The organism is Pseudomonas chaetocerotis, assembly GCF_015712105.2.
Lineage (GTDB): Bacteria > Pseudomonadota > Gammaproteobacteria > Pseudomonadales > Pseudomonadaceae > Aquipseudomonas > Aquipseudomonas chaetocerotis.
Genome location: NZ_JACFYX020000016.1, coordinates 55,511 through 110,979 on the forward strand (window position 1 = coordinate 55,511; position 55,469 = coordinate 110,979).

At 64.1% G+C, this 55,469-nt stretch carries 56 protein-coding genes (2 of these 56 running past the window's edge); 33 read left to right on the forward strand and 23 right to left on the reverse strand.

From position 1 onward, the window contains the following. The 6 genes from H3221_RS22990 to H3221_RS23015 all read left to right on the forward strand — a co-directional run. Window positions 1-807, forward strand: the 3' portion of a protein-coding gene (locus tag H3221_RS22990) for an AraC family transcriptional regulator (protein WP_196476225.1). It extends 207 nt beyond the left edge of the window; the window shows 807 of its 1,014 coding nt (coding positions 208-1,014); its start codon lies beyond the left edge, outside the window; it ends in the stop codon at window positions 805-807. Beyond that, window positions 804-1,880, forward strand: a complete 1,077-nt coding sequence (locus tag H3221_RS22995; protein ID WP_196476226.1) for an FAD-dependent oxidoreductase — start codon at window positions 804-806, stop codon at window positions 1,878-1,880. The genes H3221_RS22990 and H3221_RS22995 overlap by 4 nt, the downstream gene beginning before the upstream one ends. 297 nt (window positions 1,881-2,177) lie before the next feature. Then, window positions 2,178-3,683 carry a methyl-accepting chemotaxis protein gene (locus H3221_RS23000; RefSeq protein ID WP_397428112.1) on the forward strand — a complete coding sequence of 502 codons (1,506 nt, stop codon included), beginning with the start codon at window positions 2,178-2,180 and terminating at the stop codon, window positions 3,681-3,683. A gap of 144 nt (window positions 3,684-3,827) precedes the next feature. Beyond that, window positions 3,828-4,007, forward strand: coding sequence for a hypothetical protein (locus H3221_RS23005; RefSeq protein WP_196476286.1), 180 nt, complete (start codon window positions 3,828-3,830; stop codon window positions 4,005-4,007). A 121-nt stretch (window positions 4,008-4,128) separates the two neighbouring features. Continuing rightward, window positions 4,129-5,496: a glutamine synthetase family protein gene (locus H3221_RS23010; protein ID WP_196476228.1), complete on the forward strand. Its 1,368-nt coding sequence runs from the start codon at window positions 4,129-4,131 to the stop codon at window positions 5,494-5,496. A 102-nt stretch (window positions 5,497-5,598) separates the two neighbouring features. After that, window positions 5,599-6,912, forward strand: a complete 1,314-nt coding sequence (locus tag H3221_RS23015) for an NAD(P)/FAD-dependent oxidoreductase (RefSeq protein ID WP_160018802.1) — start codon at window positions 5,599-5,601, stop codon at window positions 6,910-6,912. A gap of 107 nt (window positions 6,913-7,019) precedes the next feature. Here the strand turns inward: H3221_RS23015 and H3221_RS23020 are convergent, their stop codons facing one another. The 3 genes from H3221_RS23020 to H3221_RS23030 all read right to left on the reverse strand — a co-directional run bounded on the left by H3221_RS23020 (window position 7,020) and on the right by H3221_RS23030 (window position 10,373). Next, a complete protein-coding gene (locus H3221_RS23020; RefSeq protein WP_074918760.1) occupies window positions 7,020-7,445 on the reverse strand; it encodes a GNAT family N-acetyltransferase in 426 nt (141 codons plus the stop codon). A 188-nt stretch (window positions 7,446-7,633) separates the two neighbouring features. Continuing rightward, a complete protein-coding gene (locus H3221_RS23025; protein WP_196476229.1) occupies window positions 7,634-9,628 on the reverse strand; it encodes a metallophosphoesterase family protein in 1,995 nt (664 codons plus the stop codon). Window positions 9,629-9,689: 61 nt separating this feature from the next. Next, window positions 9,690-10,373 carry a Crp/Fnr family transcriptional regulator gene (locus H3221_RS23030; RefSeq protein WP_196476230.1) on the reverse strand — a complete coding sequence of 228 codons (684 nt, stop codon included), beginning with the start codon at window positions 10,371-10,373 and terminating at the stop codon, window positions 9,690-9,692. A 123-nt stretch (window positions 10,374-10,496) separates the two neighbouring features. Between H3221_RS23030 and H3221_RS23035 the strand changes: the two genes are divergently transcribed. Continuing rightward, on the forward strand, window positions 10,497-11,021 hold the full coding sequence (locus H3221_RS23035) for an Mpo1 family 2-hydroxy fatty acid dioxygenase (RefSeq protein WP_196476231.1): 525 nt from the start codon (window positions 10,497-10,499) through the stop codon (window positions 11,019-11,021). Window positions 11,022-11,105: 84 nt separating this feature from the next. Here the strand turns inward: H3221_RS23035 and H3221_RS23040 are convergent, their stop codons facing one another. Together H3221_RS23040 and H3221_RS23045 are read right to left on the reverse strand one after the other, a co-directional pair. Next, entirely contained in the window at window positions 11,106-11,852 is a 747-nt protein-coding gene (locus H3221_RS23040; protein WP_196476232.1) for a hypothetical protein, read from the reverse strand. A gap of 130 nt (window positions 11,853-11,982) precedes the next feature. Then, a complete protein-coding gene (locus tag H3221_RS23045) occupies window positions 11,983-12,768 on the reverse strand; it encodes an MmyB family transcriptional regulator (RefSeq protein WP_196476233.1) in 786 nt (261 codons plus the stop codon). Window positions 12,769-12,890: 122 nt separating this feature from the next. On the opposite strand from H3221_RS23045, the gene H3221_RS23050 reads away from it, so the two are divergent. After that, window positions 12,891-13,292, forward strand: a complete 402-nt coding sequence (locus H3221_RS23050) for a hypothetical protein (protein WP_125836166.1) — start codon at window positions 12,891-12,893, stop codon at window positions 13,290-13,292. A gap of 10 nt (window positions 13,293-13,302) precedes the next feature. Here H3221_RS23050 and H3221_RS23055 read toward each other — a convergent pair whose 3' ends face one another. Next, entirely contained in the window at window positions 13,303-14,040 is a 738-nt protein-coding gene (locus tag H3221_RS23055; RefSeq protein ID WP_196476234.1) for a sulfite exporter TauE/SafE family protein, read from the reverse strand. After that, window positions 14,033-14,395 (reverse strand): antibiotic biosynthesis monooxygenase family protein, encoded by a 363-nt coding sequence (locus tag H3221_RS23060; protein WP_196476235.1) that lies wholly within the window; start codon window positions 14,393-14,395, stop codon window positions 14,033-14,035. Before H3221_RS23060 ends, H3221_RS23055 begins: the two co-directional genes overlap by 8 nt. 84 nt (window positions 14,396-14,479) lie before the next feature. Between H3221_RS23060 and H3221_RS23065 the strand changes: the two genes are divergently transcribed. Further along, window positions 14,480-15,172: an ArsR/SmtB family transcription factor gene (locus H3221_RS23065; protein ID WP_196476236.1), complete on the forward strand. Its 693-nt coding sequence runs from the start codon at window positions 14,480-14,482 to the stop codon at window positions 15,170-15,172. A 93-nt stretch (window positions 15,173-15,265) separates the two neighbouring features. Here H3221_RS23065 and H3221_RS23070 read toward each other — a convergent pair whose 3' ends face one another. The 5 genes from H3221_RS23070 to oscA form a co-directional block, all read right to left on the reverse strand. Further along, the gene (locus tag H3221_RS23070) at window positions 15,266-16,258 is read right to left on the reverse strand and encodes a sulfate/molybdate ABC transporter ATP-binding protein (RefSeq protein WP_196476237.1); all 993 of its coding nucleotides are present in this window, start codon (window positions 16,256-16,258) and stop codon (window positions 15,266-15,268) included. Window positions 16,259-16,260: 2 nt separating this feature from the next. Beyond that, a complete protein-coding gene (cysW, locus tag H3221_RS23075) occupies window positions 16,261-17,133 on the reverse strand; it encodes a sulfate ABC transporter permease subunit CysW (protein ID WP_196476238.1) in 873 nt (290 codons plus the stop codon). Between the two features lie 10 nt (window positions 17,134-17,143). Further along, window positions 17,144-17,962, reverse strand: a complete 819-nt coding sequence (gene cysT, locus H3221_RS23080; RefSeq protein WP_196476239.1) for a sulfate ABC transporter permease subunit CysT — start codon at window positions 17,960-17,962, stop codon at window positions 17,144-17,146. A 147-nt stretch (window positions 17,963-18,109) separates the two neighbouring features. Further along, window positions 18,110-19,108, reverse strand: coding sequence for a sulfate ABC transporter substrate-binding protein (locus H3221_RS23085; protein WP_196476240.1), 999 nt, complete (start codon window positions 19,106-19,108; stop codon window positions 18,110-18,112). A gap of 153 nt (window positions 19,109-19,261) precedes the next feature. Further along, window positions 19,262-19,444, reverse strand: coding sequence for a sulfur starvation response protein OscA (gene oscA, locus H3221_RS23090; protein WP_024310015.1), 183 nt, complete (start codon window positions 19,442-19,444; stop codon window positions 19,262-19,264). A 245-nt stretch (window positions 19,445-19,689) separates the two neighbouring features. Here oscA and H3221_RS23095 point away from each other — a divergent pair, with 245 nt between their 5' ends. Both H3221_RS23095 and H3221_RS23100 read left to right on the forward strand, forming a co-directional pair. Beyond that, window positions 19,690-20,271 (forward strand): RBBP9/YdeN family alpha/beta hydrolase, encoded by a 582-nt coding sequence (locus tag H3221_RS23095; protein ID WP_196476241.1) that lies wholly within the window; start codon window positions 19,690-19,692, stop codon window positions 20,269-20,271. A 187-nt stretch (window positions 20,272-20,458) separates the two neighbouring features. Further along, on the forward strand, window positions 20,459-21,283 hold the full coding sequence (locus tag H3221_RS23100) for a sigma 54-interacting transcriptional regulator (RefSeq protein WP_196476242.1): 825 nt from the start codon (window positions 20,459-20,461) through the stop codon (window positions 21,281-21,283). A gap of 147 nt (window positions 21,284-21,430) precedes the next feature. Here the strand turns inward: H3221_RS23100 and modC are convergent, their stop codons facing one another. From modC to H3221_RS23120, 4 genes are all read right to left on the reverse strand, one after another. Continuing rightward, window positions 21,431-22,555 carry a molybdenum ABC transporter ATP-binding protein gene (gene modC, locus H3221_RS23105; RefSeq protein WP_196476243.1) on the reverse strand — a complete coding sequence of 375 codons (1,125 nt, stop codon included), beginning with the start codon at window positions 22,553-22,555 and terminating at the stop codon, window positions 21,431-21,433. Further along, window positions 22,555-23,235: a molybdate ABC transporter permease subunit gene (modB, locus tag H3221_RS23110; protein WP_196476244.1), complete on the reverse strand. Its 681-nt coding sequence runs from the start codon at window positions 23,233-23,235 to the stop codon at window positions 22,555-22,557. The genes modC and modB overlap by 1 nt, the downstream gene beginning before the upstream one ends. A gap of 78 nt (window positions 23,236-23,313) precedes the next feature. After that, window positions 23,314-24,069, reverse strand: coding sequence for a molybdate ABC transporter substrate-binding protein (gene modA / locus H3221_RS23115; RefSeq protein WP_196476245.1), 756 nt, complete (start codon window positions 24,067-24,069; stop codon window positions 23,314-23,316). Between the two features lie 110 nt (window positions 24,070-24,179). After that, on the reverse strand, window positions 24,180-24,953 hold the full coding sequence (locus tag H3221_RS23120) for an AraC family transcriptional regulator (protein WP_196476246.1): 774 nt from the start codon (window positions 24,951-24,953) through the stop codon (window positions 24,180-24,182). A gap of 104 nt (window positions 24,954-25,057) precedes the next feature. Here H3221_RS23120 and H3221_RS23125 point away from each other — a divergent pair, with 104 nt between their 5' ends. Further along, complete coding sequence (locus tag H3221_RS23125) at window positions 25,058-26,275, forward strand: MFS transporter (RefSeq protein WP_196476247.1); 1,218 nt, start codon at window positions 25,058-25,060, stop codon at window positions 26,273-26,275. A 29-nt stretch (window positions 26,276-26,304) separates the two neighbouring features. Further along, complete coding sequence (locus H3221_RS23130; protein WP_196476248.1) at window positions 26,305-26,610, forward strand: NIPSNAP family protein; 306 nt, start codon at window positions 26,305-26,307, stop codon at window positions 26,608-26,610. Window positions 26,611-26,635: 25 nt separating this feature from the next. On the opposite strand, the gene H3221_RS23135 is transcribed toward H3221_RS23130, so the two are convergent. Beyond that, the gene (locus H3221_RS23135; protein WP_196476249.1) at window positions 26,636-27,265 is read right to left on the reverse strand and encodes a class I SAM-dependent methyltransferase; all 630 of its coding nucleotides are present in this window, start codon (window positions 27,263-27,265) and stop codon (window positions 26,636-26,638) included. A gap of 174 nt (window positions 27,266-27,439) precedes the next feature. On the opposite strand from H3221_RS23135, the gene H3221_RS23140 reads away from it, so the two are divergent. After that, a complete protein-coding gene (locus H3221_RS23140) occupies window positions 27,440-27,724 on the forward strand; it encodes a hypothetical protein (protein WP_072426209.1) in 285 nt (94 codons plus the stop codon). A 332-nt stretch (window positions 27,725-28,056) separates the two neighbouring features. After that, window positions 28,057-29,298, forward strand: coding sequence for an MFS transporter (locus H3221_RS23145; protein ID WP_196476250.1), 1,242 nt, complete (start codon window positions 28,057-28,059; stop codon window positions 29,296-29,298). A gap of 166 nt (window positions 29,299-29,464) precedes the next feature. On the opposite strand, the gene H3221_RS23150 is transcribed toward H3221_RS23145, so the two are convergent. Beyond that, window positions 29,465-30,235, reverse strand: a complete 771-nt coding sequence (locus H3221_RS23150) for a sulfite exporter TauE/SafE family protein (RefSeq protein WP_196476251.1) — start codon at window positions 30,233-30,235, stop codon at window positions 29,465-29,467. A gap of 124 nt (window positions 30,236-30,359) precedes the next feature. Then, window positions 30,360-31,337, reverse strand: coding sequence for a hypothetical protein (locus H3221_RS23155; protein ID WP_196476252.1), 978 nt, complete (start codon window positions 31,335-31,337; stop codon window positions 30,360-30,362). A gap of 149 nt (window positions 31,338-31,486) precedes the next feature. Between H3221_RS23155 and H3221_RS23160 the strand changes: the two genes are divergently transcribed. The 8 genes from H3221_RS23160 to H3221_RS23195 all read left to right on the forward strand — a co-directional run bounded on the left by H3221_RS23160 (window position 31,487) and on the right by H3221_RS23195 (window position 42,419). Beyond that, window positions 31,487-32,356 carry a LysR family transcriptional regulator gene (locus H3221_RS23160; protein ID WP_196476253.1) on the forward strand — a complete coding sequence of 290 codons (870 nt, stop codon included), beginning with the start codon at window positions 31,487-31,489 and terminating at the stop codon, window positions 32,354-32,356. A gap of 502 nt (window positions 32,357-32,858) precedes the next feature. Continuing rightward, a complete protein-coding gene (chrA, locus tag H3221_RS23165) occupies window positions 32,859-34,193 on the forward strand; it encodes a chromate efflux transporter (protein ID WP_196476254.1) in 1,335 nt (444 codons plus the stop codon). 282 nt (window positions 34,194-34,475) lie between these two features. Further along, window positions 34,476-34,565, forward strand: a complete 90-nt coding sequence (locus tag H3221_RS23170; RefSeq protein ID WP_021490657.1) for a hypothetical protein — start codon at window positions 34,476-34,478, stop codon at window positions 34,563-34,565. 10 nt (window positions 34,566-34,575) lie between these two features. After that, on the forward strand, window positions 34,576-36,264 hold the full coding sequence (gene kdpA, locus H3221_RS23175; RefSeq protein ID WP_196476255.1) for a potassium-transporting ATPase subunit KdpA: 1,689 nt from the start codon (window positions 34,576-34,578) through the stop codon (window positions 36,262-36,264). Between the two features lie 13 nt (window positions 36,265-36,277). After that, the gene (gene kdpB, locus H3221_RS23180) at window positions 36,278-38,335 is read left to right on the forward strand and encodes a potassium-transporting ATPase subunit KdpB (RefSeq protein WP_196476256.1); all 2,058 of its coding nucleotides are present in this window, start codon (window positions 36,278-36,280) and stop codon (window positions 38,333-38,335) included. 172 nt (window positions 38,336-38,507) lie between these two features. Next, window positions 38,508-39,065, forward strand: coding sequence for a potassium-transporting ATPase subunit KdpC (gene kdpC / locus H3221_RS23185; protein WP_196476257.1), 558 nt, complete (start codon window positions 38,508-38,510; stop codon window positions 39,063-39,065). A 10-nt stretch (window positions 39,066-39,075) separates the two neighbouring features. Further along, window positions 39,076-41,727 carry a sensor histidine kinase gene (locus H3221_RS23190; protein WP_196476258.1) on the forward strand — a complete coding sequence of 884 codons (2,652 nt, stop codon included), beginning with the start codon at window positions 39,076-39,078 and terminating at the stop codon, window positions 41,725-41,727. Continuing rightward, complete coding sequence (locus H3221_RS23195; protein ID WP_196476259.1) at window positions 41,727-42,419, forward strand: response regulator; 693 nt, start codon at window positions 41,727-41,729, stop codon at window positions 42,417-42,419. The genes H3221_RS23190 and H3221_RS23195 overlap by 1 nt, the downstream gene beginning before the upstream one ends. On the opposite strand, the gene H3221_RS23200 is transcribed toward H3221_RS23195, so the two are convergent. Continuing rightward, on the reverse strand, window positions 42,416-42,871 hold the full coding sequence (locus H3221_RS23200) for a GNAT family N-acetyltransferase (protein WP_196476260.1): 456 nt from the start codon (window positions 42,869-42,871) through the stop codon (window positions 42,416-42,418). The genes H3221_RS23195 and H3221_RS23200 overlap by 4 nt on opposite strands. A gap of 126 nt (window positions 42,872-42,997) precedes the next feature. Between H3221_RS23200 and H3221_RS23205 the strand changes: the two genes are divergently transcribed. From H3221_RS23205 to cysW (H3221_RS23250), 10 genes are all read left to right on the forward strand, one after another. Further along, a complete protein-coding gene (locus H3221_RS23205; RefSeq protein WP_196476261.1) occupies window positions 42,998-43,636 on the forward strand; it encodes a peroxiredoxin in 639 nt (212 codons plus the stop codon). A 9-nt stretch (window positions 43,637-43,645) separates the two neighbouring features. Then, entirely contained in the window at window positions 43,646-44,239 is a 594-nt protein-coding gene (gene ssuE / locus H3221_RS23210; protein ID WP_196476262.1) for an NADPH-dependent FMN reductase, read from the forward strand. A gap of 76 nt (window positions 44,240-44,315) precedes the next feature. Beyond that, window positions 44,316-45,296 carry a sulfonate ABC transporter substrate-binding protein gene (locus H3221_RS23215; protein ID WP_196476263.1) on the forward strand — a complete coding sequence of 327 codons (981 nt, stop codon included), beginning with the start codon at window positions 44,316-44,318 and terminating at the stop codon, window positions 45,294-45,296. 62 nt (window positions 45,297-45,358) lie between these two features. Continuing rightward, window positions 45,359-46,507 carry an FMNH2-dependent alkanesulfonate monooxygenase gene (gene ssuD, locus H3221_RS23220; RefSeq protein WP_196476264.1) on the forward strand — a complete coding sequence of 383 codons (1,149 nt, stop codon included), beginning with the start codon at window positions 45,359-45,361 and terminating at the stop codon, window positions 46,505-46,507. Window positions 46,508-46,617: 110 nt separating this feature from the next. Next, a complete protein-coding gene (gene ssuC, locus H3221_RS23225; RefSeq protein WP_196476265.1) occupies window positions 46,618-47,412 on the forward strand; it encodes an aliphatic sulfonate ABC transporter permease SsuC in 795 nt (264 codons plus the stop codon). Beyond that, window positions 47,409-48,224, forward strand: a complete 816-nt coding sequence (gene ssuB / locus H3221_RS23230; protein WP_196476266.1) for an aliphatic sulfonates ABC transporter ATP-binding protein — start codon at window positions 47,409-47,411, stop codon at window positions 48,222-48,224. The genes ssuC and ssuB overlap by 4 nt, the downstream gene beginning before the upstream one ends. 88 nt (window positions 48,225-48,312) lie before the next feature. After that, the gene (locus tag H3221_RS23235) at window positions 48,313-48,528 is read left to right on the forward strand and encodes a TOBE domain-containing protein (RefSeq protein ID WP_003464423.1); all 216 of its coding nucleotides are present in this window, start codon (window positions 48,313-48,315) and stop codon (window positions 48,526-48,528) included. Window positions 48,529-48,856: 328 nt separating this feature from the next. Continuing rightward, window positions 48,857-49,873: a thiosulfate ABC transporter substrate-binding protein CysP gene (gene cysP, locus H3221_RS23240; protein WP_196476267.1), complete on the forward strand. Its 1,017-nt coding sequence runs from the start codon at window positions 48,857-48,859 to the stop codon at window positions 49,871-49,873. Window positions 49,874-50,088: 215 nt separating this feature from the next. Further along, a complete protein-coding gene (cysT, locus tag H3221_RS23245; protein ID WP_196476268.1) occupies window positions 50,089-50,928 on the forward strand; it encodes a sulfate ABC transporter permease subunit CysT in 840 nt (279 codons plus the stop codon). Beyond that, the gene (gene cysW / locus H3221_RS23250; RefSeq protein ID WP_125836200.1) at window positions 50,925-51,752 is read left to right on the forward strand and encodes a sulfate ABC transporter permease subunit CysW; all 828 of its coding nucleotides are present in this window, start codon (window positions 50,925-50,927) and stop codon (window positions 51,750-51,752) included. Before cysT (H3221_RS23245) ends, cysW (H3221_RS23250) begins: the two co-directional genes overlap by 4 nt. A gap of 113 nt (window positions 51,753-51,865) precedes the next feature. Here the strand turns inward: cysW (H3221_RS23250) and H3221_RS23255 are convergent, their stop codons facing one another. The 3 genes in view from H3221_RS23255 to H3221_RS23265 are tightly spaced (each overlapping or abutting the next) and all read right to left on the reverse strand, a layout consistent with a single transcriptional unit that may run on beyond the window. Next, window positions 51,866-53,545 carry a diguanylate cyclase gene (locus H3221_RS23255; RefSeq protein ID WP_196476269.1) on the reverse strand — a complete coding sequence of 560 codons (1,680 nt, stop codon included), beginning with the start codon at window positions 53,543-53,545 and terminating at the stop codon, window positions 51,866-51,868. Further along, window positions 53,538-53,924 (reverse strand): response regulator, encoded by a 387-nt coding sequence (locus H3221_RS23260; RefSeq protein ID WP_125836202.1) that lies wholly within the window; start codon window positions 53,922-53,924, stop codon window positions 53,538-53,540. Before H3221_RS23260 ends, H3221_RS23255 begins: the two co-directional genes overlap by 8 nt. After that, window positions 53,917-55,469, reverse strand: partial view of a CHASE domain-containing protein gene (locus H3221_RS23265; protein ID WP_196476270.1) — the 3' portion only. The gene runs 1,345 nt beyond the window's last position; only the last 1,553 of its 2,898 coding nucleotides appear in the window; its start codon lies off the right edge, out of view; its stop codon occupies window positions 53,917-53,919. The genes H3221_RS23260 and H3221_RS23265 overlap by 8 nt, the downstream gene beginning before the upstream one ends.

Consider the following 55,469-nt stretch of genomic DNA (forward strand, 5'->3'; position numbering starts at 1 on the left):
CTGAAGACTTCGCAGTTCGTCAGCCCGACCACCTTCCATGCGCTGGGCTACGCGTTGATCGCCAGCAGCAGCCTGCGCGAGATGTTCGAACGCATCGTGCGCTATCACCGGGTGGTCAGCGATGCGCTGCAGCTGGAGTTGCGCGAGCTGGAAGACGTCTACGAATTTCGTTTTCGCGTACCGCCAGGCAGCCCGGCACCGGCACCCGAAGCGCTGGATGCCTTCGCTGCGATCTACGTGCGCAGCTGTCGCAATCGCCTGAGCCGGGAGTTCTCGCCGCTGCTAGTGCAATTGCAGCGCCCGCAGCCAACCGACCCTGCGCCTTGGCAGGCGGTATTTCGCGCGCCGCTGACGTTCGATGCCGACGAAAGCCTGCTGCGCTTTCCCCGCGCCGCATTCGAACAACGGCTAGACGACGGCAACCCGGAACTGGCCGAACACAACGAGACAGTGCTCAGACGCAGCCTGGAGCAACTGCAGGCAGCCAGCTGCAGCGAGCGGGTGCGCAATTGCCTGGAACTGCAACTGCCTGATGGCGAGCCCTCCGCCGAGCGTATCGCCCAGGCTCTGCACCTGAGCCTGCGCAGCCTGCAGCGGCACCTGGCCGAGGAGGGCACCCGCTACGAGACGCTGCTCGGCGAGACGCGCCACGCCCTGGCGTTGCGGCACATGCGCGACCCGCGCTGTTCGATCAGTGAAATTGCCTATCTGCTCGGCTTCAGCGATAGCAGCAGCTTCGCCCGAGCCTTCAAACGCTGGACCGGCCAGACGCCGAGCCAGTACCGCGACGGATGCAACAACATATGACCCAGTACGACCTGATCCTGGCCGGGGCCGGCCACGCCCATCTTGGCGTGTTGCGCCGCTGGGCGTTGGTGGAGCGTCCGCCAGGCCGTATCGGCTTGCTCAGCCCTGGCCCGGAAGCCTGGTACGCCGGCATGTTGCCAGGGCTGATCAGCGGCCGTTTCAGCCCGGCAGACTGCCGCGTGGAGCTGCAGCCTTTGTGCCGCGCGGCCAAGGTCGAGCTGATCGAGGGCGAGATCGCCTCGCTCGATGCCGATGCGCGCATCCTGCAACTCGCGGATGGCCGTAGCCTGCAGAGCGAGTGGCTGTCGCTGAATGTCGGCGCCGGTATGGCCATTCCACCCCAACAGGGCGAAGGGATGCAGGTGTTGGCCGCCAGGCCCATCGAACGGATGCTCGAAGGCTGGCAGCAATGGCAGGCCGAGCCACGACGCATGGCGATTCTCGGTGGTGGAGCCGGAGGTGTGGAGCTGGCACTGGCGCTGGCCGATAAGGTACCGGCGTTGGCGCTGTTCTGTGGCGGAACCTTGCTCGATGGGCTGGGGCCGGGGCTAAGGCTGCGCGCACTGGGCCATCTGCGTCAGCGCGGCGTGCAGGTGCGTGAGCATTGCCCGATCGGCCGTATCGAGGATGACTGGCTGCTCAGCGGTGACGAGCCGGTATGGCGCGGGCGGCGCCTGCTGCTGGCCAGCGGTGCGCGTCCCTGGCCATGGCTGACGTCGAGCCAACTGGCCACCGACGCAGCCGGATTCATCGCCATTCGCCCGACCCTGCAAGGCGAGTCCCATGCGCAGATCTTCGCCGTCGGTGACAGCGCCAGCCTCGACGGCATGCGTCGCAGCGGGCGTTTCGCAGTGCGTCAGGCTCCGGTACTCAGCGCCAATTTGCAGGCCGCGCTACAGGGGCGCCCGCTGCGCCAGTATCGGCCGCAGTGGCAGAGCCTGGCCCTGCTCGCCACCGGCGATGGCGGTGCGCTGCTCGGTTGGCACGACTGGAGTGCGGGCGGGCAGCTGTACGGGCACTGCAAGGACTGGCTGGACCGGCGTTTCGTCAAGCGCCATCGCATGGTGGGGTAGAGCCGACTAAATTCACGGCAGTGTGCTACCAAAGTTTCATGGTGCAGGTGCTTCCAAGCTGGTCGAATCCCGGTCATCGTGCCCGGTCTGCATACCCATATTTTTCGTCGGGCCTGTCGTACATGTAACCTGCTGCCCAGGTTGAGTGGGATATTCAAGGAGAGACCCGCCGTGACCCTGTCCGCCTACAGCGCCTCGGCGCGCACCAAAACAAGAACTCTGAGGTCGGTCATGCAAGCTGCCTTTGTCCGTTCACCCGTTGCCTGTCTGCTCCATGCCCTGGGGCTGGCTGCATTGATGCTGGTCTACCAGCAGGTGCCGCTCCCGTCCTATGTCAGCGTGTTGTCTTTGTTGCTGCTGGCGCTGTGGCCCTGGCTGGGACCGTGGCAACGTCGCGACGACGCTTCGCCCGCCGCGCAGCAGGTCGCCAGCACTGACTTCGTCGAACTCAGCCGCGGGCTGTCGCGACACACCTGTCACAACGCGCTGTCTGCGGCCAAGGTGGCTCATGCGGTCAAGCACCTGGCCGGTCGCCTGCAATCGCAGCTGACGGCGGTGCAGCAGGTCAGCCAGGCCGCCGAGGCCATCACGCACACCGAGCAGGACAGCGCCGCCCGCGCCGAGCAGACCCTGGCCGCGGCCCGCCATGTGCGCGATGCCAGTGCCAACGGTCAGGCCGAGCTCAACCAGGCCATCGCGCGCATGCAGCAACTCAGTGCACAGACCCTGGCCAGCCGTGAGCTTATCGATGGTCTCGGTAGCCGTACCGAACAGATCGAGCAGGTCACCCAGGTGATCCAGTCCATCGCCAGCCAGACCAATCTGCTGGCGCTCAACGCGGCCATCGAAGCCGCCCGCGCCGGAGAGATGGGGCGTGGTTTTGCCGTGGTTGCCGACGAGGTGCGCAACCTTGCCGCGCGCACCGCCAGCGCCACCGAAGAAGTCAGCCAGATGGTCGCCGACATCCGCCAGCAGAGCGCAGCCGTGGTCGATCATATCCAGCGTCAGAGCGTCGAGCTGGAACAGGCTGCGCAGCAGATAGAGACAGCCGGCAGCCGCCTGCACGGTATCGCCGACCAGGCCGAGGAGGTCGAGCAGCAGGTGGCGCAGATCAGCGCCGGCACAGCGGACAATCACCAGCGCCTGGCCAGCCTGTCGGCTGCTGCACTGCAATTGCAGGACGACGTGCAAGGAAGCGAAGGGCAGACGCGGCAACTGGCAGACGCAGCCGAACACTTGGTAGGCCAGGCCGAAACGGTCAGCGAGCAACTCGCCGAAGTGGGTCTGGATGATTACCACCAGCGTGCCTATGACCTGGCCCGTGAAGGTGCCGCTGCTATCGCGGCGCAGTTCGAACAGGATCTGCAGGCCGGGCGCATCGGCCTCGACGATCTGTTCGACCGTCGCTACCAACCGATTGCCGGTACCCAGCCGCAGAAGTACCGCACGCGCTTCGATCAATACGCCGATCAGGTGCTGCCGGCATTGCAGGAGCCGCTGCTCAAGCGCCATGAAGGGCTGGTGTTCGCCATTTCCACCACCCCGGAAGGCTACGTGCCGACCCATAACGCCGCGTTCAACCATCCGCCCAGCGGTGACCCGGCGGTAGATGCAACGAAGAGCCGTGGCAAGCGCCTGTTCAACGACCGCACCGGCATCCGCTGCGGTAGCCACAGGCAGGCACTGCTGTTGCAGACCTACATGCGTGATACCGGCGAGCTGATGCACGACCTGTCGGTGCCGATCATGGTGCAGGGCAGGCATTGGGGCGGTCTGCGTCTGGGCTATCGGCCGGAGCCTTAGGGCGCACACCGCCCTCGGTTAACGATGGTTTGAAGGCCGGTGCACACGGCGCACCCTACAGGCGGTGTGGGGGAAACGGTGGGATTGTTTAGCTGACGCATAACCAAGCGTATGAAAAACCCGATTTAACGCACGTCAAACCCTGTGCGACGCTGCCAAACCATGATCTTCCCGGCCTGCCAAGTCCATGTTCCGCTGTACCGCGCTCCGGCGCGGCGACGCTCGTCGGAGCGGCTCAACCCGCTGCTGACCATCATCCTCGCCTTCTGGGCGCTGTGGCATTGCCGCCACGCCCGCCCGCCGGACATCGTCCCCGCCCGCTGAATATCGATGGCTGCGCCATGCCCGCAGCCGCTGCTATCACCTTGTCTGCCTGTGCAACCTGTTCAAGAATCGAACGGGCCGTGCAGACACCGAGCGCCCAACGGGCGCAAGCGAGTGCGATATGACGACTTTCGCTGCTGTGCAGGAAGCCCAGGATTTCCTGGCCGGCAATCCCGATATCGAGTTGATCGAGTTGTTCATCCTCGACGCCAATGGCGTGCCGCGCGGCAAGCTGCTGCACCGCGAGGAGCTGTTGGCGCTTTACCAGAGCGGTCGGCCGCTGCCGAGCACCATGCTCGGCCTGTCCATCCAGGGCGAGGATGTCGAGGATTCCGGCCTGGTTTGGGAGGTGGGCGATATCGACTGTCGCGCCTATCCGCTGCCCGGCAGCCTGGTGCGTCTGCCCTGGCGACAGATGCCTACCGCCGCCGTGCAGGTGTCGATGCACCCGACCGAAGGTCTGCCGGCCACGCCGGCCGATCCACGGCAGTTGCTGATCCGTGTGATCGATCAGCTCGAAGCTGAGGGTTATTACCCGGTGATGGCCTGCGAGCTGGAGTTCTACCTGCTCGACCAGAAGCGCGATGCCCAGGGCCGACCGCAGCCGGCGCTGGATGCCGACGGCGGCCGCCCACGGCAGACCCAGGTCTACGGCCTGCGCGAACTGGAACAGATCGAACCCTTCCTGCGTGATCTCTACGCCGCCTGCAAGGCCCAGGGCATTCCCGCGCGCACGGCGATTTCCGAGTACGCCCCCGGCCAGGTGGAAATCACCCTGGAGCATGGTCCGGTGCTGGCGGCGATGGATCAGGCGGTGCGCTACAAGCGCCTGGTCAAGGGCGTGGCTCACGCCCACGGGATGCAGGCCTGCTTCATGGCCAAGCCCTTCGACCACCTGGCCGGCACCGGCATGCACATGCACGTCAGCCTGGCCGATGCGCAGGGCAACAACCTGTTCGCCAGCGAGGACCCCGCCGGCACGCCGCTGCTGCGCCAGGCCGTTGGCGGCATGCTCGCCAGCCTGCTCGACTCGCTGCTGCTGTTCTGCCCCAACGCCAATTCCTACCGGCGTTTTCAGGCCAACAGCTATGCGCCGCTAGCGCCGACCTGGGGCGTGGATAACCGCACTGTCAGCCTGCGCGTGCCAGGCGGCCCGGCCAATACCCGGCATGTCGAGCACCGCATCTGCGGCGCCGACGCCAACCCCTATCTCGCCGCGGCGGCGATTCTCGCCGGGATTCACCGTGGCATTGCTGATCACCTCGACCCCGGCGCGCCGGTGGAAGGTAACGGCTATGCCCAGGCCAAGACCCTGCTACCGACCGAGTGGCTGGCCTCGATCCAGGCGCTGGAGCGCTCCAGCTGGGCGCGTGATGCCTTTGGCGCCGATTTCCTCAAGGTCTTTCTCGCGGTCAAGCGTGCCGAGTATCGCCAGTTCATGGGCGAAGTCGGCGAGCAGGATTGGCGCTGGTATTTGAGTAACGCCTGATATTCGTAGGGTGTCGTGGGGCCGCCCAGGCCGTGCGCACCGACCCCATTTGTGGTGCGCACGGCGCACCCTACGGCGACATAGCCGCCACAAGGATATGCAATGAACGCGATCAACCAAGCTGTCAAACCCGCCGCCGAGCGCGCGCCTTCCTATTACTCGGCCTCGCTCAATTTCGAGACCGACTACCCGACGCTGCAGGGCAGCGTCACCGTTGACGTGGCCATCATCGGTGGCGGTTTCACCGGCATCGCCACGGCAGTCGAGCTGGCCGAGCGTGGCCTCAAGGTGGCCGTGGTGGAAACCAACAAGGTCGGTTGGGGCGCCAGTGGGCGCAACGGCGGTCAGGTCACCGGCAGCCTCTCTGGCGACGAGGCCATGCGTAAGCAGATGCGCAACACGCTGGGCGATGAAGTGGACGACTTCATCTGGCACCTGCGCTGGCGCGGTCACGAGATCATCAAGAACCGCGTGACCAAATACGGCATCGACTGCGACCTCAAACACGGCCATCTGCATACGGCGATGAAAGCCAGCCATATGGACGAGCTCAAGGCGACCTACGACGAGGCGTTGCGCCGTGGCATGGGCGAGGATGTCACCCTGCTCGACGCCGCCGGTGTACGTTCCCAGCTCAGCAGCGATCTGTATTGCGGCGCCCTTAAGAACACCCGCAACATGCACCTGCATCCGCTCAACCTGTGCATCGGCGAAGCCAAGGCCGCCGAGAGCCTCGGCGCGCTGATCTTCGAACATTCCGAGGTGCTGGATATCGTCCACGGCCCGCGTCCTGCGGTGGTCACCACGGGCGGGCGCATCGAGGCCAAGCAGGTACTGCTGGCCGGAGACGTCTATCACAAGCTCGAACGGCGCACGCTCAAGGGCCTGATCTTCCCGGCCATGGGCGGCATCGTCACCACCGCGCCGCTGGGCGAGCTGGCCAAGGAAATCAACCCGCAGGACCTGGCGGTGTACGACTGCCGCTTCGTGCTCGACTACTACCGCATGACCGCCGATGGCCGCCTGTTGTTCGGCGGTGGTTGCAACTACTCCGGACGTGATTCGCGCGATATCGCCGGTGAGCTGCGTCCGTGCATCGAGAGCACCTTCCCGCAACTCAAGGGCGTGCAGATCGACTACCAGTGGAGCTGCGCCATGGGCATCGTGATGAACCGCATCCCGCAGCTGGGCAAGCTCTCGTCCAACGTCTGGTACTGCCAGGGCTACTCCGGCCACGGTATCGCCACCACCCACATCATGGGCGAGATCATGGCCAAGGCGATCACTGGCGATCTGGAGCAATACGACACCTTTGCCGCCTGCAAGCACATCAAAGTGCCGCTGGGCGACCAACTCGGCAACCCGATGCTGGCCGCCGGCATGTGGTATTACCAGATGCTGGAAAAGCTGCGCTGAAGCGCAGGGGATGACCCGGGCGGTAGCGATTGGCGGCAGTCGTGCTCCGCTACGGTCATCGACGTAGAGATGATTGGCGTCATTTCTGAAGCGGCCTGACTCTTACATCAGGTATCTGCAGGCCTCGGGCGTTTGTAAGCCATACCAACAGAGCGCGGCGCGGTGTGAACGAAGCCAAACTGCGCGTACAGGTCTTGTGCTGGCCCATCCGCGATAAGGCTCACGTAGCCGCTTTCCGGCACATGGGTTTCGATGAACCGCAGAATCTCGCCCATGATGCGCTTGCCGAGGCCCTTGCCCTGATGTTCCCTGAGAACAGCGATGTCCACGACTTGAAAGAAACAGCCTCCGTCACCGATCACGCGGCCCATTCCCACGGGTTGGGCACCATGCAGGATTTGCACGGCAAAGAGGCTGTTAGGTAAGCCACGTGCGGCGGCCTCATCGGTCTTTGCGCTAAGGCCAGAGCCAACTCGAAGCGCTTGGTAGACCTGAACGGATGGGGTTTCTAACAGGCAGGAGTAAATGCTCAATGGGATCTCCGAACTGGAAAAATTCTTGTGGTGCCAGTTTGAACTCAATTAGAGAGTGCAGAGGGTTCATGGGGCAAATCGGATCACTCCGGTGGCGCCTGCTTTTTTCGATCCTACCAACTGTCGTCAATTCGCATGTCATCTGCTTCGGCGCCATCTGGCGTTGAGCTTTGGCGTATGCGCTCGGCTCACGGGTGGCTTGCGCCGCCGTCCCGCGGTGCTGCACTGCGATCGGGATGCCCGGGCAGTGGTACCGTTGCCGTGCCTGATTCACGCTCGGCAACGAAGGTCGCTGGCGGTGAGCCGTCGGCGTTGAGCTGAAGGATGCGCTTCGGGCGGCCCTGTTCGTCGAAGAAGACCTGGCCGAGGCCGGCGCTATTCCACAGGCGCTCGCCCGAGCGGCTGCGGTCGGGGATCAGCGGCGTGACGCGCATGCGCCGGCGCTTGGTCAGCCAGTTGAGCGGCGACCAGGGCGCATAGAGCCAGCGGTTGAGACGGTCGAACCAGTCCAGCAGGTCGGCCGGGAACTCGTTCTTGATGCCGCTGCTGGTGATCTGCCAGATGGTCGGGCTGGCGCGCCGGTGGCGGATGCCCACGCGGTAGACGAAGGAGTAATGCACGTCGCCGGAGAGGATGACGAAGTCCCCTGGCGTGCGCGAGTGACGGAAGATGTTCAGCATCACGCTGGCCGCGCCGCGATGGGCCATCCAGTTTTCCGCATCGACCATCAACGGGTGACCGGCGTAGGTAAACAGCTTCTGGATGCCCTCGATCAGCTTCACGCCGAACATTGGCGCCGCCGAGACGATGATGCAACTGGGGTGGTCGAGCAGCGCCTGCTGGAAGTCGCACAGTGCTTCCCAGTCCATCAGCCCCGAGGGTTTCGACAGATGCCCTTCGCTGCGCCAGCGGCGCGTACGGGTATCTAGCACCAGCAGCGCGGGCGTGGTCGGCAGCACGTAGTGCCAGTGCTCGAAATGCAGCAACTGATCGATCAGCGCGTCTTGCGCCTTGGCCTGCAGATGGTCGTTCTGGCGCTGCTGTAGCAGTTCGGCAAAGGCCTGCAGCGGCTCATCGAAGACATCCGGGTTGTTGCCCCAGCCCTGGCACAGCAGGTAGGCGAGCAGGGCGTTGCCGATGATGCGCTTGGAGAACGGATGGCCGTAGGCGGTCTGCTCCCAGCGCGCGGACAGGTTCCAGTCATCGGTGACATCGTGGTCGTCGAAGATCATCAGCGTCGGCAGGTGGGCGAATACCCGCGCGGCCTGGCCGAGGGTCTGTCGGAAGGCGTCGATGCGTTCGCGCTCGCGGGCGTAACGCTGCTGCTGCTGCGCGTCCAGCGCTGGCTGCTCTTCGCTGATCAGCGTCCAGGGCAGCGGCGACCAGACCAGCAGGTACATGGCGATCATCTCGGCGAAGGTCACCAGATGGTTGTCGGCACTGCTGCTGGTGAAGACCGGCTTTTCCACGCCGCCGAAGAACTTGTCGCGCAGGGTCTGGTTGCTCTTCACCGCCGGCAGCAGTTCGGCGCGCTGGTAGTAGCCGACCGGGTTGGCGTAGAGCGCCTGGCTGTCCTCGACTACGGCGCCGTCGAGAAACTCGTCGAACAGGCCGAGGCGGGCGATCAGTTGGTGAATGGCGCACAGCATTGGGCCGGCAACATCGTCGACATAGACCTGATCACCGCTCATCAGCAACAGCGCCGGGCGCTGCTTGGCTTCGGGCTGACTGGCCAGCAGGCGGTCGGCGCAGAGCAGGCCGTCATCAGCCGCATGGTGCGGCTTGCGGCAGGAGCCGTGGAGCAGGTGGTCGACACGTGAGCGCAGGACGAAATCGGCCTGCTCGGCGCCGTCGTAAAGCAGGTGCGGCGCCCATTCGCGCATGCCTTGCGGATCATCGTCGTCGAGGATCTGCAGGTCATAGGCGATGCGTATATCTTGCGGCAGCACCTGCGTAAGGGGCAGGTCGATCAGGTGCAGCACGGCGTGCTGGCCCAGCGGCAGTTGCTGGCAGTGTTCATCCAGCGCATGCGTCTGCTGCGCCTGGCCCTCGGGTTGCAGCCACAGTTGCAGGCTCAGTTCGCGGCTGGCCACCAGCCACAGCACCAGGCGACCGGGCTCCAGGCGGCGCAGCAGCGGGCCAGCGAGCACATCGGGCAGAGGAGCGGGGGCATGGTCTGGCATCGGTACGGTATTTCCTGCAGAAAAAAGACAGGTGATTGGACAGTGGCAGGACGCCAGCGGTTCAGGAGGCCAGCTGGCGCAGACGCTCGAAATCGAGAATTTCGATCTCACCGTAAGTGAGCTGCACCACGCCCTGCGCCTGCAGTTCCTTGAGGATCTGGTTGGTGGTCTGGCGTGACAGCGAGAGCATCAGCGCCAGCTGCTCCTGAGCCAGGTGCAGAATCCGGCGCGGTTCGCTTTCACCGTAGTTCTCGGCGATCAGCAGCAGCCGTCGGGCCAGGCGCGGCGCGGCGGGTAGCAGGCTCATGTCTTCCAGAGTGAGGAAGGCCAGGCGCAGCTTGTGGCTCATCAGCAGGGCGAAGTCGCGCCAGTACTGCGGCTCGCGTTCGAGCAGCGCGAGCAGGTCGTGCTGGGGCAGCAGCAGCAGGGTGCTGGCGCTTTCTGCGAAGGCATCGTGGGTGCGCGGCAGGCCATCGAACAGGGAAATTTCGCCGAACCAGTAGGGCGGCTCGACCAGCGTCAGCAATGCCTCTTTGCCGTTTTCGCTGACCGCGCCGATGCGCACTGCACCCTCGACTACCGCATACAGCCCGCTGGGTTTTTCGCCACGGCGAAACAACCGCTGGCCGGCATCCAGGCGTTGCACCTGGGCCATTTCCAACAGGCTTTGGCTCAGCACTGGGGGCAATGCGGCGAACCAGTGGCCCTGGTTCAGCTGGCTGAAGTAATGACGGGGATCGGGCATTGCGGCTCCTGTGACGTTGCGCGGCGGTGCGGCCATCCCTGCCATTGTCGGCTAGCCGACAGTGCGACCAGCCAAGGTGGGGGGATCATGTGCGGGCCCGTTTCACACCTGAGGACGATAATAATGAAAACCCTCGTCGATCACCTGGCGCAATATGCCGCCTACCATCGCGACCGGCGCAATATCGCCAGCCATTTTCTCGGCATCCCGATGATCGTGCTGGCCGTCGCCGTGCTGCTGTCGCGGCCAGGTTTCCAACTCGCCGGCCTGTGGCTGGCGCCTGCCACGCTAGTGGCGCTGGTGTCGGCGTGGTTCTACCTGCGTCTGGACACCCGTTTCGGCCTGCTCATGGCCGTGCTGCTGGGGCTGTGCCTGTGGGCCGGTGCCAGCCTGGCGGTCGCTTCCACTGCCCTGTGGCTGACGTCAGGCATTGGCCTGTTCGTGGTCGGCTGGGTCATCCAGTTCATCGGTCATTACTACGAAGGACGCAAGCCGGCCTTCGTCGATGACGTCATGGGGCTGGTGATCGGCCCGCTGTTCGTGGTCGCTGAACTGGCTTTCCTGCTCGGCCTGCGCAAGGAAGTCGAACATGCCGTGGTGGAGATCGCCGGCCCGACCTGCATCCGCGAGAAGAAGGCGCTGGCCTGAGCACGCGCTGCCGCTGTTCATCGCGGCTAAAGCCCCTCCCACGGTTCCACTGGAGTGTGGGAGGGGCTTTAGCCGCGAGCCTTTCTAGAACATCTCCATCCACTGCGCCGTCATCGAGCGTGCGTGACGATCCACGGTAATGGGCGCGAAGGGACGGCCGGAGACGCTCTGCAGGGTGTTGCTCTGGCTGTTCATGTCGGCCAGCGCGGCACGCAGGTAGCTCCAGCGCGTCTGCAGCTTGGTCACCTGCGGGTCGGATTGATCCTCGATTGCCTGCAGCTCGCTGTCGATGGCGGGCAGCAGCAGGCGTTCGTCCTGACCGAGGTAGGTGCCGGGTTGCTCGCGGGCGATCTCGAAGGTGCCCAGGTAGGAGCGGCTGAGGTATTGCACACAGAGGTACTCGACCTTTGCCGCCAGCTCGCTCTGGCCCTCAGCGCCTGGTAGTGCCCGGGCCGCGCCAAGGAAGTCACGCAGGGCGCGGCTGAGGTCTTCGGGGAAGCGCCAGGGCACGTTCTCGTCACCGGGGCCATAGGAAACACCGTTGCGCAATTGGGTAACGAGGGCCTGATGCGCGCTGGTGAGTTCGGCGCTGCCCTGCGGCAGGCTCTGCATGGCACCGGCCAGCGCGGCGAGGTCGGCTTCCAGGCGCTGCTGATGGGTCTTCTGGAAACCTTCGCCACGTAACAGCATCAGGCTGCTGGTGGCGCGGCTGGCGTGTACCTGAATCTGTTCCTGCGGGCTGACGGCCTCGGCGAAGGCCACTGGCGAGAGCCCGACGAAGAGTCCGAGCGACCAGAGAAAAGCATGACGCAACAGTGCTTTACAGCGCATCCGGGGTGCTCCTTGTTATTGTTTTGAGCAGGTATGCATTGGCAGCGTCAACGACGCAGCGCCAAGATTACTGCGCCAAGCGTCGCGGAGCATGACCCGAAAGAGTGATTTCGTCGGAAATCGCTACCGTTCAGGGGCTTTTCGCCAGGTTGCACAGGTAGTCGGCGGTGAAGGCGTCGGCGGGGAAGAAGGTCTCCAGCGCCAATTCGGCGAGGGTCACGTCATTCGGTGTGCCAAACACCGTGATGGTGCTGATCAGGCTGAGTACACCGTGCTCACTGTGCAGTTGCAGCGGCACCAACACGGCATCGCTCGGCGGCGCAGGGACCTCGGCCGGCGCAGGGTAGCCGCGCAGCTCATCGAGCAGGCTGAACAAGGCTTCGTCGCCGCTGATTTCTGCATCGCGCTGCAGGCGCATCAGCAGATGTGCGCGCCACAGCGCGAGATTGGCGATGCGCGGGGCCAGGCCCTCGGGGTGCAGTGACAGGCGCATCACGTTGAGCGGCGGGCCGAGCAGAAAGTCCGGCATGCCGGCGAGGAAGGGGCCGACCGAGGCGTTGGCTGCCAGCAAATTCCATTGTCGGTCGATGGCCAGCGCCGGATAGGGCTCATGGGCCTTGAGCAACTGTTCGATGGCCTGGCGTGCTGGAGCCAGCGCCGGGTCGCTCAGCTCGTGCTGGCTGTACAGGGGGGCGAAGCCGGCGGCGCTAAGCAGACGATTACGCTCGCGCAGGGGAATCTCCAGTTGCTCGGCCAGGTGCAGCAGCATCTCGCGGCTGGGTTGGGCGCGTCCGGTTTCGACGAAGCTCAGGTGGCGGGTGGAGATTTCCGCCTCGCAGGCGAGGTCGAGCTGGCTCAGGCGGCGCCTTTGGCGCCATTGGCGCAACAGGGCGCCGGCGGTCTGGGTATTGTTCATGGTCAGCACGATAGTTCAGTCAGGTCATGCCGGCCATTACCTGGCAGGTAATCGACGCCCCGCGCGTTTCGGCGAAATCTGTAGGCCAGGCACCACCCCGGTGTCCCTATGGAGGATTCATCATGAACGCACTGCAACCCACCCCGATGCTGCGCAATGCTCTCTTGCTCGATGGTCTGCTCAGCGGCGTCACCGGCCTGCTGCTGGTCCTGGCGGCCGGCTGGCTGGGCGCCTTCCTCGAACTACCGCGCCTGCTGTTGCTGGTCGCCGGTAGCGCGCTGCTGCCCTTCGCGGCGCTGCTGGTGTGGTTGTCCAACCGCGCCGAAATCAGCCGCCAGGCCATCTGGGCGGTGATCGCGGTCAACGCGCTGTGGGTGATCGACAGCTTGCTGGTCCTGGTGATCGGTTGGGTGTCGCCGAACCTGTTCGGCTACGCCTTCATCATCGGCCAGGCGCTGGCGGTGGCGCTGCTGGCCGAGTTGCAATGGTTCGGCCTCAAGCACTCGCAGGCTGCCGTGATCTGATGGCGCCGGCTCAGAGACCGCGCAGCGCCAACTCGGCACCGAGCAGCAACAGGCCGATGAAGAACCAGCGTTTGAAGCGCTCCGCGCTGATACGTTTGCGCAGCCACTGGCCGCCGGCCATGCCCAGCAGTGCGGGCAGCAGGGCGAGGGCCGATACACCCAGCACCGCCGGTTGCAGCAGTTCACCGCTGTGACCGAGCGCTGCTGCCAGGGCCAGGGTGGAGACGCTGAAGGACAACCCCAGGGCCTGAACCAAATCGTCCTTCTCCAGGCCGATAGCCTGCAGGTAAGGCACGGCGGGAATCACGAATACACCGGTAACTGCGGTGATCGCACCGGTGATCGCTCCGATCACCGGGCTCAGCCAGCCTTCCTTGGCCCGCTCCACGCGAAAGTGCACCTTGGCCAGGCCAAGCACTGCGTAGATCACCAGCGCGACGCCCAGCCAGCGGGTGGCGCCGGGCACGTCAAGACTCCGCAGCAGACCAGCGACCAGCAGCGTGCCGCACAGGATTCCCAGCAGCATCGGCCATAGCCGGCGCAGCATCGGCAGTGGGCTGCGACCGTCGCACAACTGCCAGATGTTGGTCACCATCGACGGGATGATCAGCAGCGCGGCGGCCTGCAGTGGCGCCATCACCAGACCGAGCAGACCGACGGCGATGGTCGGCAGACCAAGGCCGACCACGCCCTTGACCATGCCGGCGAGCAGGAAGGTGGCGAGGATCAGCGGCAGGTGCTCAGTCATTGCGCTGCCCCTGCTCGTGGATCGTGCGGCTGTCGGCCGGCGCCTGTTCGCGCTCGTGCATACCGTAGTCGCGCAGTACCTGGGCCACGCGCAGGCGATAGTTACTGAAGACCTCCTCGCGTCCAGCCGTCTGTGCGCGTCGGTGTTCCTCGCGCTGGCGCCAGGCCTGGATCGCGGCTTCGTCCTGCCAGAACGATAGCGACAAGATCTTCCCAGGCTGGGTCAGGCTCTGGAAGCGTTCGATGGAGATGAACCCCGGCTGCTCGGCGAGCAGCGGGCGCAACTCACCGGCGAGGTCGAGATAGTCCTGCTGCTGGCCTGTCTTGGCCTGAACTTCGAAGATCACGGCGAGCATCGGTTTCTCCCTGGCTGGCTCTGGCTGAAATTGCCTGCCAGTATCCACATTTGCTGCACGCCATGTTTCGTCATGAGGTGAACTATGGAATACGCACCGGGTTTCAGCTCGATTGCCGCACTGCTCGCCGACGCCGGGCGCGCCAGCATGGTCTGGGCGCTGATGGACGGCAGCGCGCGGCCGGCCGGCGAACTGGCATTGCTCGCGGGGCTGTCGCCTTCGTCGACCAGCGCGCACCTGGCCAAGCTGGTAGAAGGCGGCCTGCTGGCGCAGCAACGCCATGGGCGCAATCGCTATTACCGTCTGGCCGGGCCGGAAGTCGGGCAACTGGTCGAGGCCCTGGCTAGTGCCGCGCTGGCCGCGCAGCCACGGCAACCACGCGCGGTGCCGGCTTCACGCGGGACGCCGCAGGCCATGCGTGAGGCGCGCACCTGCTATGACCATCTGGCCGGCGAGCTGGCCGTCGGCGTGTTCACGCGCATGTGCGCGGCTGACTGGCTGAGCGAGGAGGGCGGTGCGCTGAAGCTGACGGCAAGCGGTGAGCAGGGGCTGCAGGCGTTGGGCATCGATCTGCACCAGATCAACCGTCAGCGCCGCCAGCGACTCTGTGCCTGCCCGGACTGGAGCGAGCGCAAGCCGCATCTCGGTGGTGCGCTGGGCGCGGCGTTGCTGAGTCTGTGCGAAGGCGAGGGCTGGCTGCGGCGCAGCACGGGTTCGCGTGCGCTGCAGGTTTCACCGAAGGGGCGCAGGGCGATCATGGCGATCGCCCTGGAGTAGCTCCAAGGCTTCTGTTGATTGGCCAACGTACGCAGGAGCCTGGCCCCGGGGCGAAGCGCTTCGTCGCGGGGCGCGACTCCTGCAACTGAGGCTTCAGACTTGGGCGCTGACCGGCTTGCCGCCCTTGGGCTTGAAGTACAGGGTGGTGCCGCGTGCGAGGTTGTCCAGGCTGATGTGATCCTTGGCCACTTCAGCCTCGATCAGTTCGTCCTGGCCTTCGACCTTGAGGGTGATGCGGGTGATCGCGCCAAGCAGGCGAATGTCACGCACCTCGCCGGCCTTGTGTTCCGGGCTCGGTTCGCTGGACAGGTCGACCTCGTGCGGGCGGAACAGCACGTGGTGATCGTTGCCGACGTAGAGGCGGTTGGCGTCGCCGAGGAAGTGGTAGACGAAATCGCTGGCCGGATACTCGTAGACTTCGGCCGGCGTGCCGATCTGCTCGATCACACCCTTGTTCATCACCACGATGCGGTCGGCCACTTCCATGGCTTCTTCCTGGTCGTGGGTGACGAATACGCTGGTCAGGTGCACGTCTTCGTGCAGGCGCGCCAGCCAGCGGCGCAGCTCCTTGCGCACCTTGGCGTCCAGCGCGCCGAAGGGTTCGTCGAGCAGCAGCACTTTCGGCTCCACCGCCAGAGCGCGGGCCAGGGCAATACGCTGGCGCTGACCGCCGGAGAGCTGCTCCGGGTAGCGATCGCCGAGCCAGTCGAGCTGCACCAGGTCGAGCAGTTCGTGCACCTTCTGCTGGATCACCGCTTCGCTCGGGCGCTCGCGCTTGGGCTTCATGCGCAGGCCGAAAGCAACGTTGTCGAATACCGTCATGTGGCGGAACAGCGCGTAGTGCTGGAACACAAAGCCGACGTTGCGATCACGCACGTCGTGGTTGGAGACGTCCTCGCCGTGGAACTCGATGGTGCCGCTGTCCGGGGTTTCCAGGCCGGCGATGATGCGCAGCAGGGTGGTCTTGCCGCAGCCGGACGGGCCGAGCAGGGCGACCAGTTCGCCACTCTGGATGTTCAGATTGATCTCGTTCAGCGCCTTGAACGCATTGAAGTTCTTGCTGACGTTACGGATTTCGATACTCATGTTTATTCCTCGCCAGCACTGGCTTTGCGGCGGTTGATACGGGATTCGCTCCACTGCTTGAGCAGCAGGATGAACAGCGCCAGAAGCAGCAGCAGGCTGGCAACGCTGAAGGCGGCGACGTGATTGTATTCGTTATAGAGAATCTCGACATGCAGCGGCAGCGTGTTGGTGTAGCCGCGGATGTGCCCGGAGACCACCGATACCGCGCCGAACTCGCCCATCGCCCGGGCGGTGCACAGCACCACGCCGTAGATCAGGCCCCATTTGATATTGGGCAGCGTCACGTGCCAGAACATCTGCCAGCCGTTGGCACCGAGCAGGCGCGCGGCCTCTTCCTCCTGTGTGCCCTGCTCCTGCATCAGCGGGATCAGCTCGCGGGCGACGAAGGGCACGGTGACGAACACAGTGGCGAGGACGATGCCGGGCAGGGCGAAGATGATCTGGATGTCGTGCTCGCGCAACCAGGGGCCGAAGAAGCCCTGGGCGCCGAACAGCAGCACATAGATCAGACCGGCGATTACCGGTGACACCGAGAACGGCAGGTCGATCAGGGTCACCAGAATGCTCTTGCCGCGAAACGCGTACTTGCTCACGCACCAGGCGGCAGCCACGCCGAACACCAGGTTGAGCGGCACGGCGATGCCCACGGCGAGCAGGGTCAGTTTCAGTGCGCTGATGGCGTCGGGTTCGAGGATCGAGGCGACGAACACGCCGACGCCCTGTTTGAGCGCCTCGGTCGCCACCACGAACAACGGCAGCAGCAGAAAGAAGGCGAACACCAGCCAGGCCGAAATGATCAGCAGGCGGCGGCCCAGGACGTTACCGCGGCGCGCGGCATTGTTGACGGCGCTGGCCGTCAGGGTTGCAGATGACATGCCTGGCTCCTCAAGAACGGCTGATGCGGCGCTGCAGCAGGTTGATCAGCAGCAGCAGGATGAACGACACCACCAGCATCAGCACGCCGATGGCGGTGGCGCCGGCATAGTTGTACTGGTCCAGCTGCACCATGATCAGCAGCGGCAGGATCTCGGTCTTCATCGGCATGTTGCCGGCGATGAAGATCACCGAGCCGTATTCGCCAACGCCACGGGCGAAGGCCAGGGCGAAGCCGGTCAGCCAGGCCGGTGCCAGCGCCGGCAGCAGCACATGGCGCGCCACCTGCAGCGGCTTGGCACCGAGGCAGGCGGCGGCTTCCTCGACCTCGCGCGGGATGTCGGCCAGCACCGGCTGCAGGGTGCGCACGACGAAGGGCAGGGTGACGAAGGTCAGCGCCAGGGTGATACCCAGCGGCGTATAGGCGACCTTGAAGCCCAGGGACGTGGCGAACTGGCCGATCAAACCGTTAGGCGCATAGAGCGCGGTCAGGGCGATACCGGCAACGGCTGTGGGCAGGGCGAACGGCAGATCGATCATCGCTTCGATGATCTTGCGACCGGGGAAGGTGTAGCGCACCAGCACCCAGGCCAGCAGGGTACCGATCACGCCGTTGATGATGGCAGCGAGAAAGGCGGTGCCGAAGCTCAGTTTCAGGGCGGCCAGCACGCGCGGTGAGGAAATGATTGCCCAGAACTGATCCCAGGTGAGCTGGGCAGCGTGGACGAACATGGCACCCAGGGGAATCAGCACCAACAGACTGAGGTACACCAGGGTGTAACCCAGCGTCAGCCCGAAGCCGGGTATGACGGGGGAAGTACGGCGAGACATGGAATGAACCTGTACGGGGTAGGGTGCGCCGTGCGCACCATCTGAGTGCGCGCAGCCTAGTGTGTAGGGTGGAAGTCGCTTTTCACTTCCACCAGCGGCACTCGCAGGGGCGATGGTGGATCGGTGAAGCGTGATCCACCCTACGGATCAATGGGCCTGGTAGATCTGGTCGAAGATGCCGCCATCGTTGAAGAACTTCGGTTGCGCGCTCTTCCAGCCGTCGAAGTCAGCGTCGATGGTTACCAGCTTGAGCTGCGGGAACTGCTTGGCGAACTCGGCCGCCACCGCCTGGTTGCGTGGGCGGTAGAAGTGCCTGGCGGCGATGCGTTGGCCTTCCTCGCTGTACAGATAGTCGAGGTAGGCCTCGGCGACTTTGCGGGTGCCTTTCTTGTCGACGTTCTGATCGACCACGCTCACCGGCGGTTCGGCGAGGATCGACAGCGACGGCGCGACGATCTCGAAGTTCTCTCCGCCTTCTTCCTTGAGCGCCAGGAAAGCCTCGTTCTCCCAGGCCAGCAGCACGTCGCCGATGCCGTTGTTGACGAAGGTGATGGTCGAGCCGCGGGCGCCGGTATCGAGCACCGGGACGTTCTTGTAGAGCTTCTCGGTGAAGGCCTTGGCCTCGGCTTCGCTGCCGTACTTCTGCTGGGCATAGGCCCAGGCAGCAAGGAAGTTCCAGCGTGCACCACCGGAGGTTTTCGGGTTCGGGGTGATCACTTCCACGCCCGGTTTGACCAGGTCATCCCAGTCCTTCAGGCCTTTCGGGTTGCCCTTGCGCACCAGGAACACGATGGTCGAGGTGTAGGGGGTGCTGGCGTCCGGCAGGCGCTCCTGCCAGTTTTCCGGGATCAGCTTGCCGAGTTTGTACAGCTCGTCGATATCGCCGGCCAGGGCCAGGGTCACCACGTCGGCGCGCAGGCCATCGATCACCGCGCGGGCCTGCTTGCCCGAGCCACCGTGGGATTGCTGGATGGTCAGCGCTTCGTTGCCCTGGGCCTGCCAGTGCTTGTTGAAGGCGGCGTTGAATTCGGTGTACAGCTCACGGGTCGGGTCGTAGGACACGTTGAGCAGGGTTTGTGCGGCGGCCACCGGGCCGGCGATCAGGCTGCTGGCCAGCGCGGCCAGGGCAAAACGACGAAGGGACATGGTGCAGCTCCTGACTGGGTTTTCATGTTGGCTCTGGTTCGTGGCGGTCAGTCGCACATTCGCGAGTGACAGCAGCGATGGTGGTGCGTGTTCATGGCTGGATTCTTTTCATGGTCACGCCCTCCGGTGGTCCAGTCGGGCTGCTTGCTTGGCTCAGGGGTTCTTGGCGTTCGGTTGTTGCAGGCGAATCTTTTCCTTGCGCTCGATCTGCACCACCTGGCCGTTGTGCACGGTGATTTCCACCGAGCCAAATTTCAGGCCATGCAGGGCGGTCTGGATCTCGCGGAGGATCACGGCTTCGTCCTGGCCTTCCAGGTTTCTCAGCGTCGCGGTCATTTCCAGGCTCCTTGTGAACAGGTCGCCACGGCGGCGGTATGGAGTACCGACGCTGGCGTGGAGCGGATAGTAGAGAGGCGGAAATATTCTTAAAAATACTGTTTAAGAACATTTATATTCTTTTTGGAAATATAAGACGTGGCGAGATTTATTTCATTTTTAGAATAAGTAAATAAGTTCTTATTCTTTTTGTAATTTATTCGTGCTGCCTAGACTGACGCCATTCGATTCAAGGAGGCGCCGTCATGGGCAGCGAAGCAACCCGTTATCTGATCCTGCCGGGCTGGCAGGGCTCACCCGAAGAACACTGGCAAAGCCACTGGCAGCGCAGCCTGCCGAACAGCGCGCGTGTGGAGCAGAAGGACTGGCTCAACCCGCAACGTGGCGACTGGGTCACCGCGTTGAACCAGGCAGTCGCCGACGATCCGCGTCCGCTCATCCTCATCGCCCATAGCCTGGGCTGCGTGACGGTGGCGCATTGGGCTGCGCAGGCACCGGTCGAACTGCTGCGCCGTGTGCGCGGCGCGCTGCTGGTCGCGCCGGCCGATGTCGAGCGGCTGGGCTGCCCTGAACCGCTGCAGAATTTTGCGCCGATGCCGCGTGATCTGCTGCCCTTTCCCAGCCTGCTGGTGGGTTCCGACAACGACGCAGCGGCCAGCGCCCTGCGCGCCCTGGAGCTGGCGCGGGCCTGGGGTAGCGAGGCGGCGATTCTGAGCGGTGCCGGGCATATCAACGTGAAGTCCGGGCACCGTTACTGGGAGCAGGGCTTCGGCTATCTGTATCGCCTGCAGAGCCGCATCGAACAGCAGTCGCGCTTGCGCGCCTGAGCCCGTCATTGCGGGACAACCTCTTCGGAGCGGGGGCGGGCCAGGCAGCCGCCCGCTCTTTTTTATGGCCTGCCATCCATGGCAGTCACCCTTCGGACCGTTGCGGGGCAAGGTTAAAAGTTGCTCCAGGCAATTTTTATTCGCGTACAGGCTGCGCCGGCGAGGTGTGGCCCAGGAGCTTCACGTCATGAGTCTTCCACCTAACCTCTCACCACCGCTGACTTTTGCCGACTTGGACAAAGGCCCGCTGAGTATCCGCGCCAAGGCGCTGGTGTTCGTTGACACGCGTTCACGCCAGTTGCGCGAGCGCGCCGAGGCGCTGGCTGGAAACGGCCAGCCGCTGCTGATTCTCGGTGAAACCGGTACCGGCAAGGAACTGCTGGCGCGCTATATCCATCGCCACAGTGAGCGCGCTGGCCTGTTCGTGGCGGTGAGCTGCGCAGCGATAAGCCCGCAGTGGGGCGAGGCCGAGTTGTTCGGCCATGCCGCCGGTGCTCATGTCGGCGCTGGCAGTAGCCGTGCCGGCTGGTTCGGTTCGGCCAACGGCGGCACGCTCTACCTGGATGAAATTGCCGATCTCTCGCGGCCTCTGCAGAGCAAGCTGCTGGCCGCGCTGGAAACCCGCGAGGTGTATCGCGTCGGCGCCAGCCAGGCGCTGCCGGTGGATGTGCGTCTGGTGGCGGCGAGCAGCATCGACCTGGCCCGCGCGGTGGCTGCGGGTACCTTCGATGAGCGCCTGTACGCCTACCTGTGCGACGGCCAGTTGCTGTTCCCGGCGCTGCGTCAGCGGGTCGGCGACATCCTGCCGCTGGCCGAATACTTCCTCGGCATCCATGCCTCGCGCCTGGGCCTGACCATTCCGTCGATCAGCCCGGCGGCGCAGGCCGTGCTGGAGGCGCACCGCTGGCCGGGCAATACTCGCGAGCTGGAAAACGTCATCCACTTCGCGTTGCTGCTGGCCGGAAATGCCAAGATTGGGCCGGAGCATCTGGAGTTGCCGGGTATTGCGTGAGATTGTTCGTTCCTCACGCTCCGCGTGGGAATGCACCCTGGGACGCTCTGCGTCCGTTTGGCTTTTGCCCAGCAGTCCGTCCGGGCGCTGAGCGCCCTTACCCTGACTCCCACGCAGAGCGTGGGAGCTATCAGATCGGTGCGCGCCCTACGGCGCGAGCAGCGACACCGACTTGATCTGCGCCCAGAGCGTCTGTCCGGCATGAATGCCCAACTGATCGAAGGAGTAACGGGTGATCCGTGCCAGCAGACGCTGTTCGCCGATGCGCAGGGTCAGCAGCATCTGCGCGTCTAGCGCCTGCCAACTTTCCACCGTCGCCAGCAGCAGGTTGAGCAGGCTGCAATCCTCGGCGCGATTGAGCGCCAGGCTGACGTCGCGTGCCTTGATCTTCACCCGAACCTGATGGCCGCTGGGCAGCGCCGTATGGGGCAAGCGCAGGCGCGCCTCGCTGCCGGGTAGTTGAAGCGCCAGCAGATCGTAGGCGGCATCGTGGCCGCAGACCTGGCCGTCGATCACCGCTTCGGCATCCTCGTCGCTGGCGAAGGGCAGGTCGGCGCGCAGCAGGGTTTCCTTGAGCGGGCCGCTGGCGCGCACCTGGCCTGCGTCGAGCAGCACCAGATGATCGGCCAGGCGCGCCACTTCGTCCGGCGCATGGCTGACGTAGAGTACGGGGATGTCCAGCTCTTCGTGCAGCTTCTGCAGATAAGGCAGCACTTCCTGCTTGCGCTTGAGGTCCAGCGAAGCCAGCGGCTCGTCCATCAGCAGCAGGCGCGGGCTGGTGACCAGCGCGCGGGCGATGCCGACGCGCTGGCGTTCGCCACCGGACAGCGCCGAGGGCATGCGCTCGAGCAGATGGCCGATGCCCAGCAGTTCCAGTGCCTGATCCAACGCCACCTTGCGCTGCGCGGCGGGGATGCGCCGTTGGCCGTATTCCAGATTCTTGCGCACGCTCAGGTGCGGGAACAGGTTGGCGTCCTGGAATACGTAACCGATGGCCCGCTTGTGTGCGGGCAGAAAGAACCCGCGCTCACTGTCCTGCCAGAGCGCTCCGGCGACCTGCAGGTAGCCCTGCTGCGGGCGATCCAGCCCGGCGAAGCAGCGCAGGCAACTGGTCTTGCCCGAACCGGAATGGCCGAACAGCGCACTGACGCCGCGTCCGGGCAGGTCGAGGTCGACATCCAGGGTGAAGCCCGGATGCTTGACCAGAAAGCGCGCGCGAATGCGTCCATCGTCAACGACGACAGGCGCCGAGGCCTTGGCGAAACCGAACATCACAGCGCCCTCATCCGGGTGCTGCGCCCGCTGTACAACGCCAGCAGAACGATGAAGGAGAACGCCACCATGCCACCGGCCAGCCAGTGCGCCTGGGCGTAGTTCATGGTTTCCACGTGGTTGTAGATCTGCACCGAGACCACCTGGGTCTTGCCGGGGATATTGCCGCCGATCATCAGCACCACGCCGAACTCACCAATGGTATGGGCGAAGCTGAGAATGGCGGCGGTGATGAAGCCGGGTCGGGCCAGCGGCAGTACGACGCTGAAGAAGCAGTCCCAGGGATTTGCGCGCAAGGTCGCAGCAGCCTCCAGCGGGCCGCGACCGATGGCCTCGAAGGCGTTCTGCAGCGGCTGCACGACGAAGGGCAAGGAATAGAAGATCGAACCGATCACCAGGCCGGTAAAGGTGAACGTGAAGGTGCCCAGGCCCAGGCTTTGCGTCAGTTGGCCGAAGAAACCGTTGGGCCCCATGCTCACCAGCAGGTAGAAGCCGATCACCGTCGGCGGCAGCACCAGCGGCAGCGCGACAATGGCACCGACCGGGCGCTTGAGCCAGGAGTCGGTGCGCGCCAGCCACAGTGCGATGGGCGTGCCGATGATCAGCAGCAGCACGGTGGTCAGCGAGGCCAGCTCCAGGGTCAGCAAGATGGCGTCGAGGTCGTTCTTGGACAGCGGCATGGGTGGGTTCCGGTGGCAGACGTAGCCCGGATGCAATCCGGGGCATGCTCAGATAGATGGCCCCAGATTTCATCCGGGCTACGGCAGTTTATAGCCGAACGATTCGATCACCTTGGCCGCTTCCGGGCCTTTCAGATACTCGACCAGTGCGACGGCGGCCGGATTGTTCGCGCTCTGCTTGAGGATCACCGCGTCCTGCCTGATCGGGTCGTACAGGGCGTCCGGGACGATCCAGGCCGAGCCGCTGCTGAGTTGGCCGTCCTTGTACACCTGCGACAGCGCAACGAAGCCCAGCTCGGCATTGCCGGTGGAGACGAACTGGTGCGCCTGGGTGATGTTCTGGCCCTCCACCAACTTGCCCTTGACCGCCTCGCTCAGGCTCAGCTTGTCCAGCACCTGAGTCGCGGCCAGGCCGTAGGGTGCGGCCTTGGGGTTGGCGATGGACAGGTACCTGAACTGGCCGGCTTTCAGCGCTGCGTCCGTGCCGTCGAGGTAATTGGCATCGGCCGACCACAGCACCAGGCCGCCGATGGCGTAGGTGAAGCGCGAGCCGGGCACGGTCGCGCCCTCGCGCTCCAGCCTGGCCGGCGTCGTGTCGTCGGCTGCGAGCAGTACATCGAACGGCGCACCATTGTTGATCTGCGCGTAGAACTGCCCGGTGGCACCGAAGGATGCCACCAGCTTGTGCCCGGTGGCTTTCTCGAACGCGGGCGCCATGGCCTGCATCGGTGCGGTGAAGTTGGCGGCCACGGCGACCTTGACCTCCTCGGCGCTGGCGCCGCTGGCGAAGGTCAGGCCGAGGGCGAACAGACTGTGCTTGAGTGGCTTGAGCATGAGGATTCCCCGTGGAATCGATTCTGACGACAGACCGGATGAGCAATCCTACATCGTTATGTTTTTTTGTATATAGCGATTGTTGAAGTGGCTGACGGGCCTGGCCTGCATCACTTGAAGAACTGGCTGGGCGTGGTGCCGAACTGCTTCTTGAACATGGTGGCGAAGGCGCTGGGGCTGTCGTAGCCCAGCTCCCCGGCGATGTCGATGATCTTCTCGCCCAGGGCGATGCGCTCCAGGGCCAACAACAGGCGCGCCTGCTGGCGCCACTGGCCGAAGGTCATGCCGGTGCCCTTCTGGAACAGGCGCTGGATGGTTTTCTCGTCCAGACACAGGCGGGTGCTCCATTCAGCCAGGGTGGAGGCGTCGCCAGGGTCGTTCTGCAGCGTCACGCAGATCGCCTGGATGCGTGGGTCGGCCGGCTGCGGCAGGTGCAGCGGCAGGGTCGGCAGGATGCGCAATTCATCGAGGATCAGGCGCATCACCCGCGCCTCTCGCGAGTCGTCGGCGTAGGGCTGGGTGATCGCCACGGCGGCGCGGATCAGCTCGCTCAGCAGCGGTGAGATGGCCACAGCGCGACACTCGGCGGGCATGTCCGCCAGGCTGTCGGGGCGCACGAAGACGCTGCGCATTCGCACGCTGCCGATGCAGCGGATCGCATGCACCTGGCCGCAGGGCATCCAGATGCCTCGGCTCGGCGGCACCGTCCACTGGTTCAGCGCCGAAGTCACCACCATCACCCCGGAGATGGCGTAGATCAGCTGATGCTTGTTGCGGTGCGAGTGCGGCTCGATGATGGCGTTGACCGGATAATCGGTGGCGCTGCTGCTGATCAGCCAGGGGGAGGCGTCGATCTCGGCCAGCAACTTCTCAGGTAATCGCATGCCTGTGCCCTTTTTGCGAAGGTTGCTGTCCTGTCTTCGTGAGACAGGCGATTGAGCGGAGCCTAGCATAGCGCCGTTCCTCACCTCGTCCGGAAGCTTCAAGCATGTCCAGCAGTCCTGCCGCTACGCCCCTGGCCGCTGCCTCGCCCATCAGCCAGGCCAGCCCTCTGGTGATGCGCGTGATCGGCGCCTGCGCCCTGGCGCACCTGATCAACGACCTGATCCAGGCGGTATTGCCCGCCATCTACCCGATGCTCAAGCTCAACTACGGCCTGAGCTTCGCCCAGATCGGCCTGATCACCCTGACCTTCCAGCTCACCGCCTCGCTGCTGCAGCCCTGGGTGGGCTATCACACCGACCGCCATCCCAAGCCCTGGCTGTTGCCGGTCGGTTCGCTGTGTACCCTGGTCGGCATCCTCATGTTGGCCTTCGTCGGCAGCTTTCCGGCGATCCTCATGGCCGCAGCCTTGGTTGGCATCGGTTCCTCGACCTTCCATCCCGAGGCGTCGCGCATCGCCCGCCTCGCCTCGGGCGGACGCTACGGCCTGGCGCAGTCCACCTTCCAGGTCGGTGGCAACGCCGGTACCGCCTTCGGCCCGCTGCTGGCGGCGGCCATCATCATTCCCTACGGCCAGGGTAACGTCGCCTGGTTCGGCCTGTTCGCCGCCTTCGCCATCGTCGTGCTGTATGGCCTGAGCCGTTGGTATCGCCACCACCTGACGCTATTCAAACTCAAGCAGGGCGGCATGGCCACTCATGGTCTGTCGTCCGGGCGGGTGAAGTTCGCCTTGCTCATCCTGGCGCTGTTGGTGTTCTCCAAATACTTCTACATGGCCAGCTTCACCAGCTATTTCACCTTCTTCCTGATCGAGAAGTTCGACCTGTCGGTGGCCAGCTCGCAGCTCTACCTGTTCCTGTTCCTCGGCGCGGTGGCGGCCGGCACCTTCTTCGGCGGGCCGATCGGCGACCGCATCGGGCGCAAGCAGGTGATCTGGTTCTCCATCCTCGGCGTGGCGCCGTTCTCCCTGCTGCTGCCGCACGTCGACCTGTTCTGGACCGGCGTGCTGAGCATGGTGATCGGCTTCATCCTGGCCTCGGCGTTCTCCGCCATCGTGGTCTTCGCCCAGGAGCTGATGCCGGGCAACGTCGGCATGATCGCCGGGCTGTTCTTCGGTCTGATGTTCGGCTTTGGCGGTATTGGCGGAGCGCTGCTCGGCTACCTGGCGGACATCCACGGCATCGAGGAGGTGTTCCTGCTGTGCTCCTTCCTGCCGCTGCTGGGCATCCTCACCGCGCTGTTGCCGTCGCTCAAAAAACATTAGCCGCTTACCACTCACAAGGAAGGACAGCCATGATCACCTGCTACCTGCGCTATATCGTCGATCCCTACAAACTCAAGGATTTCGAGCACTACGCGAAGCTGTGGATTCCCCTGGTAGAGCGCTTCGGCGGCACGCACCACGGTTACTTCCTGCCGTCCGAAGGTGCCAATGATGTGGCCCTGGCGCTGTTCAGCTTCCCCAGCCTGGCCGAATACGAACGCTATCGTCAGGATTCCTTCGCCGACGCCGAGTGTCAGGCGGCCTTTCGCTACGCCGAAGAGACACGTTGCATCCTCAGCTACGAGCGCAGCTTTTTCCGGCCCGTATTCGACTAGGGCGACGCATGCCTGTGATGGTGAGCTAAGCGACGCGTCGCCATACGCTGGCCAGCCAGGGTTGCTGGTCGCGTGGCAGGCCGGCGGGGCGGTAGTAGTGCTCCAGCTCGACGAAACCGGCTGCCGTGAGCCGTGCGCGCCAGCGTTCGAGATCGTGGTAGCTGCCGTAGCGCGGGCCGTTCCAGCCTTCCTGATTCTCGCCACGTGGGTTGGAGCTGAACAGCACGCCGCCGGCCTTGAGCGCCGCATGCAGCTCGCCGAGCACGCGCGGCAGCTCCTGATCCGGCACGTGGAACAGGCTGGCGTTGGCGAAGATGCCGTCGAAATGTCCAGCCGGCAGGTCCAGTTCGAGAAAACTCTGCTGCCACACCTCGCAGCCGCTGTCGGCGCGCGCCATGGCGACGAACTCTGCGCAGCCATCGAGGCCGACGGCGGTATGGCCGAGGCCGCTGAACGTACGCAGATCCCGCCCCGGGCCACAGCCGAAATCGAGGATACGCCAGGGCTTTTCAGCTTCGATATGACGCAGCAGGGCGGCAATGTTCTGACTCACATCATGGTCGCGCGTGCCCTCGCGAAAATCCTCGGCGCTGCTCTGGTAGTGGGCCAGGGTGAGGGCGCTGATCTGCGTGAGTTCGTCGGGGCTCAGGGGCATGGTGAGGTTCCGGTAAAAGAGCGCATTAAAACCGTTTGGTGGGGCGCACGGCCAGAGGCGGCATGCCCCTTGGTCGATGGCAATGAACCCGCGTACCGCTTGCACAGTCCCATTTCCTGAGGGGTGTAGACCGGCTGGCTGCAGTTGGGCACCCACAATCAAGGAGATAACGCGATGGTTACGCACTACAAAGTCTCTGGCCACCTCGCCTGTGGTTCTCACGGTGAAAAGCTGCCCGCCACCACCGAATTGGCCAAGGTCAAATGCCGCAATTGCCGCAAGACCGAAGTGTTCACCGAAGCTCGACGTAACTCACGCAATGCCGCGCGCCGTGCCGCCCGCCGCGAGAAGGTTGCCCGCGCCGTCAACGACTGGCGCACTTCCTGGGAGGCGCGTCTGGCTGCCTTGCCAGGCCCGCAGCGTCTGCCGCGCGGTTTCGGCGACCAGGCATTCGTCTAGCCTGGATATTTGCGGGAGGAATGACCTCCCGCATCCCCCGAGCTGCCAACATCTGCAGGAGCCACGCCCGCGGCGAATGGAGCCGGCAGCTCACTATTGCGATACGGCCGCATCCGTCTTCGCGCCGGGGCGGCGCTTCTAAAGTGACCGAACCAGGCGCGGCACCCTGCGTTGTCCAGTAAGGCGCTCGTGTGTGTCTGACGCCACCGCGTAGTCCAGGGCGTGATCTGCGCAACAGCCTGTTCTCGGGTTTGCCCGATGGCGGAGCTTTGCCTTAGATTGGCCGGCTTACCTCGTCCGGCACTGGCCGGTCCTGCCTCGAGATTTTCGCCGTGTCCGCTGCTCCCGTTTCCGTCTATCGACTTGCCGGTTTCCTGCCGTTTCTCATCGCCCGCATCGTGGTGGTGTTCGCCGTACAGATCCAGGCCATCGTGGTGGCCTGGCAGGTCTACGACCTGACGCGCGATCCGCTGTCGCTGGCTTATGTCGGCCTGGCTCAGTTCATTCCCATGCTGGTGCTGCTGATGCCCGCCGGCGACCTGATCGACCGCTACGACCGCAAGTTGATCCTGATGCTCAGTTGGCTGGTCGAAGGCCTGTGTGCGGCGGCGCTGCTGTGGTTGTCGCTGAGTGAGGCGGCCGTCAGTTGGTACTACGCGGTGCTGGTGCTGTACGGCTGTGGCCGCGCCTTCACCGGGCCGGCGCTATCGAGCCTGTTGCCGCAGATCGTGCCGCGCGAACGCCTGGCTGCGGCCATTGCGGCCAACAGCATGATCATGCGCGGCGCGACCATTTCCGGGCCGGTGATCGGTGGCGGCCTGTACGCCATCGGTGGCGGTGGGTTGACCTACTCGGTGTGCCTGGCCTGCTTCCTCGCTGGCTCCGCATTGCTGCTGCGGGTGCCGGTGCGCTACGCGGAAAAGATGCAGGCGCTGGAAGCCACCGCATGGGCGCGTTTTACCGCTGGCATCCACTTCATCCGCACGCGGCCGATCATCCTCGGCACCATCTCGCTGGACCTGTTCGCCGTGCTGCTCGGCGGCGTGATTGCGCTGCTACCGATCTACGCCCAGGAAGTGCTGGAAGTCGGGCCGACGGGGCTCGGCCTGCTGCGCAGCGCCATGGCCATCGGTGAGGTATCGGTTGGCCTGTACCTGAGCATGAAGCCGTTCAACCGCCATGTCGGCCTGGTGATGTTCGGCGCGGTGGCGCTGTTCGGCCTGGCCAACCTGGTGTTCGCGCTGTCCAGCCTGTTCTGGTTGTCGTTCGCCGCGCTGGTAGTGGCCGGCGGCGCGGATATGGTGAGCATGTACATCCGCTCCTCGCTGGTGCAGTTCTCCACCCCGGACACCATGCGCGGCCGGGTCAACGCGGTGAACATGCTGTTCATCGGCTCCTCCAACGAACTGGGCGAGTTTCGCGCCGGCACCAGCGCGGCGTGGTTCGGCGTGGTGCCGGCGGCGCTTATCGGCTGCGCCTGCACCCTGACCGTGACGGGTGGCTGGATGCTCGGCTTCAAGAGCCTGCGCAAAGTGAATCGCTTCGAGGATGCCTCGCCGGGGAAGATGAACTAGCGTCGTCGTTTTGAGGCGTAGCCCGGATGAAATCCGGGGTTTTTGTCTGTTCGGAGCATCGAGGGAATGGTGGGCATGAAACTGATAGTTTCACTGCGATGAACCTTCAATCTTGAAGGTCCATCGACCTGGTTGGATAGCGATGCCCTTCAGGAGGTTTGAATGATCAGAAAAATAGGGATAGCCCCATTCTGCCGATCAGAAACAACAGCAAAATCAGGAAAAAGATACGGATGAATCCGCTTCCATAACGCAGTGCCAGGAAAACGCCTGTCAGAGACCCAGCGATATTGCACAGGCCTACGATGCCACCTGCCAGCCATAACACATTGCCTGATGGCGCGAAGAACAGCAGCGCCGCGCTGAACGTCCCCAAGTTGATGAGCTTGGCGGAAGCCGAAGCGTTCAGGAAATCAAAACCGAAGAACCTGACGAATACGAAAAGCAAAAGACTGCCACTGCCGGGGCCGAATACGCCATCGTAGAAACCGAGTAGTGCACCGAAGAATATGCCGAGCAGAATTTCTCGCCTGCCATGCTGCAGGTTGCTTTGCTGTTGCCCAAAGTCCTTCCTGACAAAGGTATGGATGGCCATGGCGATCAGGAGCACAAAGACGGCATATTCCATGAGCGTCTTGGGAATGAGCGATACCGAAAGAGCACCCAGGAAAGAAAATACGAAGGCAGAAATCATCGTGGGTAGCATGAGCGTCCAGGCGATATTTATTCTTCTCAGGTAGCCCGAGATAGACGAAATATTTCCCAGTAATACCGCCAGTTTGTTCGTGCCGAACACGGTGGCCAAACTATGTTGCGGTAATGCATGCAAAAGCGCAGGCACTTGCACAAGGCCGCCACCACCAACTGCCGCATCAATCAGTCCACCGCAAAACGCAAAGAAACCGAGTGCAACGATGATGTACTCAACACTAATCATGCATTTCCCAGTTTGGGTAGATTAAAGGTGGTGACATACAGGGCTGTCCATTTACAGGTAAGGGTGTGGGTATTTCGATTACAGGCTAAGCGGAATACCCACGCGCGTATTCAAACGGACGTCGTCATGCGGTTAGCGCACGGTGAAGTCCATGAAAGGCATTGCCCACTCGTAGGTTGTAATCCAGCATTACTTCCTTGAGTTTGGTAATGTCGAATGCGAGATCGGTGTTGCGGCTATAGGCCTGCGCTGCAGCTAATGCATGCAGGCCGTGCCTGTTCTCGACTTCTCCAGAGTGCCCCATGACATAGCCTTTTGCATTGCGCAAGGCACGGTTATCGGTACTCAGGGCAGGGGTGCAGGACAGGAGTTTTTCTTCGATATATTGCGCAATGAAGTTGTACTCCCGGCCATTCCATAGCTCCGAAGCGATGGATGTCATCATGGCGTTCAATATCGACTGTTTGTGCTCGATTGTGTCCATGGGGAACGTGTGTCCAGCTATGCCCACGTCATAAAGAAATTCGGAGAATTCATTGCACTCGCTTACGATGAAGGGGGCTTCTTTCCAACGAGAGACGTTGAAGGCATCGGTCATGTAGTCATACATGCCATCGTGCCCTTCATGACCCAGTCCGAAGTCATCTTTTGCGACTTCATGCATATGCGCCATCACATTGCTATAGCCGAGCTGCCGTCCGGTAGGGATCGAGACGGCATCTGCCGCCAGACGCATGATGATCTTGGCGGATACTAAACTGGTTGTCTTGTGGGTCTCGTTCCAGCCGTTGAAGAATCTCAGAACACCACCATCCGCCTCCTGCTTGGCCAGGAACGCATGGAAACACTGCTCTGCCCAGGATTGAGCTTCCTGGGTCGTGTCATGGCAGAGAACTTCGTGCATAACCAGCTGAATGCTGGGAACATGCTCGACATAAGCCGAAATGGGAGCCCTGCGAAAGTCGCTGGTGATCAAGCGGCCAGGTATCTTCAATGCGGAAATATTTTTGGGTAAAGCCTCGATGAACGCTTCGCCCAATTGTTGCATGGATATGTGCTGTTGAAGTGCCGAAGAATGGCTTTTCAGTAGAGTGGAGGTCATCGTTTTACCTTTATCCTTAAAGGAGGCGCTATTAAATACGGTGGCTGCTCAATACAACTGAATTGGCTCGACAACGCTAGGTTGATTGAGTGCTTTTAACAAGTAACTTATAGTTAGTTGTCTATTCACTTTTAGTGAGCGGTGTTGCAATGGAATTGTCACAGCTGAAAATGTTCAAGGTGGTTGCCGACCATGGCAGCATCGTACAGGCCGCTAGAGTGCTGCACTGTGTTCCATCCAATATAACGAATCGCCTCAAGCTCCTTGAGCAGGAGTTGGGTGTGGCTCTGTTCATTCGTAAAGGGCGAGGGCTTGTCATCAGTCCCTCGGGCGAGTTGTTTCTCGGCTATTCCAATAAGATTCTGGCTGTGTGTCAGGAAGCCAAAAGAGCACTTGCACCGGATGCAGTGCCCTCTGGTGTGCTGAAGATCGGTGCTATCGAGTCCGCAGCCACAGGGCGATTACCGATTTTATTATCCAAGTACCATCATCTTTATCCCGATGTGCAGATGCAATTCAGCACTGGGACATGGTCTCAATTAATAAATGATGTGGTAGGGCATAACCTGGATGGTGCAATCATCGCAGTCAATACAACACATCCAGATATTGCTCAGGTAGAGGTCTATAAGGAACCGCTGGTCATGATTGCATCTCCCTCTGTCGGTGCAATACGTGCACCACAGGATTTGGAGCAGATGAACATATTCATGTGGCCCGAGGGGTGCCCATATCGGCGTGCACTGGAAGGATGGCTGAATGAGCACAATGTATCGGCTACCATCACCAGCATCGCCAGTTATGGAACCATCCTCGGTTGCGTCAGTGCCGGGGCAGGCGTTTCCCTGGTCCCTGTAGGGGTTTTCGAACAGTTCAAGAAAATTGGGAATATCAGTGGCTATACCTTTAGCCAGTTATCGCCTGTGCAGAATTATTTTGTATGGAACAAGCATGTAGGTTTTCACCGAGCCAAGGATGCATTTGCTGAGTTGCTGCAGAATGAGTTTAAAAGGCTATAAACCTGATGGCGGAACTGGCCGCTCGCTACGAGATTGACGTACTGCTGGTCACCCATGACCTCGACGAAGCCTCCTACCTCAGCGACGCACGTGCTGGCCCTTCGTAGCCCGGGTCCAGACCTCTCAATAACCACCCACAAATTCTGTGAAAACCCCTGTGGATAACCGTTGCAAAAGCCCTCCGCGCCTAGCATTCAAGCGGGCCACGGCAGGCCGTTCAGTTTTTGCCCAATGACGCTTTTCTGGTGTTATTGCCAGACGGAATATCGCTTTTAATCAATTACTTGGCTCGGGTTTTCAACAGCCGGGCAGGGCGGAGACATGTTTGCGGTAACAGTGCACAGAAGCTGGGGAAAGCGCTGTGGATAAGATGCGGGAAAACTTGTCCAGGCCAGGTGGGGCAAGGGCTGCGTGGGGTTGGTGATTTTTCGTGCAGTGACGCGCGGCTGTCATCTTTCATGGCTATAGTGGCCGGTCGATTTGCAGCCGCTGGAGCCCTCTAATGTCCGATTCCTCTGAACGTCCCGCTCCGGTCAGTCTGCTTCAGGCTTTCTGGTTCTGGTTGAAGCTGGGGCTGATCAGCTTCGGGGGGCCGGCGGGGCAGATTTCGATCATGCATCAGGAGTTGGTGGAGAAGCGCCGCTGGCTGTCCGAGCGGCGCTTTCTGCATGCGCTGAACTACTGCATGTTGCTGCCCGGGCCAGAGGCGCAGCAGTTGGCCACCTATATTGGCTGGCTGATGCACCGCACCTGGGGCGGGGTCATCGCCGGGGCGTTGTTCGTGTTGCCTTCGCTGCTGATTCTGATCGTGTTGTCCTGGGTTTATCTGGTGTTCGGCGATGTGCCGCTGGTGGCGGGGATCTTCTATGGCATCAAGCCGGCGGTGACGGCCATCGTGGTGCAGGCGGCCTGGCGCATCGGCGGGCGGGTGTTGAAGAACGCCTGGCTGTGTGCCATCGCGACGGCGGCCTTCGTTGCCATTTTCGCGCTGCAGCTGCCTTTCCCGCTGATCGTGCTGGGCGCCGCGCTGGTGGGGTACATCGGCGGGCGACTGGCGCCGCAGCACTTTGCGGTCGGCGCCGGGCATGGCGAGGCGGGCGGGGCGCACGCGCCGGCTTTGATCGATGATGGCACGCGCCTGGCTCACACGCATTTTCGCTCCAGCCGGCTGGCGCTGATCCTGCTGGTCGGTGCGGTGCTCTGGTTGCTGCCGATGGGCCTGCTGACCCTGGCGTTCGGCTGGCAGGGCACGCTGACGCAGATGGGCTGGTTCTTCACCAAGGCTGCGTTACTGACCTTCGGCGGAGCCTATGCGGTGCTGCCCTATGTGTATCAAGGGGCCATCGAGCACTACGGCTGGCTGACGCCGCGACAGATGATCGATGGCCTGGCGCTGGGCGAGACCACGCCAGGGCCGTTGATCATGGTGGTGGCGTTTGTCGCCTTCGTCGGCGCCTATGGCCAGCCGGTGTTCGGTGGCGACTCGGCCTTCGCCAGTGGCGCGTTGGCGGCGGTGCTGGTCACCTGGTTCACCTTCCTGCCGTCGTTTCTGTTCATCCTTGCTGGCGGGCCGCTGGTGGAGTCGACCCACGGGCAGTTGAAGTTCACCGCGCCGTTGACCGGAATTACCGCTGCGGTGGTGGGGGTGATCCTCAACCTGGCGCTGTTTTTCGGTTATCACGTGCTCTGGCCCGAGGGCTTCGGCGGCACGTTCGATTGGGTGTCGGCGTTGATTACCCTCGGTGCGGGTGTGGCGTTGCTGGGCTTCAAGCGCGGGGTGATCGAGACCATTGCAGGGTGCGCTGCAGTCGGGCTGGTGGCGCATCTGTTGGTTTGATGAGTGGGCGTGGCATCGCTTGGTGGGTTACGCGGCGCTTGAGGTGGGTGCGCGGCCGTAGGAGCGGTGTTCTGCGCCGCTAACCCACCCTACGGGGCTGCGTTCCTGCAGTCGCAGCCGCGATGCCTGGATAAGTCGCCGCTCAAGCGCCTCCCACAGAGCTGATCCCACTGCATCAATACGATTTCTTTACGCCCCGGCGGCGGGGCGCCAATCGAATCTTTACGGCCAGCCTTTCGACAATGCTCGCGAGCGGATTCCCCGCATCGTGGAGCTTTGCACATGAACGCAATCGATGGTGTGTCGCTGATCCTGGTGGTCGGCCTCTTCGCCTACCTGCTGTCGGCGCTGCTGACCGCCGGGCGTGGCTGAGGAGACGGCCATGCACGACTACGACTGGCTGCTGCTGGCGGCCTTCTTCCTGCTGGTGCTGGCGCCAGCACCTTTTCTCGGACGCTACTTCTACCGCGTGATGGAGGGCCAGCGCACCTGGCTCAGCCCGGTGCTGCTGCCGGTGGAGCGCCTGTGCTACCGCGCGGCCGGCGTCGATCCGGAGCGTGAGCAAAGCTGGCGCGGCTACGCCCTGGCGCTGTTGGCCTTCACTCTGCTCTGCCTGCTGGTGCTGATGAGCATTCTGCTGTTGCAGGGCGCTCTGCCGCTCAATCCGCAGCAGGTTGAGGGGATGAGCCTGCCGCTGGCGTTCAATACGGCGGTGAGTTTCGTTACCAACACCAATTGGCAGGCCTACAGCGGCGAGGCGCAGCTGAGTTATTTCAGCCAAATGCTCGGCCTCGGCGTGCAGAACTTCGTCAGCCCGGCGGTGGGTCTGACGGTGTTGGTGGTGCTGTGCCGGGGGCTGGCGCGGCAATCCAGCGACCGTCTGGGCAATTTCTGGGTCGATATCACCCGCGCCGTGCTCTACGGCCTGCTGCCACTGTGCCTGGTACTGGCCGTGCTGCTGGTGTGGCAGGGTGTGCCGCAGAACTTCAGCGATTACGTCTCGGCCACCACCCTGCAGGGCAGTGAGCAGACCTTGCCGATGGGGCCGGCGGCTAGCCAGATCGCCATCAAGCAACTGGGTACCAACGGCGGCGGCTTCTTCGGCGTCAACTCGGCGCATCCGTTCGAGAATCCCACGGCGCTGAGCAACCTGCTGGAGCTGGCGTCGATCCTGCTGATCCCGGCGGCGCTGGTGTTCACCTTCGGCCATTACGTGCGTGACCTGCGCCAGAGCCGGGCGATCCTGGCCAGCATGCTGGTGCTATTCGTCATCGGCCTGACTGTTTGTGCCTGGGCAGAGCTGCAGCCGAACCCGGCACTGGCGGGGTTGCCCATCGAGCAGGTCGGCTCGCTGGAGGGCAAGGAAGCGCGCTTAGGCAGCTTCGCTTCGGCGCTATGGGCGACCACCACCACGGCGGCGTCCAACGGTTCGGTGAACGCCATGCACGACAGCTTCAGCGCGCTGGGCGGGCTGGTGCCACTGGTCAATATGCTGCTCGGTGAGATCGTCTTCGGCGGCGTCGGCGCAGGCCTCTATGGCATGTTGTTGTTCGTGCTGATCGCGGTGTTCCTCGCCGGGTTGATGATCGGCCGCACGCCGGCCTACCTGGGCAAGAAGCTGGAGGCGCGCGAAGTACGTCTGCTCGTGGCCACGCTGCTGGTGATGCCGGTCGGGGTGCTGGTGCTCGGCGCCCTGGCGGTGAGTTTCGCCGGCCCTGCGGCATCTGTAGGTAACCCTGGTCCACATGGCTTCACCCAGGCGCTTTATGCCTACGGCTCGGCCACCGGCAACAACGGCTCGGCTTTCGCCGGCTTCACCGCCGACACCCCCTACCACAACCTGATGCTCGGCCTGGCCATGCTGCTCGGGCGCTTCGGCTACATCCTGCCGGTGCTGGCGATTGCCGGCAGCCTGGCGGCCAAGCGCGCCGCGCCGCAGGGGCAGAACAGTTTTCCCACCCATGGGCCGCTGTTCGTCGTGCTGCTGACCCTGACCATCCTCCTGGTGGGTGGCCTGACCTTCATGCCGGCGTTGGCCCTGGGCCCGCTGGCCGAATACCTGGCGTTCTGAAGGAGAAACCGTGATGAATGCCCCCGTAACGGCGCAACGAAGCGTCAAATCGCCCAGCAGCCAGCCGCAGACCGGCCTCGGCGCGCTGTGGCGCCCGGCCCTCAAGCAGGCCTTCGTCAAGCTCGACCCGCGCCAATTGGTGCGCTCGCCAGTGATGCTGGTGGTGGAGCTGACGGCGCTGGTCACCAGCGTGCTGTGCTTCGTCCCCAACCCCGCAGTGAGCACCGCCCTGGGTGTGCAGATCGCCCTGTGGCTATGGTTCACCGTGCTCTTTGCCAACTTCGCCGAAGCACTGGCCGAGGGCCGTGGCAAGGCCCGCGCCGACAGCCTCAAGTCCGGCAGCCAGGGGCTGATGGCTAACAAGCAGGTCGGTGCGCAGTTCCATTCCGTACCGGCCAGCAGCCTGCGCAAGGGCGATGTGGTGCGGGTCGAGGCCGGTGAGCTGATCCCCGGTGACGGCGAGGTGATCGAAGGTGTGGCGGCGGTCAACGAGGCCGCCATCACTGGCGAATCCGCGCCGGTGATCCGCGAGTCCGGCGGCGACCGCTCGGCGGTGACGGGCAACACCCGGCTGGTGTCGGACTGGCTGCTGGTGCGCATCAGCGCCAACCCTGGTGAGTCCACCCTCGACCGCATGATTGCCCTGGTCGAAGGCGCGCGCCGGCAGAAGACGCCTAACGAGGTGGCGTTGGATATCCTGCTGATTGGCCTGACCCTGATCTTCCTGCTGGTGGTGGCCACGCTGCAGCCGTTCGCCCGTTTCGCCGACGGCGACCTGCCGCTGATCTACCTGGCGGCGCTGCTGGTGACGCTGATCCCGACCACCATCGGCGGCCTGCTCTCGGCCATCGGCATCGCCGGCATGGATCGCCTGGTGCGCCTGAACGTCATTGCCAAGTCTGGCCGTGCCGTGGAAGCCGCCGGCGACGTGCACACCCTGCTGCTGGACAAGACCGGCACCATCACCTTCGGTAACCGCCGTTGCAGCGCCATGGTCAAGGCACCCGGTGTGTCCACGCTGGAATTGGCCGAGGCGGCGTTGCTGGCCTCGCAGGGCGATGACACGCCGGAGGGCAAGTCCATCGTCGAGTACCTGGCGTCCTTGCACCCGATGGAGGTGCCCGACCGCAGCGGCATGACGCTGATCGCTTTCACCGCCGAGACGCGCCTGTCCGGTGCCGACGTGTGCGGCGTGGCGTATCGCAAGGGCGCGGTGGACGCGGTGCTGGCCTACCTCGACCTGGGGCGTGACGATCTGCCGGCGCCGCTGGCGCGCGAGGTGGAGAAGATCGCCCAGAGTGGTGGCACGCCGCTGCTGGTGGCCGGGAATGGGCGCCTGCTCGGCGCCATCCACCTCAAGGACGTGGTCAAGCCGGGCATCCGCGAGCGCTTCGCCGAGCTGCGCGCCATGGGCATCCGCACCGTCATGGTGACCGGCGACAACCCGCTGACCGCCGCCGCCATCGCCGCCGAGGCGGGTGTGGACGACGTGATCGCCGAGGCCACGCCGGAGAAGAAGCTGGCGCGCATCCGCGCCGAGCAGGCCGAAGGCAAGCTGGTGGCGATGTGTGGCGACGGTGCCAATGATGCCCCGGCGCTGGCCCAGGCCGACGTCGGCCTGGCCATGAACGACGGCACCCAGGCTGCGCGCGAGGCCGCCAACCTGGTGGACCTGGACAGCGACCCGACCAAGCTGATCGACGTGGTGCAGGTGGGCAAGGAACTGCTGGTGACGCGCGGCGCGCTGACCACCTTCTCGGTGGCCAACGACGTGGCCAAGTACTTCGCCATCCTCCCGGCGCTGTTCGCCGGCATCCATCCGCAGCTCGGCGCGCTCAATCTGATGCAGTTGCACAGTCCGCAGAGCGCGATCCTCTCGGCCATCGTGTTCAACGCGCTGATCATCGTCGCACTGATCCCGCTGGCGCTGCGCGGCGTGCGCATCCCCGCGCTGGACGCCGGCCAACTATTGCGGCGCAACCTGCTGATCTACGGCCTGGGCGGGCTCGTCGCGCCCTTCGTCGGCATCAAGCTGCTCGACCTGCTGCTGGTGGGGTTGGGCTGGGTTTAACAGTGTTGTTTCACTCGCACGCGGTCTGCCCCTCTCCTATTCATGGGGGCACGCCCAGTGGAGAGGGCTGGGGAGAGGGTAGGGCAGGCCACTGGGTCTTGCCGGACAGACCCTCTCGCTCAGCGACGTAGCCCGGATGCAATCCGGGGCCACAGGAATCAGGAGATTCATCATGCTCGACCCTATTCGTCCTGCCATCACCACACTGGCTTTCATGACCCTGCTCGTCGGTGTCGCCTATCCCTTGACCGTTACTGGCGTGGCGCATCTGGCTTTTCCCGATCAGGCCGCTGGCAGCCTGGTGCGCGACGACGCCGGCCAGGTGCGCGGCAGCCGCCTGATCGCCCAGGCCTTCGATGGTGATCAGTGGTTCCAGTCGCGCCCCTCGGCTGCTGATTACGCCACTGTGGCCAGCGGCGCCAGCAACCTGTCGGCCGGCAATCCGAAGTTGTTTGCCCGCATCGAACAGGCCAGCGCCGGCCTTGCCGGTGACACGCCGGTGCCGATGCAATTGGTCACTGCCTCGGGCAGTGGCCTCGACCCGCATCTGTCACCTGAGGCCGCCACCTGGCAGGTGCCGCGCATTGCCCAGGCCCGTGGCCTGGACGAAGCCGAGCTGCTGCGCCTGGTCGAGGCACACACCGAGCGCCCGCTGTTCGGCCCGGCGCTGGTCAATGTGCTGGCTCTGAACCTGGCGCTGGTCGACAATCCACCCATTTCTTCCCAGTGACGAGTGCTCGATGAACGACAGCCTGCGCGCCGAAGCGCTGCTCGCCGACCTGCCCCGCGAAGGCCGTGGCCGGCTCAAGGTGTTCCTCGGCGCGGCGCCGGGCGTGGGCAAGACCTACGCCATGCTCCAGGCCGCCCATGCGCAACTGCGCCAGGGCGTGGCGCTGCGCGCCGGGGTGGTGGAAAGCCATGGCCGCAGCGAGACCGAGGCGCTGTTGCTGGGCCTGCCACAGCAGCCAGCGCTGCGCCTGCCGTATCGCGGCCTGGAGCTGAGCGAGATGGACCTCGACGGCCTGCTCGCCGACCCGCCCAAGCTGGCGCTGGTCGACGAGCTGGCGCACAGCAACGCCCCCGGCAGCCGCCACGCCAAGCGCTGGCAGGACGTGCAGGAGCTGCTGGCAGCCGGCATCGACGTTTACACCACGGTCAACGTCCAGCACCTGGAAAGCCTCAACGACCGCGTCCGCGACATCACCGGCGTGCAGGTGCGTGAAACCGTGCCCGACTGGGTGCTGCAGGAGGCCGACGAGATCCAGCTGGTCGACCTGCCGCCGCGCGAGCTGCTCGAACGCCTGCGCGACGGCAAGGTGTACATGCCCGAGCAGGCGCGGGCGGCCATCGACGCCTTCTTCTCGCCGACCAACCTCACCGCACTGCGCGAGCTGGCCATGCAGACCGCCGCCGCGCGGGTCGATGCCGACCTCGATCAGCGCTACCGCCAGCTTGGCCAGGCCGCGCCCAGCGTGCTCGGCCGCCTGCTGGTGGGGGTGGATGGCGATGGTGAGGCCGAGCGTCTGGTGCGCCACGCCTGCCGGGTGGCCGAGCGGCGGCATCTGCCCTGGTCGGTGGTGCATGTGGACGGCCGCCGAGCCATGGACGAGGAACAGCGCGGCCGTCTGCAAGCCGCGCTGCGACTGGCCGAGCGCCTCGGCGGCGAAGTGGTGACGCTGCATGGTGACTCGGTGGCGCGCACGCTACTCGACCATGCCCGCGAGCGCCGCGCCAGCCTGATCCTGGTCGGCAACAGTACGCGGCGTCTGCGTCGGCGCTGGCTTGGTCGCGGCCTCGGCGAGCGCCTGCTGGCTGCCAGGGCGGGGCTGGAGGTGAGCGTGCTGGATGCGGCAGGTGGTCAGCCACAGGCTGGCCGGCGTCCACGACTCGCCGCGCGCTGGCGCGACTACCTGCTGGCCACGCTGGCTGCTGCCTGCGCTACGCTGATTTCCCTCGGTCTGGCGCGGGTGCTGGAGTTGCCGAACATCTCCCTGGTGTTTCTCGCCGCCGTACTGCTGGTGGCGGTGCGCAGCAGCCTGGGGCCGGCGCTGGCGTGCTCGGGGCTGTCGTTCCTGGCCTACAACTTCCTGTTCATTCCGCCGACCCTGACCCTGCGCATCCAGCGTCAGGAAGACGTGCTCACCCTGCTGTTCTTCCTGCTCATGGCTGGGTTGACCGGCAACCTGGCCAGCCGCCAGCGGCGCCAGGTACAGGCGCTGCGGCAGGCGCAGGGCGAAACCACGGCGCTGCTGGAGCTGTCGCGCAAGCTCACCGTCGCTGCCGACCGCCAGGCCGTGCTGGCCGTGGCTGAGCAGCAACTGGGTGGCTGGGCGGACATGCAGCTGACCCTGCTGTCGCGCAACGCTGATGGGCAATGGCGCCATGAAGGAGGGCTGCACGCGGAGTTGCCTGATGCCGAACGCGCCGCCGCCGACTGGGCCTGGCAGCACGAGCAACCTGCCGGCCTCGGCACCGACACCCTGCCCGGCAGCCGCTGGTGGTGGTGGCCGCTGTGTGGCGAGGAGGGGCCGCTGTTGCTGATCGGTTTGCAGAGCGCCGACGGCACACCACTGGCGGATGAGCGTCGGCGCCTGGTGGCGGCCCTTGCCCAGCCGCTGGCGCAAGCCCTGGCCCGTGCGCAATTGGCCGAGGAGCTGGAGGCGGCGCGCCTGCACGGACAGACCGAGGAGCTGCGCAGCGCGTTGCTGGCCTCGGTGTCGCACGACCTGCGCACGCCGCTGACCGCCATGCGCGGCTCCATCGACAGCCTGCTGGCCTTGGGCGATGCCATCCCAGCCTCGGATCGCAACGAGCTGCTGGAGGGCACCCGCGACGAGGCCGAGCGCCTCGACCGCTACATCCAGAACCTGCTCGACATGACCCGCCTCGGCCATGGCGGGCTCAAGCTGGCGCGCGACTGGGTGGCGCCCAGCGACATCGTCGCCAGCGCCCTGCAACGCCTGCGCGCGGTGCTCGCGCCGCTGCAGGTCGAATGCCTGCTGCCGCCGGAACCACCGCTGCTGTACGTGCACGCGGCGCTGATCGAGCAGGCACTGGTCAACGTGCTGGAGAATGCCGCGCGCTTTTCGCCGCCCGGTGGCCGTCTGCGCGTGGCGCTGGAGTACGACGAACAGGCGCTGCGCTTCGTCGTCGCCGACCAGGGCCCTGGCATTCCCGAGGCGGAACGGGCGAAGATCTTCGACATGTTCTACACCGCAGCGCGGGGTGATCGCGGTGGCCAGGGCACGGGCCTGGGCCTGGCGATCTGCCAGGGTATGGTGGGTGCCCATGGCGGCCGCGTCACGGCCGGCGAGGGGCTCGATGGCCGTGGCGCCAGCCTGACCCTGCACCTGCCATTGACCGCGCAACCGCAAGCCGCCGAGGAAGACTGATGAGCCAAGGGCCGAGCATTCTGCTGATCGATGACGAAGCGCAGATTCGCAAGTTTCTGCGCATCGCCCTCAGCGCCCAGGGTTATCGGGTGCTGGAGGCGGCGAACGGCGGAGACGGTCTGGCCCAGGCGGCGCTGCATAACCCGGATGTGGTGGTGCTCGACCTCGGCCTGCCCGACCTCGATGGCCAGCAGGTGCTGCGCGGCCTGCGCGAATGGAGCCAGGTGCCGGTGCTGGTGCTCTCGGTGCGCGCCAGCGAGGGCGAGAAGGTGCTGGCGCTGGACGGCGGCGCCAACGACTACGTGACCAAGCCGTTCGGTATCCAGGAATTCCTCGCCCGTGTGCGCGTGCTGCTGCGCCAGGGCCAGGGCCGAGAAGCGCTGCCGGCGAGCATCGTCTGTGGCGCGCTGAACATCGATCTGGCCTACCGCCGGGTCACCCTCGACGACGCCGAAATCGCCCTGACGCCCAAGGAATATGCCGTGCTGGCGCTGCTCGCCCAGCACCTCGGCCGGGTCGTGACCCAGCAGCAACTGCTGCGCGACATCTGGGGGCCCAGTCACGTCGGCGACAGCCACTACCTGCGCGTGGTGGTCGGCCACCTGCGGCAGAAGCTCGGCGATGACCCGGCTGCGCCGCGCTACCTGATCACCGAGGCGGGTGTCGGTTATCGCTTGCGCGAGCCCGCCTAAAGCGCCAGCGCCAGGCGTAAACGATCTCGATGCTGCAGGCCATTCTCGAACAGTGGCTCGGGGTAGTGCTGCAGGAAGTAATCCGGCTCCACCGCTACCACACGAAAGCCGGCGCGCTGGTAGAAGGTCAACTGGTGGCCAAAGCTGCCGGTGCCCAGCTCCAGGCGCTGCGCGCCAAGCTGCCGCGCCTGGTCGATGGCATCGTGCAGCAGCAGAGCGCCAATGCCGCGACCCTGATGCTCGGGCTTTACGGCGATGTTCATCAGCTCCCAGGTCCCGGCGCTCAGGGCCTTGACCACGTAGACGCCGACGACCGCGTCGTCCAGTCGCGCGACCACGCAATGGCCGTCCTGCAGATAACCGGCGATGAGGGTGATGCTGGGATCGGCTTCCAGCAGCAGCGCCATGGGCGCCTGTTCGCCGGGAACCTTGTGCAAGGTTAGGGAGGTCATGATGGCTCTTGGTTATGTGTTTTGGTTATATGTTTTGGTTATGGATAAATCATTATTTATTCTTTTTATTTCGATTGATTCCTGAGCATAGTGAGCACCACGCAGCCACTGCCAAGGAGCACGATCATGACCATCCGTCTGGGCGACGTCGCCCCCGATTTCGAACAGGATTCCAGCGAAGGCCGCATTCGCTTCCACGAGTGGCTGGGTGACAGCTGGGGCATCCTTTTCTCCCATCCGGCTGACTTTACGCCGGTGTGCACCACGGAACTGGGCTTCACCGCCAAGCTCAAGGACGAATTCGCCAAGCGTGGGGTCAAGGCCATCGCTCTTTCGGTCGACCCGGTGGACTCGCATCTGAAGTGGATCGACGACATCAACGAAACGCAGAACACCGTGGTCAATTTCCCGATCATCGCTGATGCCGACCGCAAGGTGTCCGACCTCTACGATCTGATCCACCCCAACGCCAACGACACCCTGACCGTGCGCTCGCTGTTCATCATCGACCCGAACAAGAAGGTGCGCCTGACCATCACCTATCCGGCCAGTACCGGGCGCAACTTCAACGAGATCTTGCGCGTGGTCGATTCGCTGCAACTGACCGACAACTACAAGGTGGCCACGCCGGCCAACTGGCGGGACGGTGAAGAGGTGGTGATCGTACCGTCGCTCAAGGACGAAGCCGAGATCGCCGAGCGCTTTCCCAAGGGCTACCGCGCCGTGAAGCCCTACCTGCGTTTGACCCCGCAGCCGAATCGCTAAGGACTGACCATGCACGTCGTGTTGCTTTCCGGCAGCCCTGCGGCGCGTTCGCGCACCGAAGTGCTGTTGGACCATGTACGCCAGCGTCTGCAAACGCAGCAAGTGGACGTCAGCCTGCTGCGGGTGCGCGATTTTCCCGCCGAGGACCTGCTGCATGCCCGCGCAGGCAGCCCGGCAGTGCAGCAGCTGCAGGCCGCGGTGGCCAGTGCCGATGGCCTGGTGGTCGGCACGCCGGTGTACAAGGCGTCGTTCACCGGTGCGCTGAAGGTGTTGCTGGATCTGCTGCCCGAGCGCGCCCTGGCACACAAGGTGGTATTGCCCCTGGCCAGTGGCGGCAGCCCGGCGCATCTGCTGGCTGTGGACTACGCGCTCAAGCCGGTGCTGGCCGCGCTGAAGGCGCAGGAAATGCTCTCCGGCGTGTTCGCCGTGGACAAACAGATTGCCTACCCGGAAGGGGACAGGCCCGCGCAGATCGACGACGAGTTGCGCGAACGCCTCGACGAGGCACTGGAACAACTGGGCGCAGCCCTGGCGCGACGGCCGAAGCCGATCGATCCGAACGTGTTGAACGACCGGCTGGTGAACGCCCGCTGGAGCATCTGAACCACCCGTAACACCCCGCCTTACTCGCCCGCCAACGGGCAAGCAGGCCCACACTCAACTTGCAAAGGAGGTCGCCATGGGCGCCAACACTTTGCGTCGGAGTCTGGTCGCCCTGTTTGCCGCGGCCATTTCCTTCGGCGCCATCACTCAAGCACAGGCCGCTTCTGATAACGAAAGCGTGTTGCGGATCGGCTATCAGAAATACGGCACCCTGGTGCTGCTCAAATCCAGCGGCGCGCTGGAAGAACGCCTGGCCGAGCAGGGTATCGAGGTGCAATGGACCGAGTTTCCCGCCGGCCCGCAGCTGCTCGAAGGGCTCAATGTGGGCTCCATCGACTTTGGCACCACGGGCGAGACGCCGCCGGTATTCGCCCAGGCCGCCGGCGCCGATCTGCTCTACGTGGCCTTCGAGCCGCCGGCGCCACTGAGCGAAGCGATTCTGCTGCCCAAGGATTCACCGATCACTTCTGTGGCCGAGTTGAAGGGTAAGAAGGTCGCCCTGAACAAGGGCTCCAATGTGCATTACCTGCTGGTGCGTGCGCTGGAGGAAGCCGGCCTGAGCATCACCGACATCACCCCCGTGTACCTGCCGCCTGCCGATGCCCGCGCTGCGTTCGAGCGTGGCAGCGTCGATGCCTGGGTGATCTGGGACCCCTTCCAGGCAGCTGCCGAGCAGCAATTGCAGGCGCGCACCCTGCGTGATGGCAGCGGCCTGGTGAGCAATCACCAGTTCTATCTGGCGGCGCGCCCCTTTGCCGAAAAGCACCCTGAGGTAGTGGTCGCTCTGGTGGACGAGATTCGCAAGACAGGCGAGTGGACTCGCGCCAACGTCGACGAGGTCACCGCCCAGGTTGCACCGCTACTGGGGCTGTCCCCCGAGATCACCCGCGCAGCGGTTGAGCGGCAGAGCTACGGCGCGCAGCTGATCACCCCGGAAGTGGCGAGTTCACAGCAGAAGATCGCCGACACCTTCAGTGATCTGAAGCTGATCCCCAAGCGCCTGAGCATTGCCGAGGTGATCTGGCGGCAGCCGGCCAAGGTCGCGCGGGCCCAGTAGAGCCCTCACCCCCCAGCCCCTCTTCCGGCGGGAGAGGGGAGCGAATCCAAGGAGCCCCCTGTATGAGCCTCAATATTTTCTGGTTCCTGCCTACCCATGGTGATGGCAAGTACCTGGGCACAGCCGAAGGCGCGCGCGCCGTCGATCACGGCTATCTCACTCAAATCGCGCAGGCCGCTGACCGCCTCGGCTACGGCGGCGTGTTGATCCCCACCGGGCGTTCCTGTGAAGACTCCTGGCTGGTTGCTGCGTCCCTCATCCCGGTGACGCAGCACCTGAAGTTTCTGGTCGCCCTGCGTCCGGGGATCATTTCGCCTACCGTGGCCGCGCGCCAGGCGGCGACCCTGGATCGCCTGTCGAACGGCCGTGCGCTGTTCAATTTAGTGACCGGGGGCGACCCGGACGAGCTGGCCGGCGATGGCCTGCACCTGTCGCATGCCGAGCGTTATGAGGCCTCCGTCGAATTCACCCGTGTCTGGCGCCGCGTGCTGGAGGGCGAAACCGTCGACTACGACGGCAAGCACATCCAGGGGAAGGGCGCCAAACTGCTCTATCCGCCTATCCAGCAGCCGCGTCCGCCGCTGTATTTCGGCGGTTCCTCCGACGCGGCGCAGGACCTGGCCGCGGAGCAGGTCGAGCTGTACCTGACCTGGGGCGAGCCGCCGGCTGCGGTGGCCGAGAAGATCGCCCAGGTGCGTGAGAAGGCGGCCAGGCAGGGGCGTGAAGTGCGTTTCGGCATTCGTCTGCACGTGATCGTGCGCGAGACCAATGAGGACGCCTGGGCGGCGGCGGATCGCCTGATCAGCCACCTGGATCAGGACACCATCGACCGCGCCCAGGCGTCGCTGGCGCGCTTCGACTCCGTTGGCCAGCAGCGCATGGCTGCGCTACACGGCGGCAAGACCGACAACCTGGAAGTGTCGCCGAACCTCTGGGCTGGTGTCGGCCTGGTGCGCGGCGGCGCCGGCACCGCGCTGGTGGGCGACGGCCCGACCGTGGCAGCGCGGGTCAAGGAGTACGCGGAGCTGGGCATCGACACCTTCATCTTCTCTGGTTACCCGCACCTGGAAGAATCGTACCGGGTCGCCGAACTGCTGTTCCCGCACCTGGACTTGGCCCAGCCGCAGCGCCCTGAGAGCCGCGGCTATGTCAGCCCGTTCGGCGAAATGATCTCCAGCGACATCCTGCCGAAGGCGGCTTCGGCGAGCTGAGGTGGTGCAACGCTGGTACAGGTTTTCCCGGATTGCATCCGGGCTACATCGGGTGCCGTAGCCCGGATGCAATCCGGGGAACAGACACACAGAATTCCTCGAGGCAAAAAATGCGCAACACGACCCTTCACAAACTGGCCCTGCGTGCCGCGCCCTGGGCCTTGCCGCTGGGGCTGCTGGCCGCCTGGCAACTGGCGGTGACCAGCGGCTGGCTGTCCAGTCGCATCCTGCCGGCGCCCAGCGCCGTGCTGGCTGCCGGCTGGGCGCTGCTGGCTTCCGGCGAAATCTGGCAGCATCTGGCGATCAGCGGCCAGCGCGCCGGGATCGGTTTCGTCATCGGCGGTGGCATCGGTCTGCTGCTGGGCTTTATCACCGGTCTGTCGAAATGGGGCGAGCGCTTTCTCGATAGCTCGGTGCAGATGATCCGTAACGTACCGCACCTGGCGCTGATTCCGCTGGTGATCCTGTGGTTCGGCATCGACGAGGCGGCCAAGGTGTTCCTGGTCGCGCTTGGCACGCTGTTTCCCATCTACCTCAACACCTACCACGGCATCCGCAACGTCGACCCGGCGCTGGTTGAGATGGCGCGTAGCTATGGTTTGTCCGGTTTCGCCCTGTTCCGCCAGGTGATCCTGCCCGGCGCGCTGCCATCGATTCTGGTGGGCGTGCGTTTCGCCCTGGGTTTCATGTGGCTGACGCTGATCGTTGCCGAGACCATCTCGGCCAGCGCCGGCATCGGCTACCTGGCGATGAACGCCCGCGAGTTCCTGCAGACCGACGTGGTGGTGCTGGCAATCCTGCTCTACGCGGTGCTCGGCAAGCTGGCCGACGTCGCCGCCCGTGGCCTCGAGCGCGTGTGGCTGCGCTGGCATCCGGCCTATCAGGCCAAGGCAGGTGGCCAATGACTGCGCTGCATAACATTCGTCAGGGCGTTCCTCCGGGCGGCGTTCCCCTGGCTATCGAGAAGATCGAGAAAGCCTTCGGCGAGCGCCGGGTGCTCAAGGGCATCGACCTGCATATCCCGGCCGGCCAGTTCGTCGCCGTGGTCGGCCGCAGCGGCTGTGGCAAGAGCACGCTGCTGCGCCTGCTGGCCGGGCTGGATCAGCCTAGCGGCGGTCAGCTGCTGGCCGGCAGTGGCTCGCTCAACGCAGTGCGCGAAGACATTCGCCTGATGTTCCAGGACTCGCGTCTGCTGCCCTGGAAGCGGGTGATCGATAACGTCGGCCTGGGTCTTGCCGGCAACTGGCGCAAGCTGGCCGAGGAAGCCCTGGCGGCGGTTGGTCTGGCGGATCGTAGCCATGAGTGGCCGGCAGCGCTGTCCGGCGGGCAGAAGCAGCGTGTGGCGCTGGCCCGCGCGCTGATCCACCGCCCACGTCTGTTGCTGCTCGACGAGCCACTGGGCGCGCTGGATGCGCTGACCCGCATCGAGATGCAGCAACTGATCGAGCGCCTGTGGCAGCAGCATGGCTTCACCGTGCTGCTGGTGACCCACGACGTTGCCGAAGCGGTGGCCGTAGCGGACCGGGTGATCCTCATCGAGGACGGCCAGATCGGCCTCGACCTCGATGTACAGCTGGTACGCCCGCGTCTGCATGGCTCGCCACTGCTGGCAGCACTGGAAGCGCGCGTGCTCGACCGGGTGCTGGCGCAGCCTGAATTACCCATACCACCGGAACCCGTATCACCCCTGCCCACGCAATTGCGTTGGGCGCTTTGACGCCGTAGCCCGGATGTAATCCGGGAGCGGTTGCAAGATTCCCCGGATTTCATCCGGGCTACATCAGTGGACCATCAGGAGAAACACCATGACCATCAAAGCCATCAACGTGCGTAACCAGTTCAAGGGCAACATCAAGGAAATCGTCATCGGCGATGTGCTGTCGGAAATCGACGTGCAGACCGCCGCCGGCATCGTCACCTCGGTGATCACCACCCGTTCCGTGCGCGAGCTGGAACTGCAGGTTGGCAGTGAAGTGATCGCCTTCGTCAAATCCACCGAGGTGTCCATCGCCAAACTCTGATCGGCGGATGATGCCTCCCTCGCTCCAGCATGGGAACCCAAGCCTGGGCGCTTTGCGCCCGCTTGCGCTGGTGCTGCACCCGCATCTGACGCAGAGCGTCTCTGGATGCATTCCCATGCGGAGCGAGAGGAACGATCAATCGCCACGCTGTAAAAGCCAGGTATCGCCCAGCCCTCGGAGACGAGGGCTGCACGACCTTATCCAGTAGAAATGAACTTTGGTTATAAGTGGTAAATAAAAAGATATTTTTCAGCTATATGATTTTTCTGCAGAATCGCGCCATCAAATAGCCTGCGTGCAGGCTCCTCTCTCGATAAGGACGCCTTAGATGCTGAAGAAGATCGTTCTGGCCACCGTGGCCAGCGCCACCCTGCTGACGGGCTCGCTGAGCCATGCTGCGGCCGATACGCCATTCCACAACGCTTCCTACGACATTGCCCGCGAGCTGTTCGGCGAGATCAATCCGCTGTTCGTCGAGCACTGGAAGCAGCAGAGCGGCAAGGAAGTGAAGATCATCCAGTCCTTCGCCGGCACTTCGCGCCAGGCGCAGGACATCATTCAGGGCAAGAAGGTCGACGTGGTCACCTTCAACCAGGTGACCGATGTGGACATCCTGGCCAAGCGCAAACTGCTGCGTGAGGACTGGGCCGAGCAGTTCCCCAACAACAGCTCGCCGTACTACAGCACCACCGCCTTCCTGGTGCGCGAAGGCAACCCGAAGAACATCAAGAGCTGGGATGACCTGATTCGCGATGATGTGAAGCTGGTATTCCCCAACCCGAAAACCTCTGGCAACGCCCGTTACAGCTACCTGGGCGCCTGGCTGTTCGCCAACGAGAAATTCAACGGCGACCAGGAGAAGGTCAAGGCCTTCGTCGGCAAGCTGCTGAAGAACGTCGAGAACTTCCCCACCGGCGGCCGTGGCGCCACCGTGGCCTTCGCCCAGAACGGCCAGGGCGACGTGCTGCTGACCTTCGAGTCGGAAGTGATCAACATTGCCAACGGCGACGAGTTCAAGTCCGCCAATCTGCAAATCGTGGTGCCGGAGGTCAGCGTACTGGCTGAGTTCCCGGTGGCCATCGTCGACAAGGTGGCCGACGAGCGCGGCACTCGCGAGCAGGCCAAGGCCTTCCTGGACTTCCAGTACAGCAAGGACATCCAGCAACTGCTGACCCGCTACAATTACCGTGTGCACCACCCGGAAGTGGTCGAGGCGACCAAGGCGCAGTTCGCTCCGGTACGCCTGATCAACCCGACCGAGGTGCTCGGCACCTGGGACGAGATCACCGCCAAGCATTTCGACAACGGTGGTATCCTCGACCAGCTTCTCTCGGCGGGCCGCTGACCGGGACGCAGGGCGGGTGCAACCCGCTCTGGTGTTACGCCACAGACCAACTGTCGCGTCGGACGGTTTTTCGTAGGGTGCGCCGCGCGCACCTTACCCTGAAGCATCCGAGCACATGTCGACTTGTGATTCGTGTTGTGACGCTGAGTAAGCATCGTAATGGTCCGTTGGCCGCCTTCTTGGCGGCCAACTGCATTTGTAGAGCCGAGCTTTTCGTGAGTAAACCGACGCTGTTCTTCCTGCAGACCCCGCTGTTGCCCGGCTTCGGCCTGAGCTTCGGCGTCAGTGTGCTGTACCTCTCGCTGGTGATCCTGCTGCCGTTGTCGGCGCTGCTGCTGTACGTCAGCGACATGACCTGGGGTCAGTACTGGTTCGCTATCAGCGATCCGCGCGTGGTGCAGACCTACAAGGTGACCATTTCGGCGGCCCTCTACTCGACCCTGGCGGTGCTGGTGCTCGGCCTGCTGCTGGCCTGGATCATCACCCGTTACGACTTCCCCGGCCGGCGTATCGTCGATGCGCTGATCGACTTGCCCTTCGCCCTGCCGACCTCGGTAGCCGGCCTGACGCTGGCGACGCTGCTGGTGCCCAACGGCTGGATCGGTCAGTGGCTGGGTTTCAAGGTGGCCTACGCCTATGCCGGTATCGTGGTGGCCATGGTGTTCACCAGTATTCCCTTCGTGGTGCGCACCGTGCAGCCGGTGCTGCAGGACCTCGGCTCGGAATACGAAGAGGCCGCGCGCACCCTCGGCGCCAGCCGCCTGCAGACCTTCCGCAAGGTGATCCTGCCGACGTTGGCCCCTGCGCTGGTTACAGGTGGTTCGCAGGCGTTCATTCGCAGCCTCGGCGAGTTCGGCGCGGTGATCATGATCGCCGGCAACATTCCCTATCAGACGGAGGTCAGCTCGCTGATGATTTTCGTCCGTCTGCAGGAATTCAATTACCCGGCGGCGGCAGCCATCGCTTCTGTGATTCTGCTCGCCTCGCTGACTCTTCTGTTCCTCCTGCAGGTCGTGCAGGGGCGTCTGTTCGCATGGCAACGGCAAGGTCGATGAAAAAACCTCAGGATTGGCGCCAGTGGGCGCTGGTAACCCTCGGTCTGTTGGTGGTGGCGCTGATTCTGCTGGTGCCACTGGCATTGATCTTCAGCAAGGCGCTGGCAGGCGGGCTTGAGCTGTTGTGGAGCAATCTGAACGAAGACTACATGCTCCACGCCATTGGCCTGACCCTGTTGGTGGCAGCGATCACCGTGCCGCTGAACCTGTGCTTTGGCATCTGCCTGGCCTGGTGCGTGACGCATTACGACTTCCGTGGTCGCAAGCTGCTGACCACGCTGATCGACATCCCTTACGCGGTATCGCCGGTGGTCGCTGGTCTTTGCTATCTGGTGGTGTACGGCCTGGAAAGCTTCATCGGCCGCTGGTTCTACGATAACGGCATGCAGCTGATGTTCGCCTGGCCGGGCATCGTCATGGTTACCGTGTTCGTCACTGCGCCTTACGTGGCGCGCATCCTGATTCCGGTGATGCAGACCCAGGGGCAGGACGAGGAAACCGCCGCCATGTGCCTGGGTGCCAGCGGCTGGCAGATATTCCGCCGCATCAGCCTGCCCAAGATCAAATGGGCGCTGCTGTATGGCGTGGTGGTGACCAATGCCCGCGCGGTCGGTGAGTTCGGCGCGGTGTCGGTGGTGTCCGGCACCATCATCAACCAGACCCTGACCCTGCCGCTTCTGGTCGACCAGCTCAACAACGACTACAAGCCCGCAGCCGCCTTCACCGCTGCCGGCCTGCTGGCGTGCATGGCGCTGCTTACGCTGTTCCTGAAAACTTTCATGGAGTGGCGCCAGCGCCGCCTGATGCAGCGCGCCGAGGCGTGATCAGGGCGCTAGTGCTGTGGTGGATGTGAAGAGCGACATCCACCCTACGGCTTTTGTTTCTTATCGCGGCTGAAGCCGCTCCTGCAATCGCCTCGTTTCCTGTGGGAGCGGCTTCAGCCGCGATGCTCTTCCACTGCGGCGATTTGCACCTGATTGCGCCCGCTGTGTTTGGCGGCGTATAGCGCCTTGTCCGCGCGCTCACGCAGTTGTTCCGCTTCGCTGTGCACATCGGTGCCGGCGATACCGGCACTGAGGGTACAGGAGAATTCGCCGCCATCGGCGATGAAGCGTAGCTCGGCGAAGCGCTCGCGAATCTCATCGACGATCTGCTTGGCCTGCTGCGGGTTGCAGTCCGGCAGTACCGCGAGAAACTCCTCGCCGCCATAGCGCCCCAGACTGTCGACCCGACGCAGGCGCTGGCGCAGCAGATTGGCCAGGGCGCGGATGACGTTGTCGCCGGCGGCGTGACCATGTTCGTCGTTGACCCGCTTGAAGTGATCGATATCCAGCATCACCACGCTTGCGCGGTCGCCACTGCGTAGCGTGCGTTCCAGTTCGATGGCCACCTGCTCCTTGATATCGCCATGCTTGAGCAGGCCGGTGAGGCTGTCGCGCGCCAGGGCGTTGGATAGCAGGCGTGCGCGCTGAGCGCGGGAGAACACGGTGGCGACCAGGACGTTGTCGGAAATCGGTTTGGTGACGAAGTCATCGCCGGCCTTGATCAGCGCGTTCATCTGCTTGCCGATATCGGTTTCCGCCGACAGGTAGATGATCGGGATGCGCAGCCAGTCGTCGTTGCAGCGGATGATCTGCGCCAGCTCAGGGCCGGTGCAGTCCGGCATGTTGACGTCGAGCAGCACCACTTCGGGATTGAAGTCGCGCAGGTGCTCGAAGATCTGCGCCGGGTCCTGAAGGATTTCCACCAGCATGCCGGCGTCGCGCAGCACCAGGCTGTAGCGGCTGGCCAGATCGCGGTCGTCGTCGACGATCAACACCCGGTAGGGCTCGCCGCTCTGCTGGGCGAAGCAGCGTTCCAGGCGGCTTTCCAGCTGCGGAATGTCCACCGGCTTGGCGAAGAAACCCAATGCACCGGCCCGGACCGCCTGCAACTGGGTGGCGAAGTCATCCTGGTGAGTCAGCACCAGCAGCGGCAGTGGCACCTCCAGGCGCTGCTGCAGGCCTGCGGCATAGTCCAGGCCGCTGCAGTCTTCGCTGGCCAGATTGACGTCGACGATCAGCGCGTCCGGTATCTGCTGCTCCAGGGCCGCATCGAGACTGGCGATGGAATTGAAGTGTTCGGCCTGATAGCCGAAGTTGTTCAGGGTCAGGCGCATGTTTTCGCCTACGGCTATTTCATCCTCGAGGATGTAGATGAGCCGGGACTCGGTTTCTCCGCGTAGCGCCTGTGGCACCTGCTGCTGCGCTGCGCCGGGTGCCTCGCTGCTGGAGGTCTGGTTGCCCAGGCGTTGCAGTGCCGCGATGAATTCGCTGAGTTCGTGCTGCAGGCGTTGCCGGTGTTCCAGCCAGCGCTCGGCCTGTTGCTCCAGCTCCCGGGCTTGCTGGCCGAGCTGGTCGAAACCGAAGGTGCCGGCGCTGCCGGCCAGGCGATGCAGCTGGTTGCGTAGCGCCTGCAACAGGTGCCTGCGCTGCTCGTCGTCGGCCTCGAGCAATTGCTCGCCCTGCTGCGTCAGTTGCGCAAGCTCCTGGCGCAGGCGTTCGGCGAATTGCTGGCCGAGCTGCTGCAGGCGTTCTTGCAGGGTCTGAGGGATGGCGTTGCCGTCGTGTTTATCCATGGCGTTGGCTCCAGATCTGTCGGATCTGGGCGGCGAGCTGCATGGGGTCGAAGGGTTTCACGATCACGTCGAGCGCGCCCAGGCTGCGGTAATGGGCCACCTCGCCGGGTTGGACCTTGGCCGTCATGAAGGCTACCGGCACCTCACCGATATCCACCAGTTGGCGTAGCCTCTCCAGCGTTTGAGGGCCGTCCATGCCAGGCATCATCACGTCGAGCAGGATGAAGTCGGGCGCGAAGCCTTGCACCTGATCGAGCGCTTCCTGGCCGCTGGCGCAGCTCAGCACCTGGAAGCCGCCGACGGCTTCCAGGGCGACCTTGGCCACGGCCTGGATCGAGGGGTCGTCCTCGACGTGAAGGATGCGCTTGAGCTCAGTCATGGCGGGTCTCCTTGGCGGGTAACAGGCGGTTGAGCATGTTCAGGAAGTGTTGCCCATCATTGCGCGATTTGGCCAGCGCCGCGCTCACCCCGGCGAACTCATGGCCATCCATCTCGCTGGCCGAGAGCACGGCCACCGGTAGCCCTGGCCGCTGGTTCTGCAGTTCGTCGAGCAGCTCCAGGCCGTTGCCGTCAGGCAGACCGAGATCGAGCAGAACCAGGTCGAAAGGCTGCTCGGCGAGCAGGCGACGCGCTTCGGCGAGGCTGTCGGCGGGAATGAACTCGGCCAGCTCGCGGCCCTGTTCGGCGACCACCAGACGCAGATCGTGATCGTCTTCCACGTGTAACACGCGTGGGCTCTGCGGCAGGTTCTGCAGGGCCTGAGCAAGGCTGGCGAGCAAGCGCTGCGGGTCGATCGGCTTGCTCAGCCAGTCCAGCGCGGGCACCCCGTCGAGCGCCAGGCGGCCTTCTTCACAGGCGGCCGATACCACCAGAATCGGCAGCTCGCGATAGCGCGCGTCGGCGCGCAGTTCCTGTACCAGTTGCATGCCGTCACCGTCCGGTAGGCGCAGGTCAAGGCTGATGGCAGCGGGTATTTCCTCGCGCAGGCTGGCGCGGGCTTCATCCAGGCTGTAAGCCAGACGCACGCGATAGCCGGCGTTTTCCAGTAACTGGCGCAGCAGGTTGGCGATATCCGGTTCGTCCTCGACCACCAACAGGCTACGCCGGCCGTCGCTGGCAGCGGGCTGGGCGGCTTCGGCCAGCGTGGGCAGCTCGAACCAGAAGCAGGCGCCCTGGCCTTCTAACGAGTCGAAGCCGATCTGTCCGCCCATGCGTTCGATCAGCTCCTTGCTGATCGCCAGGCCCAGGCCGGTGCCGCCTTTGCTGCGGCTGTCGCTGGCGTCGGCCTGGGAGAACTTGCTGAAGATGCGCTGGCGAAATTCGGCAGCGATGCCTGGACCCTGGTCGCTGACCTCGACGCGCACGCGAGTGCCGCGACCTTCGGCGCGCAGGTGCACCTCGGCGCCGGGCGGCGAGTACTTCACGGCGTTGGAGATGAAGTTGGCCAGTACCTGTTGCAGACGCATGGAATCGACCCTTACGAGGGCTGGCACGCAGTCGAGAAGGCGCAGCTTGACCTGGTGGCGGTCGGCGTAGGCCTGGTTGCTGTCCAGCGCTTCCTGGAGCTGGGTGGCAAGCGTGCAGGGTTGCAGGTCGAACTGCATCTTGCCTGCCTCCAGTTTGTCCATGTCCAGCAGATCGTTGATCAGGTGGCTGAGGCGCTGGCTGTTGGCCTGGGCGATGCCCAGCATGGTCCGCATGCTTTCCGGTACCGTGCCCAGTGCGCCGCCATTGATCAGGCCCAGCGAGCCGGCGATGGCGGTCAGCGGCGTGCGCAGCTCGTGGCTGACGGTGGAAACGAACTCGCTCTTGAGGCGTTCGATACGCTTGGCTTCACTCTGGTCCATGGTGGTGCCGGTGATGCGCTGCGGGTAGCCGTTGGTGTCGCGCTGGATGTAGCCGCGCAGCAGCACCGGCAGTTCGC

Coding starts and splice junctions, on each gene's coding strand:
- H3221_RS23050 (WP_125836166.1), top strand. CDS start 12,891: ATGAACGCACTGCAACCCACCCCGATGCTGCGCAATGCTCTCTTGCTC.
- H3221_RS23085 (WP_196476240.1), bottom strand. CDS start 19,108: ATGTCCCTTCGTCGTTTTGCCCTGGCCGCGCTGGCCAGCAGCCTGATC.
- H3221_RS23160 (WP_196476253.1), top strand. CDS start 31,487: ATGGAATTGTCACAGCTGAAAATGTTCAAGGTGGTTGCCGACCATGGC.
- H3221_RS23025 (WP_196476229.1), bottom strand. CDS start 9,628: ATGCCAGACCATGCCCCCGCTCCTCTGCCCGATGTGCTCGCTGGCCCG.
- H3221_RS23155 (WP_196476252.1), bottom strand. CDS start 31,337: ATGACCTCCACTCTACTGAAAAGCCATTCTTCGGCACTTCAACAGCAC.
- H3221_RS23040 (WP_196476232.1), bottom strand. CDS start 11,852: ATGCGCTGTAAAGCACTGTTGCGTCATGCTTTTCTCTGGTCGCTCGGA.
- H3221_RS23010 (WP_196476228.1), top strand. CDS start 4,129: ATGACGACTTTCGCTGCTGTGCAGGAAGCCCAGGATTTCCTGGCCGGC.
- H3221_RS23205 (WP_196476261.1), top strand. CDS start 42,998: ATGACCATCCGTCTGGGCGACGTCGCCCCCGATTTCGAACAGGATTCC.
- ssuD (WP_196476264.1), top strand. CDS start 45,359: ATGAGCCTCAATATTTTCTGGTTCCTGCCTACCCATGGTGATGGCAAG.
- H3221_RS23195 (WP_196476259.1), top strand. CDS start 41,727: ATGAGCCAAGGGCCGAGCATTCTGCTGATCGATGACGAAGCGCAGATT.
- modC (WP_196476243.1), bottom strand. CDS start 22,555: ATGTTCGGTTTCGCCAAGGCCTCGGCGCCTGTCGTCGTTGACGATGGA.
- H3221_RS23130 (WP_196476248.1), top strand. CDS start 26,305: ATGATCACCTGCTACCTGCGCTATATCGTCGATCCCTACAAACTCAAG.
- H3221_RS22995 (WP_196476226.1), top strand. CDS start 804: ATGACCCAGTACGACCTGATCCTGGCCGGGGCCGGCCACGCCCATCTT.
- H3221_RS23015 (WP_160018802.1), top strand. CDS start 5,599: ATGAACGCGATCAACCAAGCTGTCAAACCCGCCGCCGAGCGCGCGCCT.
- H3221_RS23135 (WP_196476249.1), bottom strand. CDS start 27,265: ATGCCCCTGAGCCCCGACGAACTCACGCAGATCAGCGCCCTCACCCTG.
- H3221_RS23045 (WP_196476233.1), bottom strand. CDS start 12,768: ATGAACAATACCCAGACCGCCGGCGCCCTGTTGCGCCAATGGCGCCAA.
- H3221_RS23255 (WP_196476269.1), bottom strand. CDS start 53,545: ATGGATAAACACGACGGCAACGCCATCCCTCAGACCCTGCAAGAACGC.
- H3221_RS23120 (WP_196476246.1), bottom strand. CDS start 24,953: ATGCGATTACCTGAGAAGTTGCTGGCCGAGATCGACGCCTCCCCCTGG.
- H3221_RS23235 (WP_003464423.1), top strand. CDS start 48,313: ATGACCATCAAAGCCATCAACGTGCGTAACCAGTTCAAGGGCAACATC.
- H3221_RS23260 (WP_125836202.1), bottom strand. CDS start 53,924: ATGACTGAGCTCAAGCGCATCCTTCACGTCGAGGACGACCCCTCGATC.
- H3221_RS23150 (WP_196476251.1), bottom strand. CDS start 30,235: ATGATTAGTGTTGAGTACATCATCGTTGCACTCGGTTTCTTTGCGTTT.
- H3221_RS23200 (WP_196476260.1), bottom strand. CDS start 42,871: ATGACCTCCCTAACCTTGCACAAGGTTCCCGGCGAACAGGCGCCCATG.
- H3221_RS23215 (WP_196476263.1), top strand. CDS start 44,316: ATGGGCGCCAACACTTTGCGTCGGAGTCTGGTCGCCCTGTTTGCCGCG.
- modB (WP_196476244.1), bottom strand. CDS start 23,235: ATGCCGCTGTCCAAGAACGACCTCGACGCCATCTTGCTGACCCTGGAG.
- H3221_RS23055 (WP_196476234.1), bottom strand. CDS start 14,040: ATGACTGAGCACCTGCCGCTGATCCTCGCCACCTTCCTGCTCGCCGGC.
- oscA (WP_024310015.1), bottom strand. CDS start 19,444: ATGACCGCGACGCTGAGAAACCTGGAAGGCCAGGACGAAGCCGTGATC.
- ssuC (WP_196476265.1), top strand. CDS start 46,618: ATGCGCAACACGACCCTTCACAAACTGGCCCTGCGTGCCGCGCCCTGG.
- H3221_RS23190 (WP_196476258.1), top strand. CDS start 39,076: ATGAACGACAGCCTGCGCGCCGAAGCGCTGCTCGCCGACCTGCCCCGC.
- H3221_RS23070 (WP_196476237.1), bottom strand. CDS start 16,258: ATGAGTATCGAAATCCGTAACGTCAGCAAGAACTTCAATGCGTTCAAG.
- H3221_RS23065 (WP_196476236.1), top strand. CDS start 14,480: ATGGAATACGCACCGGGTTTCAGCTCGATTGCCGCACTGCTCGCCGAC.
- H3221_RS23095 (WP_196476241.1), top strand. CDS start 19,690: ATGGGCAGCGAAGCAACCCGTTATCTGATCCTGCCGGGCTGGCAGGGC.
- H3221_RS23140 (WP_072426209.1), top strand. CDS start 27,440: ATGGTTACGCACTACAAAGTCTCTGGCCACCTCGCCTGTGGTTCTCAC.
- ssuB (WP_196476266.1), top strand. CDS start 47,409: ATGACTGCGCTGCATAACATTCGTCAGGGCGTTCCTCCGGGCGGCGTT.
- modA (WP_196476245.1), bottom strand. CDS start 24,069: ATGCTCAAGCCACTCAAGCACAGTCTGTTCGCCCTCGGCCTGACCTTC.
- chrA (WP_196476254.1), top strand. CDS start 32,859: ATGTCCGATTCCTCTGAACGTCCCGCTCCGGTCAGTCTGCTTCAGGCT.
- H3221_RS23170 (WP_021490657.1), top strand. CDS start 34,476: ATGAACGCAATCGATGGTGTGTCGCTGATCCTGGTGGTCGGCCTCTTC.
- cysW (WP_125836200.1), top strand. CDS start 50,925: ATGAAAAAACCTCAGGATTGGCGCCAGTGGGCGCTGGTAACCCTCGGT.
- H3221_RS23000 (WP_397428112.1), top strand. CDS start 2,178: ATGCTGGTCTACCAGCAGGTGCCGCTCCCGTCCTATGTCAGCGTGTTG.
- ssuE (WP_196476262.1), top strand. CDS start 43,646: ATGCACGTCGTGTTGCTTTCCGGCAGCCCTGCGGCGCGTTCGCGCACC.
- kdpB (WP_196476256.1), top strand. CDS start 36,278: ATGAATGCCCCCGTAACGGCGCAACGAAGCGTCAAATCGCCCAGCAGC.
- H3221_RS23100 (WP_196476242.1), top strand. CDS start 20,459: ATGAGTCTTCCACCTAACCTCTCACCACCGCTGACTTTTGCCGACTTG.
- H3221_RS23035 (WP_196476231.1), top strand. CDS start 10,497: ATGAAAACCCTCGTCGATCACCTGGCGCAATATGCCGCCTACCATCGC.
- kdpA (WP_196476255.1), top strand. CDS start 34,576: ATGCACGACTACGACTGGCTGCTGCTGGCGGCCTTCTTCCTGCTGGTG.
- cysW (WP_196476238.1), bottom strand. CDS start 17,133: ATGTCATCTGCAACCCTGACGGCCAGCGCCGTCAACAATGCCGCGCGC.
- cysP (WP_196476267.1), top strand. CDS start 48,857: ATGCTGAAGAAGATCGTTCTGGCCACCGTGGCCAGCGCCACCCTGCTG.
- H3221_RS23125 (WP_196476247.1), top strand. CDS start 25,058: ATGTCCAGCAGTCCTGCCGCTACGCCCCTGGCCGCTGCCTCGCCCATC.
- kdpC (WP_196476257.1), top strand. CDS start 38,508: ATGCTCGACCCTATTCGTCCTGCCATCACCACACTGGCTTTCATGACC.
- cysT (WP_196476239.1), bottom strand. CDS start 17,962: ATGTCTCGCCGTACTTCCCCCGTCATACCCGGCTTCGGGCTGACGCTG.
- H3221_RS23060 (WP_196476235.1), bottom strand. CDS start 14,395: ATGCTCGCCGTGATCTTCGAAGTTCAGGCCAAGACAGGCCAGCAGCAG.
- H3221_RS23030 (WP_196476230.1), bottom strand. CDS start 10,373: ATGCCCGATCCCCGTCATTACTTCAGCCAGCTGAACCAGGGCCACTGG.